The 57671-nt window shown below is 71.1% G+C and carries 45 protein-coding genes and 1 other RNA gene (2 of these 46 only partly in view); 35 read left to right on the top strand and 11 right to left on the bottom strand.

The annotated features are described in order from the left end of the window. From QFZ82_RS24575 to QFZ82_RS24595, 5 genes are all read right to left on the bottom strand, one after another. Positions 1-50 carry the beginning of a bifunctional glycosyltransferase family 2 protein/CDP-glycerol:glycerophosphate glycerophosphotransferase gene (locus QFZ82_RS24575; RefSeq protein ID WP_307715218.1) on the bottom strand. The gene continues 2209 nt to the left of window position 1, outside the view, so the window shows 50 of its 2259 coding nt (coding positions 1-50); the start codon lies at positions 48-50; the stop codon falls past the left edge of the window. A 142-nt stretch (positions 51-192) separates the two neighbouring features. Further along, a complete protein-coding gene (locus tag QFZ82_RS24580; protein WP_373429315.1) occupies positions 193-1101 on the bottom strand; it encodes a carbohydrate ABC transporter permease in 909 nt (302 codons plus the stop codon). A 198-nt stretch (positions 1102-1299) separates the two neighbouring features. Beyond that, on the bottom strand, positions 1300-2646 hold the full coding sequence (locus tag QFZ82_RS24585; RefSeq protein ID WP_307715219.1) for a carbohydrate ABC transporter permease: 1347 nt from the start codon (positions 2644-2646) through the stop codon (positions 1300-1302). A gap of 4 nt (positions 2647-2650) precedes the next feature. Beyond that, the gene (locus QFZ82_RS24590) at positions 2651-4006 is read right to left on the bottom strand and encodes an ABC transporter substrate-binding protein (protein ID WP_307715220.1); all 1356 of its coding nucleotides are present in this window, start codon (positions 4004-4006) and stop codon (positions 2651-2653) included. A gap of 162 nt (positions 4007-4168) precedes the next feature. Then, positions 4169-7852 (bottom strand): FHA domain-containing protein, encoded by a 3684-nt coding sequence (locus tag QFZ82_RS24595; RefSeq protein WP_307715221.1) that lies wholly within the window; start codon positions 7850-7852, stop codon positions 4169-4171. Positions 7853-8284: 432 nt separating this feature from the next. On the opposite strand from QFZ82_RS24595, the gene QFZ82_RS24600 reads away from it, so the two are divergent. From QFZ82_RS24600 to QFZ82_RS24615, 4 genes are all read left to right on the top strand, one after another. After that, positions 8285-9898 carry a serine/threonine-protein kinase gene (locus QFZ82_RS24600; RefSeq protein ID WP_307715222.1) on the top strand — a complete coding sequence of 538 codons (1614 nt, stop codon included), beginning with the start codon at positions 8285-8287 and terminating at the stop codon, positions 9896-9898. Positions 9899-10035: 137 nt separating this feature from the next. Further along, a complete protein-coding gene (locus tag QFZ82_RS24605; RefSeq protein ID WP_307715223.1) occupies positions 10036-11307 on the top strand; it encodes a serine/threonine-protein kinase in 1272 nt (423 codons plus the stop codon). A gap of 307 nt (positions 11308-11614) precedes the next feature. After that, positions 11615-12721 carry a peptide chain release factor 2 gene (gene prfB, locus QFZ82_RS24610; RefSeq protein ID WP_307715224.1) on the top strand — a complete coding sequence of 369 codons (1107 nt, stop codon included), beginning with the start codon at positions 11615-11617 and terminating at the stop codon, positions 12719-12721. 269 nt (positions 12722-12990) lie between these two features. Beyond that, on the top strand, positions 12991-13884 hold the full coding sequence (locus tag QFZ82_RS24615) for a hypothetical protein (protein ID WP_307715225.1): 894 nt from the start codon (positions 12991-12993) through the stop codon (positions 13882-13884). An 80-nt stretch (positions 13885-13964) separates the two neighbouring features. Here QFZ82_RS24615 and QFZ82_RS24620 read toward each other — a convergent pair whose 3' ends face one another. After that, on the bottom strand, positions 13965-14159 hold the full coding sequence (locus QFZ82_RS24620) for a hypothetical protein (RefSeq protein WP_307715226.1): 195 nt from the start codon (positions 14157-14159) through the stop codon (positions 13965-13967). 249 nt (positions 14160-14408) lie between these two features. On the opposite strand from QFZ82_RS24620, the gene ftsE reads away from it, so the two are divergent. The 5 genes from ftsE to ssrA all read left to right on the top strand — a co-directional run bounded on the left by ftsE (position 14409) and on the right by ssrA (position 18227). After that, a complete protein-coding gene (gene ftsE / locus QFZ82_RS24625; protein WP_177152610.1) occupies positions 14409-15098 on the top strand; it encodes a cell division ATP-binding protein FtsE in 690 nt (229 codons plus the stop codon). Positions 15099-15130: 32 nt separating this feature from the next. Continuing rightward, entirely contained in the window at positions 15131-16048 is a 918-nt protein-coding gene (gene ftsX, locus QFZ82_RS24630; RefSeq protein ID WP_307715227.1) for a permease-like cell division protein FtsX, read from the top strand. 67 nt (positions 16049-16115) lie between these two features. Beyond that, positions 16116-17270 carry a S41 family peptidase gene (locus QFZ82_RS24635; RefSeq protein WP_307715228.1) on the top strand — a complete coding sequence of 385 codons (1155 nt, stop codon included), beginning with the start codon at positions 16116-16118 and terminating at the stop codon, positions 17268-17270. An 18-nt stretch (positions 17271-17288) separates the two neighbouring features. Further along, positions 17289-17768 carry an SsrA-binding protein SmpB gene (smpB, locus tag QFZ82_RS24640; RefSeq protein ID WP_307715229.1) on the top strand — a complete coding sequence of 160 codons (480 nt, stop codon included), beginning with the start codon at positions 17289-17291 and terminating at the stop codon, positions 17766-17768. An 89-nt stretch (positions 17769-17857) separates the two neighbouring features. After that, positions 17858-18227, top strand: a transfer-messenger RNA (tmRNA) gene (ssrA, locus tag QFZ82_RS24645). A 63-nt stretch (positions 18228-18290) separates the two neighbouring features. Here the strand turns inward: ssrA and QFZ82_RS24650 are convergent. Further along, the gene (locus tag QFZ82_RS24650) at positions 18291-19604 is read right to left on the bottom strand and encodes an MFS transporter (protein ID WP_307715230.1); all 1314 of its coding nucleotides are present in this window, start codon (positions 19602-19604) and stop codon (positions 18291-18293) included. A gap of 82 nt (positions 19605-19686) precedes the next feature. Between QFZ82_RS24650 and QFZ82_RS24655 the strand changes: the two genes are divergently transcribed. From QFZ82_RS24655 to QFZ82_RS24695, 9 genes are all read left to right on the top strand, one after another. Continuing rightward, positions 19687-20658 carry a LysR family transcriptional regulator gene (locus QFZ82_RS24655; protein ID WP_307715231.1) on the top strand — a complete coding sequence of 324 codons (972 nt, stop codon included), beginning with the start codon at positions 19687-19689 and terminating at the stop codon, positions 20656-20658. Between the two features lie 177 nt (positions 20659-20835). Continuing rightward, on the top strand, positions 20836-22188 hold the full coding sequence (locus QFZ82_RS24660) for a NarK/NasA family nitrate transporter (protein ID WP_307715232.1): 1353 nt from the start codon (positions 20836-20838) through the stop codon (positions 22186-22188). Positions 22189-22328: 140 nt separating this feature from the next. Next, entirely contained in the window at positions 22329-23474 is a 1146-nt protein-coding gene (locus QFZ82_RS24665; RefSeq protein WP_307715233.1) for a uroporphyrinogen-III synthase, read from the top strand. 178 nt (positions 23475-23652) lie between these two features. Continuing rightward, positions 23653-24249 carry an ABATE domain-containing protein gene (locus QFZ82_RS24670; RefSeq protein ID WP_307715234.1) on the top strand — a complete coding sequence of 199 codons (597 nt, stop codon included), beginning with the start codon at positions 23653-23655 and terminating at the stop codon, positions 24247-24249. Positions 24250-24348: 99 nt separating this feature from the next. Further along, complete coding sequence (locus tag QFZ82_RS24675; protein WP_177152602.1) at positions 24349-24969, top strand: sigma-70 family RNA polymerase sigma factor; 621 nt, start codon at positions 24349-24351, stop codon at positions 24967-24969. Next, entirely contained in the window at positions 24966-25787 is an 822-nt protein-coding gene (locus QFZ82_RS24680; RefSeq protein WP_307715235.1) for an anti-sigma factor, read from the top strand. The genes QFZ82_RS24675 and QFZ82_RS24680 overlap by 4 nt, the downstream gene beginning before the upstream one ends. 117 nt (positions 25788-25904) lie before the next feature. Continuing rightward, positions 25905-28229, top strand: a complete 2325-nt coding sequence (locus QFZ82_RS24685; RefSeq protein ID WP_373429316.1) for a UvrD-helicase domain-containing protein — start codon at positions 25905-25907, stop codon at positions 28227-28229. A gap of 389 nt (positions 28230-28618) precedes the next feature. Then, positions 28619-30049 (top strand): NAD-dependent malic enzyme, encoded by a 1431-nt coding sequence (locus QFZ82_RS24690; RefSeq protein ID WP_307715236.1) that lies wholly within the window; start codon positions 28619-28621, stop codon positions 30047-30049. A 353-nt stretch (positions 30050-30402) separates the two neighbouring features. Next, positions 30403-30684 carry an HU family DNA-binding protein gene (locus QFZ82_RS24695; RefSeq protein WP_004571953.1) on the top strand — a complete coding sequence of 94 codons (282 nt, stop codon included), beginning with the start codon at positions 30403-30405 and terminating at the stop codon, positions 30682-30684. A 248-nt stretch (positions 30685-30932) separates the two neighbouring features. On the opposite strand, the gene murA is transcribed toward QFZ82_RS24695, so the two are convergent. Beyond that, entirely contained in the window at positions 30933-32273 is a 1341-nt protein-coding gene (gene murA, locus QFZ82_RS24700; protein WP_307715237.1) for a UDP-N-acetylglucosamine 1-carboxyvinyltransferase, read from the bottom strand. Between the two features lie 301 nt (positions 32274-32574). On the opposite strand from murA, the gene QFZ82_RS24705 reads away from it, so the two are divergent. The 15 genes from QFZ82_RS24705 to QFZ82_RS24775 all read left to right on the top strand — a co-directional run bounded on the left by QFZ82_RS24705 (position 32575) and on the right by QFZ82_RS24775 (position 48840). Next, positions 32575-33135: a YqgE/AlgH family protein gene (locus tag QFZ82_RS24705; RefSeq protein ID WP_307715238.1), complete on the top strand. Its 561-nt coding sequence runs from the start codon at positions 32575-32577 to the stop codon at positions 33133-33135. 63 nt (positions 33136-33198) lie between these two features. Continuing rightward, a complete protein-coding gene (locus QFZ82_RS24710) occupies positions 33199-33486 on the top strand; it encodes a DUF3039 domain-containing protein (RefSeq protein WP_307715239.1) in 288 nt (95 codons plus the stop codon). A 237-nt stretch (positions 33487-33723) separates the two neighbouring features. Next, positions 33724-35022: an extracellular solute-binding protein gene (locus QFZ82_RS24715; RefSeq protein ID WP_307715240.1), complete on the top strand. Its 1299-nt coding sequence runs from the start codon at positions 33724-33726 to the stop codon at positions 35020-35022. Between the two features lie 5 nt (positions 35023-35027). Then, positions 35028-36224: a carbohydrate ABC transporter permease gene (locus QFZ82_RS24720; RefSeq protein ID WP_307715241.1), complete on the top strand. Its 1197-nt coding sequence runs from the start codon at positions 35028-35030 to the stop codon at positions 36222-36224. Next, positions 36221-37072, top strand: a complete 852-nt coding sequence (locus tag QFZ82_RS24725; protein ID WP_307715242.1) for a carbohydrate ABC transporter permease — start codon at positions 36221-36223, stop codon at positions 37070-37072. The genes QFZ82_RS24720 and QFZ82_RS24725 overlap by 4 nt, the downstream gene beginning before the upstream one ends. 4 nt (positions 37073-37076) lie before the next feature. Further along, entirely contained in the window at positions 37077-38744 is a 1668-nt protein-coding gene (locus tag QFZ82_RS24730) for a beta-N-acetylhexosaminidase (RefSeq protein WP_307715243.1), read from the top strand. Positions 38745-38968: 224 nt separating this feature from the next. Then, the gene (locus QFZ82_RS24735) at positions 38969-39865 is read left to right on the top strand and encodes a xanthine dehydrogenase family protein subunit M (protein WP_307715244.1); all 897 of its coding nucleotides are present in this window, start codon (positions 38969-38971) and stop codon (positions 39863-39865) included. Then, positions 39862-41634: a (2Fe-2S)-binding protein gene (locus QFZ82_RS24740; RefSeq protein ID WP_307715245.1), complete on the top strand. Its 1773-nt coding sequence runs from the start codon at positions 39862-39864 to the stop codon at positions 41632-41634. Before QFZ82_RS24735 ends, QFZ82_RS24740 begins: the two co-directional genes overlap by 4 nt. Then, on the top strand, positions 41631-43946 hold the full coding sequence (locus tag QFZ82_RS24745) for a xanthine dehydrogenase family protein molybdopterin-binding subunit (RefSeq protein WP_307715246.1): 2316 nt from the start codon (positions 41631-41633) through the stop codon (positions 43944-43946). The genes QFZ82_RS24740 and QFZ82_RS24745 overlap by 4 nt, the downstream gene beginning before the upstream one ends. 142 nt (positions 43947-44088) lie before the next feature. After that, positions 44089-44613 carry a hypothetical protein gene (locus QFZ82_RS24750; RefSeq protein WP_307715247.1) on the top strand — a complete coding sequence of 175 codons (525 nt, stop codon included), beginning with the start codon at positions 44089-44091 and terminating at the stop codon, positions 44611-44613. 42 nt (positions 44614-44655) lie between these two features. After that, positions 44656-46062 (top strand): hypothetical protein, encoded by a 1407-nt coding sequence (locus QFZ82_RS24755; RefSeq protein ID WP_307715248.1) that lies wholly within the window; start codon positions 44656-44658, stop codon positions 46060-46062. A 26-nt stretch (positions 46063-46088) separates the two neighbouring features. Continuing rightward, positions 46089-47318 carry a type VII secretion-associated serine protease mycosin gene (gene mycP, locus QFZ82_RS24760; RefSeq protein ID WP_307715249.1) on the top strand — a complete coding sequence of 410 codons (1230 nt, stop codon included), beginning with the start codon at positions 46089-46091 and terminating at the stop codon, positions 47316-47318. Positions 47319-47462: 144 nt separating this feature from the next. Then, positions 47463-47639: a hypothetical protein gene (locus QFZ82_RS24765; RefSeq protein WP_307715250.1), complete on the top strand. Its 177-nt coding sequence runs from the start codon at positions 47463-47465 to the stop codon at positions 47637-47639. Between the two features lie 10 nt (positions 47640-47649). After that, positions 47650-48081, top strand: coding sequence for a hypothetical protein (locus QFZ82_RS24770; protein WP_307715251.1), 432 nt, complete (start codon positions 47650-47652; stop codon positions 48079-48081). 39 nt (positions 48082-48120) lie between these two features. Next, positions 48121-48840, top strand: a complete 720-nt coding sequence (locus QFZ82_RS24775; protein WP_307715252.1) for a hypothetical protein — start codon at positions 48121-48123, stop codon at positions 48838-48840. A gap of 239 nt (positions 48841-49079) precedes the next feature. Here QFZ82_RS24775 and QFZ82_RS24780 read toward each other — a convergent pair whose 3' ends face one another. The 3 genes from QFZ82_RS24780 to QFZ82_RS24790 all read right to left on the bottom strand — a co-directional run bounded on the left by QFZ82_RS24780 (position 49080) and on the right by QFZ82_RS24790 (position 54415). Beyond that, entirely contained in the window at positions 49080-51179 is a 2100-nt protein-coding gene (locus QFZ82_RS24780; protein WP_307715253.1) for a serine/threonine-protein kinase, read from the bottom strand. 93 nt (positions 51180-51272) lie between these two features. After that, positions 51273-53489 carry a protein kinase gene (locus QFZ82_RS24785; RefSeq protein WP_307715254.1) on the bottom strand — a complete coding sequence of 739 codons (2217 nt, stop codon included), beginning with the start codon at positions 53487-53489 and terminating at the stop codon, positions 51273-51275. 2 nt (positions 53490-53491) lie between these two features. Further along, complete coding sequence (locus QFZ82_RS24790; RefSeq protein WP_307715255.1) at positions 53492-54415, bottom strand: serine/threonine protein kinase; 924 nt, start codon at positions 54413-54415, stop codon at positions 53492-53494. A 640-nt stretch (positions 54416-55055) separates the two neighbouring features. Here QFZ82_RS24790 and QFZ82_RS24795 point away from each other — a divergent pair. Together QFZ82_RS24795 and QFZ82_RS24800 are read left to right on the top strand one after the other, a co-directional pair. Further along, positions 55056-55433 (top strand): hypothetical protein, encoded by a 378-nt coding sequence (locus tag QFZ82_RS24795; protein ID WP_373429440.1) that lies wholly within the window; start codon positions 55056-55058, stop codon positions 55431-55433. Positions 55434-55448: 15 nt separating this feature from the next. Then, a protein-coding gene (locus QFZ82_RS24800; RefSeq protein ID WP_307715257.1) for a DUF6571 family protein crosses the window boundary here: on the top strand, positions 55449-57671 show its 5' portion. 102 nt of this gene lie beyond the right edge of the window; the window shows 2223 of its 2325 coding nt (coding positions 1-2223); the start codon lies at positions 55449-55451; its stop codon lies beyond the right edge, outside the window.

Consider the following 57671-nt stretch of genomic DNA (forward strand, 5'->3'; position numbering starts at 1 on the left):
AGGTAGGCCTGGACCTTGAACGCGGGCACGATGACGCTGAACCGGGGCACGGCACATCCAAGGGTCGGCGCGGGCAGATGGCCCGAAAACGGCCAATGGGGTGACTTGGTTACGCCGCACGTGGCATCCGGGGGACGAACGCGTGAAGGCGGCCCGGTTACGGGGAACCGGGCCGCCTCCTGTGCACGAGGGTCACTTGACGGCGCCCGCCATGACGCCCGAGACGAACTGCCGCTGGAAGGCGAAGAACACGACCAACGGGATGATCATCGACACGAACGCGCCGGGCGCGAGCACGTCGATGTTGTTGCCGAACTGCCGTACCTGGCGCTGGAGCGCGACCGTGATCGGCGCGGACTCGGAGTCCGCGAAGATCAGCGCGACCAGCATGTCGTTCCACACCCACAGGAACTGGAAGATGCCGAGCGAGGCGATCGCCGGTCCGCCCAGCGGCATCACGACCCGGGTGAACAGGCGGATCTCGCCCGCTCCGTCGAGCCGGGCCGCCTCCAGCAGCTCCCGGGGGATCTCCGCGAAGAAGTTGCGCAGCAGGAAGATCGCGAAGGGCAGGCCGAAGGCGACGTGGAAGAGGATCACGCCGATCGTCGTCTCGAAGATGCCGATGAGACCGAAGAGTTCGGACACCGGAACGAGCGCGACCTGTACGGGGACGACGAGGAGCCCCACGACGACCATGAACCACCAGTCGCGGCCCGGGAACTCCATCCACGCGAAGGCGTATCCGGCGAGCGCTCCGATCGCCACGACGAGCACGGTGGCCGGGACGGTGATCAGGACGGTGGAGACGAGGGAGCCGGTGATGGCCTCGTTCTCCAGGAGGCGGGAGTAGTTCTCGGTGGTGAGCTGGGCGGGTGCGGTCAGCACCTCCCACCAGCCGCTCGCGGCGATGTCACCGGGGCTGCGGAGGGAGGAGAGCAGCAGACCGACGGTCGGCATCAGCCAGAACAGGGCGGCGAGGACGAGGAAGACACGCATCACGCCGCCACCGGTGCGGGCGGCGATGCGGGTGGCGAGGGACTGCTTCGCCTTGACGGGCGCAGCGCTCGTGCCGGCCGTGCCGGTGCTGCTCATGGTGCTCATCGCCCGGCCTCCTTCCGCATCCGCCGGATGTTGCTGTGCTTGCCCGGGGGGCGACCCCCGGTCCCCCGGCAGGGGCCGGGTGCGGTGTGGCGCGTGTTCATCGCCCGGCCTCCTTCCGCATCCGCCGGATGTTGCTGTGCTTGCCCGGGGGGCGACCCCCGGACCCCCGGCAGGGGCCGGGTGCGGTGTGGCGCGTGCTCATCGCCCGGCCTCCTTCCGCATCCGCCGGATGTTGAAGAACATCACCGGCAGCACCAGCAGGAGCAGCAGGACCGCGATCGCGCTGCCGAGCCCGAGGTTCGCGTCCGTGCCGAACGACGAGCGGTACAGCTGGAGCGCGAGCACGTTCGCGTCGTCCTGCGAGGAGCCCGGCGCGATGATGAACACCAGGTCGAAGATCTTCAGCACGTTGATCATCAGCGTCACCAGCACCACCGCGAGCACGGGCGCCAGCAGCGGCACCGTCACCCTGCGGAAGACCTGCCACTCGTTCGCGCCGTCCACGCGGGCCGCCTCCAGCAGTTCGCGCGGCACGCTCGCCAGCCCCGCCGCGATCAGGACCATCGCGAAGCCGGCCCACATCCACACATAGCTGCCGATGATCGCCGGGGTGACGAGGCCCGGGCCGAGCCAGTTCACGCCGTTGTACGGCTCGCGGAAGTTCTCCGCGGGCAGCCGCAGCAGCGCGCCCTCCGCCGAGGAGGGCAGGGTGAACCGCCCGTCCGCACCGGCCCGCGCCTCCGCGACGACCTTGCCGTCCTTGACCGCCTCCACCTTGATGCCTTTGAGCCCGAGTTCCCTGGCGTCGACGACGTTCGGCTTTCCGCCGCCGCCCCGGGTGAAGTCCAGCCACGCCGTGCCGTTGATCCCGTCACCGCCGGCCTCCGGCGCCTTCGCGGGCTCCGCGTCCGACGGCATCTTCGCGGGCGCCACCCCGACCAGCGGCAACTGGACGGGCGTCCCGGCCGAGACCGGCTCCTTGGTGACGAACGAACCGCCGCCGCCCGCCTTCAGCGGATGCGCGGGCAGCGGATGCGCCTTGGGGAAGCCCGCGGACTCGTTGAACGTGTCGTGCACGCCCACCCAGACCGCGTTGGCGACCCCGCGCTCGGGGTCCTGCTCGTACACCAGCCGGAAGATGATGCCCGCGGCGAGCATCGAGATCGCCATCGGCATGAAGACGATCAGCTTGAACGCCGTGCCCCAGCGGATCCGCTCCGTGAGCACGGCGAAGATCAGGCCGAGCGCGGTGGACACGGTCGGAGCCACGACCACCCAGATCGCGTTGTTCTTGACGGCGGTCAGGATGGTGTCGTCGGTGAAGATCTCCCGGTAGTTCCCCAACCCGGCGAAACCGCTGCCGGACTGGTCGAAGAACGACCGGTAGATCGAGTACCCGATCGGGTAGACCACGAGCGCGCCCAGCAGCACGAGCGCGGGCAGCAGGAAGCCCGCCGCCACGACTTTACGTGTGCCTGTCACGCTCTTGCGAGTACCGGCGGGGGGCGCCGGACGGGCCGGCCCCCCCGCTGTCGCGGCCGTCACGGCTTCAGTCCTGGTACGCCTTGGCCGCGTCGGACTCCAGCCGCTGCTGGGTGCCCGCGATGTCCTTCGGGTTCTTCAGGAAGTCCTGGAGCGCCTTCCACTCGCCCTTGCCGGGCGTGCCGCCGAACGACTGCGGCATCTGGTCCGACATGTCGAAGCGGAAGTCGTCGCCCGCGGCGATCAGCGCCTTGGCGATGTCGCGCTGCACGTCGTTCGGGTACGCGGCCACGTCGAGGGACTTGTTCGGCGAGATGAAGCCGCCCGCCGCCGCCGAGATCGCCGCCGCGTCGGGCGAGGCGAGGAACGTCAGCAGCGCCTGTGCTCCCTTGCTGTCCTTGAGCGCCACCGCCGCGTCGCCGCCGGTCACCACGGGCGCCTCCGCGCCGACCGCGGGGAACGGGAACACCTTCGCGTCGCCGCCGATCTCCGCGTCCGTCTGCGCGATGTTGACGGTGACGAAGTCGCCCTCGAAGACCATCGCGGCCTTGGGCTGGTCACCGCCGCTGAACGTCTGCGTGACGGAGGCGGGGAACTCGGTCTGGAGCGCGCCGTCCGCGCCGCCCGCGATCAGGGACGGCTTGCCCCACAGCTGCGCGAGCGTGGTGAGCGCGTCCTTCACGGACGGGTCGGTCCACTTGATCTCGTGCTTGGCGAGCTGGTCGTACTTCTCCGGTCCGGCCTGGGAGAGGTAGACGTTCTCGAACCAGTCGGTGAGGGTCCAGCCGTCCGCGCCCGCGATCGAGACCGGCGTGACGCCGGACGCGGAGATCGTCTCCGCCGTCGAGAGGAAGTCCTTCCACGTCTTCGGCTCGCCGGCGCCCGCGTTCTCGAAGACCGCGTTGTTGTACCAGATCAGGGACTTGTTGGCGGCCTTGTAGTAGACGCCGTACTGGGTGCCGTCCACGGCTCCGAGGTCCTGCCAGCCCTTCGAGTAGTTCTTCGCGAGCTGGGCCTTCGCCTCGGGCCCGACGGGCTTGGCCCACTTGCGCTGGACGGCCTGCTGGATCGCGCCGACCTGCGGCAGCATCGCCACGTCCGGCGGACTGCCGCCCGCGATCTTCGTACCGAGGAAGTTGACGATCGGGTCCTGGGCGGGAACGAAGGTGACCTTCGCGCCCGTGCGCTTCTCGAACTCGTCCAGGACCTTGGTGAAGTTCTCCTGCTCCGGTCCGCTCCAGACGGCCGCGACCTGGATGTTCTCGCCGTCCAGCTTGGGCAGTTGGACGGTCGTCGCCGGCTTCGTGGTCTCGTCGCCCTTGGGCCGGCCGGCGTCGCTGTCGCCGCCGCATCCGGTGAGGGCGAGCGCGCCGATGGCGGCGAACGCCACCGCGGCCCTGCTCGTACGAAGAGTTGTGCGCATTGCTGCCCCGTCTCTCCTGTGCGCTGCTGTCCCGTGACAGCAGGTCTACGCCCGAGCTGCGGGTGTCGCAATACCGCCTCCGGCGACAAGCGGCCTTTCGTGATGGCCTTGTGACGCGATGTCAGGCGGATGGCCCCACGGCCCGCCGAGCCCACGAGCGGATCAGGGATGCGCCGGGATGAGGGGCGGGACCGGACCGGCGTTGACCGACTGCGCGGCCCGTTGCAGAGCGCTGGCGAGCAGCGCCAGATCCGTCGGACCATTGCCCAGCTCGCGGACGGGACGGCGGGTCGGCGGGTCGCCCATCCGCTCCCACTCCAGCGGGACGACCGTGGGACGCAGGGTCGCCGTCCTCGGTATGCGGCCCGTGACGCGGCCGCTCTGGAACGGGGTCACCCGGCCGTCCGGATGCCCCAGCCTGCCCCGGCCGGGCGCCGGGTCGTCCGGACCCGGCGAGGCGGGCGGCGCCTGCAGCACCACGCGCAGCCGGGCCCCCTCCGCCAGGTGCGTGTCGGCAGTCCGGTCCGGACGCGAGGACGTCGCCACGAGATGCACTCCGAGCCGCCCGCCGTCCCGGGCGACCGCATCCAGGGCCCGGACGACCGAACCGGCCGCCGGCCGGCCCGGGCTGCCGAGCGCCGGGGCCACCAGCGCGTCGAAGTCGTCGACCAGCACCACGAGGCGCGGCAGGGGGTCCGGCTCCTGGCTCTGCGTACGCCCGCCGGGGCGCAGCCGCAGGGTCCCGGACGCGGGCGAGTCCAGATCGCCGCGCTGCTCGGCGGGGCTGGGGCCGCGCCGGCCGACCATGCGGCCGGCGACCTCGCGCCGCGCCTGCCACTCGGCGAAGCCGACACCGTCCAGGAGCTCCGCGCGGCGCTTGAGCTCGGCGCCCAGCGCCTGCGCGAACACCCGCATCCGCACCGGGTCGCTCGCCACCAGGTGCTCGGTGACGTGCGGCAGCTCCGTGCACGCTGCCAGGCCCTCACCGCGCTCGCCGCCCGCGCCGTCGACCAGGAGCAGACCGAGCCGGTCGGGGCGGCCGGCGGCGGCCAGGGAAGCGGCGGCCGCGCGCAGCAACTCGGTGCGGCCGCTGCCCGCGGGGCCCTCGATCAGCAGGTGCGGGCCCTCTTCGGTGAGGTCCACGGCGAGCGGGCCGCGCGGCCCCGAGCCGAGGACCACCGTGCCGTCGCCCGCCGATGCCCAGCGCGCCATCAGCGAGGCGGGCGTGGCCCGGGCGAGCCCCAGCTCGTCCAGGAGCCGGGCCGACTGCGGCAGCGCCGCGACCCGGCCCGGGTGCATCGGAGCACCCTCGGCGCGCAGGGGCGCGAGCGCGCGCCCGAAACGCTCCGCCCACGCCGGTGACACCGCGTCCACCGCGCCGACCGTGCCGTGGCCCGCGGGCCGCCCACCGGCCACCCGCATCAGCCGCAGCGCGGTCGCCACGTCACCGCTGAGCATCGCGACGGCGCCGCACTCCCGGAAGGCGAGCAACGCCGCGCACGCGGACTCGTACGTCGCCGCCACGGGAGAGAGAGGGGAGGCGGCCGGGGTCTCGGCCAGACAGATCAGGTGGATCCCGGCGGCCGGGCCCGCGCCCGCGAGCCGCGCGGTGGTCTCGCGCAGCGCTGCGGAACCGGGGTCGCCGTCGACGATCACGACCGTACGCGGGCCGGTGTGCCGGTCGGCCGCGTCCGCCACGGCCCGGCGGTCGGCGCTCGGCCAGCCCTGGCCGAGCGGCCCCTCGTCCAGCCTGCGCGTCAGCTCGGCGGTGCGGGCGGTGGCCTGATCGCGGTCGTAGGCGAGCAGGAGACGGCAGTCCTGGCCGTGCGCGGGACGCAGATGCGGCAGCCAGCCCAGCCATGCCCATTCGCTGCGCCGCTCCTCCAGGGTCCGGGAGCGGTCCGTGCTGATCAGCACGAACTCCAGATCGGAGGGGGAGTGCAGCGCGGCGAGCTGCGCCACGGCGGAGCGGGCGAGTCCGGCCAGGCGCGCCCGCGGACCGGCCAGCCCGAGGGAGCCCGCCTCGCGCAGCGCGACGGTCACCGGTACGGAGGGCAGCTCGGCGCGGTCGGTCGTGCCGAGCCGGATGACGAGGGATTCGGGGTGCTCGGGACCGCGCTCCCACAGCCGGGGGCCGGGACCGAGCGCGGTCAGCAGCACGGCGGCGGGGTCGGGCCACGCCTCGACGGCGGGCGGGCCCGTGGTGACGTCCGGGCCGGCCGCCTCGTGCGGCTCCGGCACGCGCGCGTCGCGGCCGCCGGCGAGCCGCCGCGCCCAGGCGCCTATGCCGCGGCGCCGGGCGGTCGGCCCCTCGGGGGCCCGACTGCGGACGGGCTCCCCGCCGGACACGTCGAGCGCCCGCCCGTGGGTGTCGCCGCCGACGGGGGCGTACTGAGCGGGCACGCGGAGGCTCGCGGCGTCGGCCCGATATGTCTGCGACGACCCCGACCGGTCGGCCCGGTGGAGCTGCCCCCCGCGGGCCACAGCGTCCGTCCCGTCGCCGCCATCGCGGTACTGCCCGGCACCGTCACGGCCGCGCCCGTACGCGTCGGCCGGCTCGGGCCGGCTGCTCGGGTGACCGCCCTGGCCGTGGGCGACGCCCGCGCCTCCGGTGCTCGCCGGCTCGCGCCACGCGTTGCCGTGCCCGTGCGTGTCGGTCGAATCGGCCGGAGGCGGGTCGGTGCGCTCCACGCCCTCGACGCCGCCGTGCCCGTACGCCTCGGCGGGCCGCGCCCACCCGGGCCGGCGCGCGCCGCTGTCCTGTGCCCCTGCGCTCTCCGGGCCGGGCCCGCCCGGCCCCGCCGGTCGGGGCCACCCGTCCCGCCCGCCGCCGGTGGCGGGCGCACCCGCGCGGCCCGTACCCCGGTGGCCGGTGCCGGCCTGACCGTACGTGCCCGCCGGCCGCCGGGCCTCCGTGCTCTGCGCGTCTGCGCGTCCTGCCCCCTCGGAACCCGCCGGTCCCGGCCAACCCTCCCGGCCGCCGCCGGTGCCGTGGGCGTCCGGCGGTTCGCGCCGGGCGTCGCCGCGTCCGGCGGGCCTTTGGTCCGCGGGCCCGCTCCCGCCCGCTCCTCCGGGCCCCGCGCCGCCCGCGCGCCCGGCGGCGGCCTGCTCGGACGAGCTCGTCGGCCGGCGCGGTGCCTGACCCGTGGCCGCCGGGCCCGCGCCGGCCGGGGCGTCCGGTCCTTCCGGCGCGCCGGAAGGGCGCGAGACCCGCAGGTGGCCCTCGCCGTCCGGGGTCGTCCGCAGTGGCTCCGGCGGCGGCGCGGTCGCCAGGCGCAGCGTCGACTCGCCCAGGCGCAGCAGCGCGCCCGCCGGGAGGCGGACCGGGCGGGTGTCGACGGACGCGCCGTCGACCGTCGTGCCGTTCGTCGAGCCCAGGTCCGCGACCGTCACCCGGCCGTCGTCCGCGACCGTCACCGCGCAGTGCAGCCGGGAGACGTCCGGATCGTCCAGCGGCACATCGGCGTCGGCCGAGCGGCCGACGTTTATCCGTCCGCCGTGCAGCAGATGGACCCCGCCCGCGTCCGGCCCGGCCACGACATGGAGCTGCGCCGCCGCGTCCACCGCGTCGTGCGCGTCCTCGTCGACGGGGGACTGGAGGGCGAGGACGGCTCCGTCCACCAGCGGCGGCTCGCCGAGCGTGCGCCGCTGGAGGTCGAGACGCTCCTGTCCCGCGTAGAGCACGACCGTGCCCGAGGTGTCCGGGCCGGAGACGGCGGCGGCGAGGCCGGAGGCCACCGCGGCCAGCGCGGTGCCCGCGGGCGCGGTGACCAGCACGTCGCAAGGGCGCCCCGCGGTCGCGGACGACCCCCCGCGCGGCGCGAGCACAGTCAGCCGGATCTGCATCGCCGTCAGCAATCCCTTCTGCGCGGGGTACCCGGCAGGGGAGCCGCCCTGATCGCCCCCCGCCCGGCAGGTCGGCACGAGCCATGAGCTCCCTCCCACGGCCATGTGCTGAGAGGCATCCTCGCACCTGCTGCCGACAACACGCCCGGGGCCCATCCGTAAGTGATCTTGATTGGTCGGCTCTGGGCGCAAAAGTGCCTGGTTGGCACAGGAACCGGAAAGCCCCGCCCCCGGATCGTGACGTTCGCTGCACTCCCGTAGGGCAACCATCCGTACGATGCCCGCGTCTGTTCTTCGAACAGGCACCGGGGCGCGCACCGCCGTTGATCCGTTCGGCACCATTACAGTGGGTCGGACACCCGGCGGCCCGCAGGATCACAGCATCATCGGCAGCCCGGGTTCCAGAGGACCGACCAGCAGGGAGCGCATGACGTGCGGCCGGTAGGCAGCAAGTACCTGCTCGAGGAGCCGCTCGGGCGCGGCGCCACGGGCACCGTCTGGCGAGCCCGTCAGAGGGAGACCGCGGGCGCCGAGGCCGCCGTCGCGGGACAGCCCGGTGAGACCGTCGCGATCAAGGTCCTCAAGGAGGAGCTCGCGAACGACGCGGACGTGGTGATGCGCTTCCTTCGGGAGCGCTCCGTCCTCCTGCGGCTCACCCACCCGAACATCGTGCGCACCCGCGACCTGGTCGTCGAGGGCGATCTCCTCGCCCTCGTCATGGACCTCGTCGACGGCCCGGACCTCCACCACTACCTGCGCGACAACGGCCCGCTGTCGCCGGTCGCCGCCTCCCTGCTGACGGCGCAGATCGCCGACGCGCTCGCCGCCAGCCACGCCGACGGCATCGTCCACCGCGACCTCAAGCCGGCGAACGTCCTGCTGAAGACGGACGCCGACGGCCAGATGCACCCGATGCTGACGGACTTCGGCATCGCGCGCCTCGCCGACTCCCCGGGCCTGACCCGCACGCACGAGTTCGTCGGCACCCCCGCGTACGTCGCGCCCGAGTCCGCCGAGGGCCGCCCGCAGACCTCCGCCGTCGACATCTACGGCGCGGGCATCCTGCTGTACGAGCTGGTCACCGGCCGGCCCCCGTTCGCGGGCGGGACGGCGCTCGAAGTGCTGCACCGGCACCTCAGCGAGGAGCCCCGCCGCCCCACCACCGTCCCCGAGCCGCTGTGGACGGTCATAGAGCGCTGCCTGCGCAAGGAGCCCGGCGAGCGGCCCAGCGCCGAGAACCTCGCCCGCGGCCTGCGCACGGTCGCGGCCGGCATCGGTGTGCACTCCAACGCGGCCCAGGTCGACGCCGCACTCGGCGTCGCCGCGCTGCTCGCGCCCGACCCCGCCCCGGCGCCCGTCCCCGAGACGCCCGGTGCCGCGGACCCGACGCAGGTCCTGCCGAACACGGGCGGCGGTCCGGCGTACGACCCGTCGGCCGCGACGAGCGTCATGCCGCAGACCGGACGGCCGGGCGGCGGCGCCGACCCGACCTCCGTGATGCCCCCCGTCCCGCCGGGCGACGCGCAGCGACCCGAGGACCCGCACCCCTGGCAGTCGCAGCTGCGCGCAGCCCGCGACCGCAACGAACAGACGCAGGTGCAGTACCTGGACCCGAGCCAGGACCCGCTGCGCCGCCGCCCTCAGCGCCAGGCGCCGCCGGCCCAGCCGCCGCAGTATCAGCAGCGGCCCCCGCAGCGCCCCCAGCCGCAGCCGTACCCGCCGCAGCCCCAGCGCCACCAGCCCCAGCCGTACGCGCCCCCGCAGGCGCCGCCCCAGCAGCCGCGACCGCCGCGCGAGCCGCGCCGGCGCAGCGCCAACCCGGTCCGCATCCCCGGCCTCGGCTGCCTCAAGGGCTGCCTGGTGATGATCGTGCTGTTCTTCATCGGCGGCTGGCTGATCTGGGAGCTCACACCGCTCCAGGGCTGGATCGCCGAGGGCAAGAGCTACTGGGACGCGATCGGCGACGGCATCACCAACGTCACCGACTGGATCTCGCAGCTCGGTGAGGCGAAGGACACCGCCGATCAGATCCAGAACCAGCAGTAACAGCGGTAACCCTGTCGTTTTGTCGACTTCTGCGGGCTGATTTGTTCCGCAGAAGTGGAGGTTGGCGTCATCCGGGGCACACAGGTCCCCGCGCCCGCGTACGTTATGGGGCAACGCCAGCCGCTGAGGGAGCAGTCTTGGCACGGAATATCGGCAGCCGGTACACGGCCCATCAGATCCTGGGGCGGGGAAGCGCGGGCACGGTGTGGCTCGGCGAGGGCCCCGAAGGGCCCGTGGCCATCAAGCTTCTTCGCGAGGACCTGGCCTGCGACCAGGAACTGGTCGGCCGCTTCGTCCAGGAGCGCACGGCCCTCCTCGGGCTCGACCACCCCCGGGTGGTCGGCGTCCGAGACCTCGTCGTCGACGGCAACGACCTCGCGCTGGTCATGGACCTCGTACGCGGCACCGATCTGCGCACCCGGCTCGACCGCGAGCGCCGGCTCGCGCCCGAGGCTGCGGTCGCGATCATCGCGGACGTCGCCGACGGCCTCGCCGCCGCCCACGCGGCCGGGGTCGTGCACCGGGACGTCAAGCCGGAGAACATCCTGCTCGACATGGAGGGCCCGCTCGGTCCGGCCGGGTCTCACCCGGCGCTGCTGACCGACTTCGGCGTCGCCAAGCTGATCGACACCCCGCGCCGCACCAAGGCCCTGCGGGCCACGGGCGGCGGCGCCCCGAACCCGTCGGGGATCATCGGCACGCCGGACTACATCGCGCCCGAGATCGTCGAGGGCCTGCCGCCCCGCGCGGCGGTCGACATCTACGCGCTGGCCACCGTCCTGTACGAGCTTCTGGCGGGGTTCACTCCCTTTGGCGGCGGCCATCCCGGGGCCGTCCTGCGGCGCCATGTCACCGAGACCGTCGTCCCGCTGCCGGGCATCCCCGACGAGCTGTGGCAGCTGATCGTCCAGTGCCTGGCGAAGGCGCCCGCCTCCCGGCTGCGCGCCTCCGAGCTGGCGCACCGGCTGCACGACCTGCTGCCGACGCTCGCCGGTATGCCCCCACTGGATGTCGACGAGCCCGACGCTGAGCCCGCGCCCGAGCCGTACGAGGACGTGGCCCCGGCCGTCCGCGGCGAGGTGCGCCGCCGGGGCGCGGTCCCGCTCGTCCCCGGATCGGCCCCGGCCGACTCCAACCGCGACACCCACACCTCGATGCGGGTGCCCGCCCCGGACGAGCTCGCCGGCGGGGCGCACGGCACCGCCCGCGCGCCCCGCGCCCCGGGCCAGCGTCGCCCCGGCTCGGCCCGCAACAGGGCGGCTTCGGTGCGCAAGCGCCGCATAACCGTGGGTGTCGCCGCGGTGGTGGTGGCCGCGGCCGTGGGGGTCGGCGGCTGGCTGGCCGCCGGCGGCGACGACACCGAGCCCGCGCCGGAGGAGACGCGGCAGTCGGCCCCCTCGGAGCCCTAGGCCCTCTCTTTCGGATCTTGCCGGGCTCGCGTGCCCTGGCACCGCACCTCTCCCCCGTAGCCCTGCGGGCACGGGAGGCGCCCCCAGCGTTGCCGTCAGTCGCCGACGCTCCGCGTGGACTCTCCCCCAGCCTCCGGCCGGGAGGTGCCCCCATCCTCCGCCTTGCGATGCACGGCACCAGACCCCGCTCACTGATCCGGCCTGATCCGAAAGAGAGGCCCTAGGCACCGTCCGGCCCCGGCCCCGTCCGCAGGGGCCGGAAGCAGGGGCAGCACGGGTTCCGCCGCTCAGCCGTTACGCTGGACCCGTGGCAGTCGTCGATGTTTCCGAAGAGCTGAAGTCCCTTTCCTCGACCATGGGGTCGATCGAGGCCGTTCTGGACCTCGACAGGATGAGGGCAGACATCGCCGTGCTCGAGGAGCAGGCGGCGGCACCGTCCCTGTGGGACGACCCCGAGGCGGCGCAGAAGATCACGAGCAAGCTTTCGCACCTCCAGGCCGAGGTGCGCAAGGCCGAGGCGCTCCGCGGCCGTATCGACGACCTCGAGGTGCTCTTCGAGCTCGCGGAGGCCGAGGACGACCCGGACACCCGTGCCGAGGCCGAGATCGAGCTGCAGGCCGTGCGCAAGGCGCTGGACGAGATGGAGGTCCGCACCCTCCTGTCCGGCGAGTACGACGAGCGCGAGGCGCTGGTCAACATCCGCGCCGAGGCCGGCGGCGTCGACGCCGCCGACTTCGCCGAGCAGCTGCAGCGCATGTACCTGCGCTGGGCCGAGCGGCACGGCTACGGCACCGAGGTCTACGAGACGTCCTACGCGGAAGAGGCCGGCATCAAGTCGACCACCTTCGTCGTCAAGGCGCCGTACGCGTACGGCACGCTCTCCGTCGAGCAGGGCACGCACCGTCTGGTGCGCATCTCGCCCTTCGACAACCAGGGCCGCCGCCAGACGTCCTTCGCGGGCGTCGAGGTGCTGCCGGTCGTCGAGCAGTCCGACCACGTCGAGATCGACGAGTCGGAGCTGCGCATCGACGTGTACCGGGCGTCCGGCCCCGGCGGCCAGGGCGTCAACACCACCGACTCGGCGGTGCGCATCACGCACATCCCGACCGGCATCGTGGTCTCCTGCCAGAACGAGCGCTCCCAGATCCAGAACAAGGCGAGCGCGATGAACGTCCTCCAGGCGAAGCTGCTGGAGCGCCGCCGCCAGGAGGAGCAGGCCAAGATGGACGCCCTCAAGGGCGACGGCGGCAACTCCTGGGGAAACCAGATGCGTTCGTACGTCCTGCACCCGTACCAGATGGTCAAGGACCTGCGTACGGAGTTCGAGGTGGGCAACCCGCAGTCGGTGCTCGACGGCGAGATCGACGGCTTCCTGGAAGCCGGAATTCGCTGGCGCAAGCAGCAGGAGAAGTAAATCCTCGCTTTGTCGACAAGAGAACTGCCGCCCACCGGGCGGCAGTTCCCGTTTGTGTCACAGTTGCATCCCCGCACGTCAGTCAACTGACAGCATTTCGGACATCGCGCCCGCAACGACCTTGACGGTGTTGCGAAATCTGGGAAAGCTGGCGCGCGGCATGCGTATCTCCGGGGCGTGTGTGAACGGGGGCACAGAGCAAAGACCCCCGAACCGGCTGCCCCGGGCGCTGCTCCAATGACGAGATAGCTACTGGGGGTAGCAGCCAGATGACCAAGAAGACGCGGATCCGTGTCGCGCGTATAGCCGCCGGCGCGGTGATCGCCGCGGGTGCGTCGCTGACCGCCGCCGGCGCCGCACAGGCCCTCGACATCAACGTGGGCCCCCTTGAGGTCTCCGCCAACGCGGACGAGAACGGCATCGACGCCGGTATCGGCATCGACGGCGACCCGGGTGGTGTCGACGGTGGTTCGACCGACGGCGGCACCACGGACGGCGGCACCACGGACGGTGGGACCACGGACGGTGGCACCACTGATGGAGGGACCACGGACGGTGGCACCACCGATGGTGGGACCACGGACGGTGGGACCACGGACGGTGGTACGACCGATGGCGGGACGACCGACGGTGGTACGACGGACGGCGGGGCCACGGACGGTGGCACCACGGACGGCGGGACGACCGACGGCGGCACCACGGACGGTGGCGTGATCGGTGGCCTCATCGGCGGTGGCACGACCGACGGTGGTACGACGGACGGTGGCGGCGACAACGGCGGCAACGGAAACGGTGGCGGCGACAACGGCGGCAACGGAAACGGTGGCGGCGACAACGGCGGCAACGGAAACGGTGGCGGCGGCAACGGCGGCGGTGACAACGGTGGCAACGGCACCGGTGGCAACGACACCGACCCCAACGGCGGCGTGATCGACGGTGACGGCACCGACACCGACAACGCCGGCTCGCAGCCCGTCGAGCAGGGCCAGGGCAAGGAAGAGCTGTCCGGTACCGGCAACGGCAACGGCAACGGCGGCGAACTCGCCGAGACCGGCGCTGCCGAGACCACGTTCCTGCTGATCGGCGCCGCGACGATGATCGCCGGTGGCATCGGCTTCCGTATGCTGCCGCGTCTCGTCGGTGGCGGACGCGCTGCTGTCTGAGCGATACGTACCGTAACCAGCGCATAGCGCAACACAAGGGCCCGGGTGCCGAGCACCCGGGCCCTTCGGTGTGTCCTGCGCTATGCGGTCCTGTACGCCGCGAACATCGTCAGTGTCGCTATCAGGGCCGCCAGCAGCGCCAGCAGCGTCACGGGGCTCATGCCACCGAGGGGGCCCTGCTGCTGGAGGCGCTCACGATTGGCCCGGCAGACCGGGCAGCGGCCCTCGGCAACGGGTGCCGCGCAGTTGGCGCACACCAATCGGTCGTAGGTCATGCGCTTTCCTCCTCCCGCGCGCCGGAGCCGCAGGCGCGGACCGTCAGCACATTTCTCTCCCGACAACGCACTGGGAATGGCCACTGTTCCCCTACCACTGTGCCAGCTCGCGCGCTTTTCGGCGCGCCCCGCCGGATTACACCCGTTCCGCGACCGGACAAAAAGGGCAAGTCGGGGCGGTGCCTGCACGGCCCGTCCCGGTTCGCGTAAGGTCACGCACACCTACTCCCGGCCGACCGTGGTGCACCCGTGATCCGATTCGACAACGTCTCCAAGAGCTACCCCAAGCAGAACCGACCTGCCCTGCGCGACGTCTCCCTCGAAATCGAGAAGGGCGAGTTCGTCTTCCTCGTGGGGTCGTCCGGTTCCGGCAAGTCCACGTTCCTGCGGCTCCTCCTCCGCGAGGAGCGCGCCAGCCAGGGCATGGTCCATGTCCTCGGCAAGGACCTGGCCCGCCTGTCCAACTGGAAGGTGCCGCACATGCGGCGCCAGCTGGGCACCGTCTTCCAGGACTTCCGCCTCCTGCCCAACAAGACCGTCGCCGAGAACGTGGCGTTCGCCCAGGAGGTCATCGGAAAGCCGCGCGGCGAGATCCGCAAGGCCGTGCCGCAGGTCCTCGACCTCGTCGGACTCGGCGGGAAGGAGGACCGGATGCCCGGTGAGCTCTCCGGCGGTGAGCAGCAGCGCGTGGCGATCGCCCGCGCCTTCGTCAACCGCCCGATGCTGCTGATCGCGGACGAGCCGACCGGAAACCTCGACCCGCAGACGTCGGTCGGCATCATGAAGCTGCTGGACCGCATCAACCGCACCGGTACGACCGTGGTGATGGCGACGCACGACCAGAACATCGTCGACCAGATGCGCAAGCGCGTCATCGAGCTCGAGCAGGGCCGTCTCGTACGCGACCAGGCACGCGGCGTCTACGGCTACCAGCACTGAGCCCGGACAGACTGAAAGGCTGAAAGCACGCCATGCGCGCCCAGTTCGTCATGTCGGAGATCGGTGTCGGTCTCCGTCGCAATCTCACGATGACGTTCGCCGTCATCGTCTCCGTCGCCCTGTCGCTCGCTCTCTTCGGTGGCGCGCTGCTCATGCGTGAGCAGGTCAACACGATGAAGGACTTCTGGTACGACAAGGTCAACGTCTCCATCTTCCTGTGCAACAAGAACGACGCAGCCACGTCGGCCCAGTGCGCCAAGGGCGCCGTCACCAGTGCGCAGAAGGAACAGATCGAGTCCGATCTGAAGAAGATGGACGTCGTCGACACCGTCGACCACGAGACGGCCGAGCAGGCGTACAAGCATTACAAGGAGCAGTACGGCGACACCCCCATCGCGTCCACCATCACGCCGGACCAGATGCAGGAGTCGTTCCGGGTCAAGCTCCACGACCCCGAGAAGTACCAGGTGGTCGCGACCGCGTTCGCCGGCCGGGACGGTGTGCAGTCCGTCCAGGACCAGCGCAACATCCTGCAGAACCTCTTCGACTTGATGAACGGCATGCGCATCGCCGCCCTGTGCGTCATGGGACTGATGCTCGTCATCGCGATGATGCTGATCGTCAACACCGTGCGCGTTTCGGCGTTCAGCCGACGGCGTGAAACCGGCATCATGCGCCTGGTGGGTGCTTCCAGCTTCTACATCCAGACGCCGTTCATCATGGAGGCCGCCGTCGCCGGCGCGCTCGGCGGAGCCGTCGCCTGCGTGATGCTGCTCGTCGGACGGTACTTCCTCATCGACAACGGCCTTGCGCTGGCGGACAAGATGCAGTTGGTGAACTTCATCGGCTGGGACTCGGTTCTGGCCGTGCTGCCCCTGATCCTTGTGATCGGTCTGCTGATGCCCGCTGTTGCGGCTTTCATCGCATTGCGCAAGTACCTCAAGGTGTGACAAGCGCCCCGGGCGCCGTACGGTCAACCGCCGTACGGCGCCCTTCGCTTGTCCTAGACTCGACGCCATGTCGGGACCGGAGTTCAGTCCTCGGCCCCACGGCATCCGCCGTGGGGCAGCCCTGACCTTGGTCTTCGCGACCGTTCTCGCCACCGCCGCCGCCACCGGCGGTCTGCCGGGCGAGGGGCAGGAGACGTCGCGCAGGCTCTCCGTCCGCGCGGCGGCCGCGACCGTGGACCGCGACGCGGTCGCACGGGCCGCCGCCGAGGCGATGGCGGACGGCAAGTCGGGCACCGAGGCGGCGGAGGAGTTCGTCAGCCGCAGCGGCGACCGCTGGAGCGCGGTGTACGACAGCGAGGAGTTCGAGGAGTTCGAGAACGCCCTCGACGGCGAGTACACCGGAGTGGGCCTGCGGACCCGGCGCACCGGCGGCCGCACGGAGGTCGCGGAGGTCCAGAAGGGCGGCCCCGCGGACCGGGCCGGGATCCGGCCCGGCGACCGGTTGCGGTTCGTGGACGGGCAGGAGGTCGCCCGGCGTCCGGTCACCGACGTCGTGGCGCTGCTGCGCGGGGCGGACGGCACGGACGTCGTCCTCGGACTGGAGCGGGACGGCCGCCGCTGGACCGAGACCCTGACCCGCGCCCGGCTGACCACCGAGAGCGTCACCGTCCGTCACCTCGGCGAGGACACCGTGATGATCAAGGTCTCCTCGTTCACCAAGGGTTCGGGCGCGCGGGTGCGGGAGGCGGTGCGCCGGGCCCCCGAGGGCGCGGGCGTCCTCCTGGACCTGCGGGGCAATGCGGGCGGCCTGGTCTCCGAGGCCGTGACGGCCGCGTCCGCCTTCCTCGACGGCGGCCTGGTCGCCACGTACGACGTGCGCGGCGAGCAGCAGGCGCTCTACGCGGACGGCGGCGGAGACACCCGCCGGCCCCTCGTCGCGCTGGTCGACGCGGGCACGATGAGCGCGGCCGAGCTGGTCACCGGCGCGCTGAAGGACCGCGGCCGGGCGATCACCGTCGGCTCGCGCACCTTCGGCAAGGGCTCGGTGCAGATGCCGAGCCGGCTGCCCGACGGCTCGGTGGCCGAACTCACGGTGGGCCACTACCGCACTCCGTCGGGTGACAGCGTGGACGGCGAGGGCATCACCCCGGACCTGCCGGCGGGCGAGGGCGCCGAACAACGTGCGCAGTCGGTATTGAGTGGCCTCAGGGGGGCCTCGTAGTGCGAAAATGAGCGCACTATGGCAAAGGAAAAAGGGCGCAAGCTGATCGCGCAGAACAAGAAGGCGCGGCACGACTACCACATCATCGACACCTACGAGTGCGGTCTCGTGCTGATGGGGACCGAGGTGAAGTCGCTGCGTCAGGGACGGGCCTCGCTGGTGGACGGCTTCGTCCAGATCGACGGCCACGAGGCGTGGCTGCACAACGTGCACGTCCCCGAGTACAGCCAGGGCACGTGGACGAACCACAGCGCGCGACGCAAGCGGAAGCTGCTGATGCACCGGGCGGAGATCGACAAGCTCGAGGCGAAGTCCCAGGAGACGGGTCACACGATCGTGCCCCTCGTCCTGTACTTCAAGGACGGCCGGGCCAAGGTCGAGATCGCGCTGGCGAAGGGCAAGAAGGAGTACGACAAGCGCCAGACGCTGCGGGAGAAGCAGGACCGCCGCGAGGCGGACCGCGCGATGTCGGCGGTGCGGCGGCGGCAGCGGGCGTAGCCGCGGGAATACGCTGGCACCGTCGTGCGTTGGTCACGTACGATGGCACCTGCCCCGCACGGCAGGGGCAGCGATTGATAAATCAACATGGGGATGATCGGTTTCGACAGCGGATGTCGAAGCAGGGGAAGCGTGTCGAGGAAGCGGCAATGATCTCGTTAACCATATGTCGCAACCAATAATCGCCAACACCAAGCGCGATTCCTTCGCCCTCGCTGCCTAAGTAGCGACTCGCGAAGTGTCAGCCCGGGGCTGTTCCCGACCCGGATCCTGGCATCAGCTAGGGAACTAAACCTCTAGGCCCGGTCACGGGGTCGAGAGGGAAACCAAACAGTGACTGAGCCCGTCGGAGACTTGTCCGCGTGATCTCCGGGGCCGAGAAAAGCGCAGCGGACTGCACACGGAGAAGCCCTGGTTCTGCACCGTTGGACGCGGGTTCGATTCCCGCCATCTCCACCGATGGAGGTCCCGGAGGCGTACGCCCCCGGGGTCCCCGCATCCCATGTGGACAAGGCCCGGCAGCTACGGCAGCCGGGCCTTCGTCATGCCCGCCACCGCCAGGGCGACCGCCGCGGCGCACACCGGCACGGCGTATCCGGTCGCGGGGCTCAGGTGCTCCACCACCCAGCCGCCGCTCGCCGATCCCGCCGCGATGCCCCCGAGCAGCGCGGTGACGGCCAGGGTCATGCCCTCGTTGACCTGGCCCGGCGGGGTCAGACGCTGGACCACGGTCATCCCGGTCACCATCGTCGGCGCCGTCGCCATGCCCGCCAGCAGCAGGGCGCCCGCGACGGCGAGCACCGAGCCGGTGCCCGCGGCGGCCAGCAGCGGCAGCGACATCAGGACCGTCATCGCGGTGAGCGTGGTCACGAGACGGGCCGCCCGCCCGACCTGCCCGTAGACCAGGCCGGCGGCGCACGAACCCGCGGCCTGGAGCGCGAGCACCGCACCGGCTGCCGGACCGTCGACGAAGGCGAGCGTGACGACCTCCATCGCGCCGAAGACCGCTCCCGTGGCGAGGAACACGAGGAGGAGGGCGGGCATGCCGGCGGCGCGCAGCGGCGAGCCCGCGGCGGTACGCGGTGCCGGGGGCGGCTCGGTGGAACGCTGCGCGGCGAAGACGAGGACGCCCACGAGGAGCAGGATCGCGGCGGTCAGCGTGCCCGCTTCCGGGAACAGCGCCGCGCACAGGAACGCCGCGAGGACGGGTCCGAGCATGAAGCAGAGCTCGTCGGCCGCCTGCTCGAAGGAGTTCGCCGTGTGCAGCGCGGCCGGATCGCCCCGGTGCAGGTGGGCCCAGCGGGCCCGGGACATGCCCCCGGTGTTGGGGATGGTGGCGGTCGCCGCGTAGGCGGCGAACAGTGTCCAGTCGGGCGCGCCGTAGCGGACGCACAGCAGCAGGGCCAGCTCGCCGAGCACCGCGAGGACCGTGGCGGGCACGGCGATCCGGGCCTGGCCGTACCGGTCGACGAGGCGTGCCGTCCACGGCGCGACCAGCGCGGTGGCGGCGAGCCCGGTCGCGGTGACGGCGCCGGCCAGCGCGTAGGAACCGCGGGATCCGGCGATCATGATGACGGCGCTGACGCTGAACATCCCCATCGGAAGGCGGGCGATCAGATTTCCCGCGGTGAACGCGCGGGCACCGGGCGTGGCGAACAGCCGCCCGTAGGGGCCGGGCGGCCTGCGCCGCCGCACGCGCCGCGCAGGAGCCTCGAGGCCGGCGGTCCGTGTCGCGTCGTCACCGGCGTCGGAGCGGGGCACGAAAGCCGGGGACCCGGGCGTGATCGCGGGCAGGGGAGGGCGAGCGGCCTCGTGCGGCCGGGGGGTCTGCGGCATGGCTTCACCCTCACGGCAGCCTGCGTGGTGCGTCCAACACCTGATCGATGGCCATTCACGCGCCTGTGTTGTTGAATGCGGCGTGCCCCGAGATCTGGATCCGCGCCTGCTGCGCGCCTTCGCCGCCGTCGCCGACGAGCTCCACTTCACCCGCGCCGCTGCCCGGCTCTACGTCGCCCAGCAGGCGCTCAGCCGTGACGTCCGGCGGCTCGAACGGGAGCTGGGCGTCGAGCTGTTCGTGCGGACCACCCGGCATGTGACGCTCACCGCGGACGGCGAGCGGCTGCTGCCGTACGCCCGGCGGGTGCTCGCCGCCCAGGACGAACTGCGCGCCGCCGCCGACGGGGCCGCGCGCCCGCTGCTGGTCGACCTCAACAGCCCGGGCCCGACCATGACGTCCGCGCGCGTCCTGGCACACGCCCGTGAACTCGCCCCGGAATGCGAGCTGATGGCCCGCTACGAGAGCGGACTGAGCCATGCCGCGGCCGAGATCCTGGCCGGCCGGCTCGATGTGTCCTTCGGGCGCTTCGCCGGACTGGCGCCCTCCGTGCGGGCGCAGCTCGCCCAGCAGCCCGTACGGCTGGAGCCCATGGCGGTCCTGCTGCCCGAGACCCATCCGCTCACGGCACTGGAGCGCGTCCCGCTGGGCGCGCTGGCCGGCGAGACCGTGTACGCCGGAGACGGGAACCCGAGGACACCGGAGTGGACCGATCTGGCGCGGAAGCTCTTCGCCGGGCGGGGCATCACCGTCGCGCCGCCCGCGCCGCTGGCGGTGGGCGAGGAGGAGTTCCGGCGGGTGATGGAGAAGTTCGGCAATCCGGTGCTCGTGGTCGTGGACTTCCCGGCACTCCCCGGTACCGCACGGCGGCCGCTCGTCGACCCCGTGCCGCTGTCGCCGGTCTCGCTGGTGTGGCGCAAGGGACTGCGCCACCCCGGTCTGGACGCGCTGCGCCGCGCGGCGGCCGAGCTCGCCGAGCGGGAGGGCTGGCTGGAAAGAGATCCCTCTCAATGGCTGCCCGAGGGCGATACGTCCCTGATGTACGGACGGGCCTGACGCCTCCCGACGGGGCGGCCGCCCGCCGGGGCCTGCCGCCCGCCGGGGCGCCGGCCTCACGGGGCCGCTGCGGCGGACGTGAGAGCAAGGTTTCGCACCGGTCACCTCACGGCACCGGCCTGAAACGCGCCGTCCATAGCGTCGTATCCCACGACGAGACCCAGGTGGAGGCGCGTGATGGCAGGCCGATGGATCGAACAGTGGGACCCCGAGGACGAGACCTTCTGGCAGACGAAGGGGGAGCGGATCGCCCGGCGCAATCTCCTGTTCTCCGTACTCAGTGAGCACATCGGGTTCTCGATCTGGAGCCTGTGGTCCGTGATGGTCCTCTTCATGGGGCCCGAGTACGGCGTGGACCCGGCCGGGAAGTTCTTCCTGATCGCCACCGCGACCGTGGTGGGGGCCGTGATCCGGGTGCCGTACACCTTCGCCGTCGCCCGGTTCGGCGGCCGCAACTGGACCGTCTTCAGCGCGCTGCTGCTGCTCCTGCCGACCGGCGCCGCCTACGCGGTGATGGAGCCCGGCACCTCGTACGGCACGTTCATCGCGGTCGCCGCCCTCACCGGCGTCGGCGGCGGCAACTTCGCCTCGTCGATGACGAACATCAACGCCTTCTTCCCGCTGCGGAAGAAGGGCTGGGCGCTCGGCCTCAACGCGGGCGGCGGCAACATCGGCGTCCCCGTCATCCAGCTCGTCGCCCTGCTGATCATCGGCACCGCGGGCGCGGCCCACCCGCGGCTCGTGCTCGGCATCTACATGCCGCTCATCGTGGTCGCCGCCGTCTGCGCGGCCCTGTGGATGGACAACCTGGCACCGGTCAAGAACGACACCGGGGCCGCGAAGGACGCCGCCAAGGAGGGCCACACCTGGATCATGGCCTTCCTGTACATCGGCACCTTCGGCTCGTTCATCGGCTACAGCTTCGCCTTCGGTCTCGTGCTGCAGACGCAGTTCGGGCGCACCCCGCTGCAGGCCGCGTCGCTCACCTTCATCGGCCCGCTCCTCGGCTCGCTGATCCGGCCCCTCGGTGGAGCGCTCGCCGACCGCTTCGGCGGCGCCCGCATCACCCTGTGGAACTTCGCCGGCATGGCCGCCGCCACCGGAGTCGTCGTCGCCGCGTCCGTCCAGGAGTCCCTCGGCGTCTTCCTCGTCGGGTTCATCGCCCTGTTCGTCCTCAGCGGGCTCGGCAACGGCTCGACGTACAAGATGATCCCCGGCATCTTCCAGAACAAGGCGCTGGCCATGGGCATGACCGGCGAGACCGCGGCCGCCTACGGGCGCCGGCTCTCCGGCGCCTCCATGGGGCTCATCGGAGCGGTCGGCGCGGTCGGCGGGCTCGCGATCAACCTCGCCTTCCGCCAGTCCTTCCAGACCGCGGGCACCGGCACCGCCGCCTTCGTCGCCTTCCTCGCCTTCTACGCGGTGTGCTCCGCGCTGACGTGGGCGGTATACCTTCGCCGGCGTGCCGTCGTCCCGGCCCGCACCGCGGACACCGCGACGGAGCCCGAGCCGGAGTACGCCCGGGTCTGAACCGGCAGGAAGCATCAGTGGGTGTGTAACAAGGGCGAAATCTGAGCGATCCGGGCCTGTCACGCGCCTTTGACAGGCTCGGCCGCCAGTTCAGCAGTCCAATGGGGTACATCCAGGCACATTCAGTAGGGACGACCGAGATGCACGACCACGGCCAACCACACGGCCCGCTCGCGGGCTTCACCGTCGGCGTCACCGCCGCCCGCCGCGCCGACGAGCTCGGCGCACTGCTGCGGCGGCGGGGCGCGGCCGTGCTGCACGCCCCGGCGCTGCGTATCGTTCCGCTCGCCGACGACGCGGAGCTGCTCGCCGCCACCAAGGAACTCATCGACCACGCGCCCGACGTGGTCGTCGCCACCACCGCCATCGGCTTCCGCGGCTGGGTCGAGGCCGCCGACGGGTGGGGCTTCGGCGAGGACCTGCTCGCCCGGCTGCGCGGCGTCGAACTCCTCGCGCGCGGTCCCAAGGTGAAAGGCGCGATCAGGGCCGCCGGGCTCACCGAGGAGTGGTCCCCGGCCTCCGAGTCCATGGCGGAGGTACTGGACCGGCTGCTGGACGAGGGCGTCTCCGGCCGCCGCATCGCGCTCCAGCTGCACGGCGAGCCGCTGCCCGGGTTCGTCGAATCGCTGCGGGCCGCGGGCGCCGACGTCGTCCTCGTCCCGGTGTACCGGTGGATGGAGCCCGAGGACATCGCCCCGCTCGACCGGCTCCTCGACGCGACGATCTCGCGCGGCCTGGACGCCGTGACCTTCACGAGCGCGCCCGCCGCGGCCTCCCTGCTCTCCCGCGCCGACAGCCGCGGGCTGCTGGGCCGGCTGCTGGAGTCCTTCGACCACGACGTCCTCGCGGCGTGCGTGGGGCCCGTCACCGCGGTGCCGCTCCAGGCGGCGGGGGTGACCACGGTGCAGCCGGAACGGTTCCGGCTCGGCCCGCTCGTGCAGCTGCTCGGCGCCGAACTGCCCGCTCGCGCACGTACGCTGCCGATCGCGGGCCACCGTGTCGAGATCCGGGGCCACGCGGTCCTGGTCGACGACGACCTGCGCCCCGTGCCGCCCGCGGGTATGGCGCTGCTGCGGGCCCTGTCGCTGCGCCCCGGCTGGGTCGTCTCCCGGGCCGACCTGCTGCGGGTGCTGCCGGGCACGGGCAAGGACGAGCACGCCGTCGAAACGGCGATGGCGCGCCTGCGGACGGCGCTGGGCGCGCCGAAGCTGATCCAGACGGTGGTCAAACGCGGGTACCGGCTGTCGCTGGACCCGTCGGCAGACACGAAGTACGCGGGGGCCTGAGCCGGGGCCGCGCGGCGGGTTTGCCGGGGCTCCGCCCCGGACCCGCGCCTCATGCGCCGGCGGGGCCGGATTCGGCCCGGTTGACGGGTGCGGGGCCGACGCGGGCTTTCGGGGGGAGCGGCGGGCGGGCACTCTGGTGGGGACAGCCGGTCGTGAAACCCTAGGCGGTGACAGGCACATGGCGGCGGGCACGGGCTCGTACGAGTGGCGGTTCGACTCCGGGCGGGTCTGCCTGGATCTCGTGGCCACGGCACCACAGGCCGACCGGGATGGCGCCGGGTGCGAACCGCTCGCCGGGCCGGGGCGGCTCTCCTGCTGGCTGACGGGCGCCGGGCTCGTGCCCGCCGGGACCCTGATCGGCGCGGTCGACGACTCCTGGGTCACCGGCTTCGTCGAACTGCGCGAGTGCATCGCCCAATTGGTGGGCGCCGCACTCGAAGGACGCCCCGCGGGCCCGGCGTTGGAGACCCTCAACGCCCTCGCCGAGGGGCCGCCGCCCGGCATCAGGGCCGTACGGGACGGGGACGGCACGCTCGTACGGGCGCTGAGCGCCGTGCCCGGGCGCGGCGCGCTGCTCGCCGCCGTCGCCCGCGACGCCGTCGACCTGCTCACCGACCCCGTCGCCCGCTCCCGGCTCCGCCGGTGCGAGGGAGACAGCTGCGCCCGCGTCTACCTGGACACCTCCCGCGGCCGGCGGCGGCGCTGGTGCTCCAGCGAGGTGTGCGGCAATCGCGAGCGCGTGGCCCGGCACCGGCGCAAAGCGGCGGCCCACTGAAAAGATCTTGAAATTTCTTCTCCGCGGGTTGAGTGATCCCCTTCCGGACCCCGTAGTGAAGGGGGACCAGGAAACAAGGTCTCGACCGGGGAGGTTCAGGTGCGCAAGGATGCCGCCGTGGCCGATGACCGTCCGCAACGGGCCCGCCATCGCAGGGGGCACCTCCCGGGCCCGGAGGGCTCCGGGGGACAGAAGCCGCGCATCGATTCCTCCGTGCCCGACGAGGAGTTGATGCGCGCGCTCTATCGCGAACACGCGGGACCGTTGCTCGCCTATGTACTGCGTCTCGTCGCAGGCGACCGCCAGCGCGCCGAGGACGTCGTGCAGGAGACGCTCATCCGTGCCTGGAAGAACGCCGGTCAGCTCAACCGGGCGACCGGCTCTGTCCGACCCTGGCTGGTGACGGTCGCCCGGCGCATCGTCATCGACGGTCACCGCAGCCGGCAGGCCCGGCCGCAGGAGGTCGACCCGTCGCCGCTGGAGGTCATGCCCGCGGAGGACGAGATCGACAAGGCGTTGTGGCTGATGACGCTCTCGGATGCGCTCGATGATTTGACGCCCGCCCACAGGGAAGTCCTTGTCGAGACGTATTTCAAGGGGCGTACGGTCAATGAGGCGGCCGAAACGCTCGGCATACCCAGTGGGACCGTGCGGTCCCGAGTGTTCTACGCGCTCCGGTCCATGAAGCTCGCTCTGGAGGAGAGGGGGGTCTCGGCATGACCAGGTACGAGCAGGAGTCCGTACACGACGCCGTCGGCGCGTACGTGCTCGGCGTGCTCGACGAGGCGGACGCCTCCGCCTTCGAGGCGCACCTCGCCGGGTGCGACATCTGCGCCGCCCGCCTCGAGGAGTTCTCGGGGATGGAGCCGATGCTGGCCATGCTGGCCGAGGCACCGGCCCCGCCGCCGCAGAACGTCCACAGCCTGCCCGGCATGCCGGGCCGCATGGACTTCCCGCCGCCGCGCCCCGCACCCGTCGTGCCCACGTCCCCGAGCCCCCGAGTCCTCGACGGCCTGCTGAACGAGGTGGCCGCGGGTCGCGCCGCCAAGCGCCGGCGCGGCATGTACCTCCTCGCGGCCGCGGCGGCGCTGATCATCGGCGGCCCGGCCGTCGCGGTCGTGGTCACGGCCGACGACACCACCGGCAATCAGGCCGTCGAACCGCACCCGACCAGCCCCGCCGAGGACGCCTTCTTCAACCACATGGAGGAGAAGGTGCAGGCCACCGACGCGACGACGAAGGTCAGCGCGGTCGTCGGCATGGAGAAGAAGGGCTGGGGCACCCACACCGTCCTGGAGCTGAAGAACGTCAAGGGCCCCCTGAAGTGCAACCTCATCGCCGTGTCCAAGACCGGCGAGGAGGAGGTCGTGACGTCCTGGGCCGTGCCGAAGTGGGGCTACGGCATCCCCGACAGCCCCGAGAAGGCCGCGAAGAACCCGCTGTACGTGCACGGCGGCGCGTCGATGGACCGCAACGACATCGACCACTTCGAGGTGCGCACCTTCGACGGGCAGCGCCTGGTGGAGGTCGACGCGTAGCCCGCCCGGCCGCGCACGGGCAGAGCGCTGACCCGGGCGCGGCCGGTACAGGTGCAATGTCCGCCCCCCTTGGCGTACGGTTGACGGCTGCCCAGTGCACGTCAGAAGGGGGCCTCGGTGGCCGCGCCGCATGCCGCTGAATCCGTTGATTCCGTTGTCGACACCGTGATCGGCTCCGCAGCCGACTCGGTGCGGGACCGGGAGATCGCCGTCGAGCAGATCCACCTGGACCGGGTGTACCGCCGTCTCGAGGAGAAGATCCACGAGGCGGAGTTCCTGATGAACGACGCCGCCAAGCGGGGGCAGGTCGGCACGCCCGGCGCGCTCGCCGAGCGGGACGCCCAGGTCTTCCGCGCCGGCGTGCACCTGAACCGGCTCAACAACGAGTTCGAGGACTTCCTCTTCGGCCGTATCGACCTGCTGTACGGCAAGGACGGCAAGAAGGGCCCCGACGGCGCGTACACCTCCGTCGAGCCCGCCGACGAGGCCGTACGGCCGGACAACACGGCCGACATCGGCGAGACCCTGCACATCGGCCGCATCGGGGTCCTCGACTCCGACTACGCCCCGCTGGTCATCGACTGGCGTGCCCCGGCCGCCGCGCCCTTCTACCGCTCCACGCCCGTCGACCCCGGCCGCGTGGTGCGCCGGCGCGTCATCCGCTCCAAGGGGCGCAAGGTCCTCGGCGTCGAGGACGACCTGATGCGTCCCGAGCTGACCGCGTTCCTCGGCGGGGAGGAGCTGCCCGTCGTCGGCGACGGCGCGCTGATGGCGGCCCTGGGGCAGGCCCGCAGCCACACCATGCGCGACATCGTGGCCTCCATCCAGGCAGAGCAGGATCTCGTCATCCGCGCACCCGCCGCCTCCGTGACCTACGTCGAGGGCGGTCCGGGCACGGGTAAGACCGCGGTGGCCCTGCACCGGGCCGCGTACCTGCTCTACCAGGACCGCCGGCGGTACGCGGGCGGCATCCTGATCGTCTCGCCGACTCCGCTCCTGGTGGCCTACACCGAGGGCGTGCTGCCTTCGCTCGGGGAGGAGGGGCAGGTCGCCATCCGCGCGATCGGCTCCCTCGTGGACGGCGCCGAGGCGACGGCGTACGACGAACCGGCCGTGGCCCGCGTCAAGGGCTCCTCTCGGATGCTCAAGGTGCTGCGCAAGGCCGCCAGGGGCGCCCTCGAACTGGGGGAGGGCCCCACGCGACTGCGCGTCGTCGCCTTCGGGCGGCGTCTGGAGCTGGAGGCCGACGAACTCCAGCGCATCCGCAACAACGTGCTGGGCGGCACCACCCCCGTCAATCTGCTGCGCCCCCGCGCCCGCCGCCTGCTCCTGGACGCCCTGTACGCCAAGTCCGGAGCCGCCGGACGGCACGAGGACCCCGAGCTGGCGGCCGAGCTGCGCTCCTCCTTCGACGAGGACGTCACCGGCGAGGACGGCTTCGTCGCGTTCCTGGACGCATGGTGGCCGGAGCTGACCCCGCGCGGCGTGCTGACGGCGATGGCGGACGAGAAGCGGCTCGGCCGCTGGGCCCGCCGGGTGCTGAACCCGGGGGAGGTGCGCAGGCTCGCCCGTTCCCTGCGCCGGGACGCCCTGTCCGTGCACGACGTGGCGCTCCTGGACGAGCTGGGCACCCTGCTCGGCACGCCCGCCAGGCCGCGCAGGAGGCGCGAGCTCGACCCGCTGGACCAGCTCACCGGTCTGGAGGAGCTGATGCCGCAGCGCGAGGAGTCGCAGCGCGAACGCGCGGAGCGGCTCGCGGCCGAGCGGACCGAGTACGCACACGTGATCGTCGACGAGGCGCAGGACCTCACCCCCATGCAGTGGCGCATGGTCGGCCGCCGCGGCAGGCACGCCACCTGGACCGTCGTCGGCGACCCGGCCCAGTCGTCCTGGTCGTCCCCGGACGAGGCTGCCGAGGCGCGCGACGAGGCGCTGGGCACCCGTCCGCGGCGTCGTTTCGAGCTGACCGTTAACTACCGCAACCCCGCCGAGATCGCCGAGCTGGCCGCCAGGGTGCTCGCCCTGGCGATGCCGGGCATGCAGGCGCCCTCGGCGGTCCGCTCGACGGGCGTCGAGCCGCGGTTCGCCGTCGTCCCGGACGACGGCGACCTGGCGGGGGCGGTGCGGGCCGAGGCCGAGCGGCTGCTGGCCCGGGTGGAGGGCACCGTGGGCGTCGTCGTCGCCATGAACCGCCGCGAGGAGGCGGCCCGCTGGCTCGCGGGTCTCGGGGAGCGTGTGGTGGCCCTCGGTTCGCTGGAGGCCAAGGGACTGGAGTACGACGCGACGGTGGTCGTCTCGCCCGCGGAGATCGCGGACGAGTCGCCGGCCGGCCTGCGGGTGCTGTACGTGGCGCTGACCCGCGCGACGCAGCAGCTCACGGTCGTCTCGGACCGCCGTGACCAGCCGGACGCGGAGGGCGTGCCCGACCTGTTGCGCGACTGACGAGTACGGCCCGCGGGCGACTGACGGCGAGTCAACACGCGGGAGGGGAATCACTTGCCCGGGTGGTGCGTTAGCCTGGGTGTGGCACCGGCTCGATCCAAGCCCCCGGGCCCAACCTTCGTCGCTACGAGCGACCACTTGCCGCGAGGCGAGCATGGCGGGTCGGTGCCACTTGAACCACCTGGAAGAGGCCCGGAGTCACCGTATCGGTGACTCCGGGCCTCTTCTGTTTCCCGGCCACTTCTCGTATGGTGGAAAAGAGTTTCCGAAAACAAAATGACCGCATTACCTGCTACCGGCAGGTAGGTGTCACCATCGTTAGGCGCTGCCGGGCCTCGGCCCCTGGCGTCGCGCAGCAACGAAGCTAGGGAAAGCAGAGGAACCCGGTCATGGCAACGGCGCCCAGCGTCTCGTACTCGATGACGGTCCGGCTGGAGGTGCCCGCGAGCGGAACCGCGGTCTCCCAGCTGACCACGGCTGTGGAGTCCAACGGTGGCTCCGTGACCGGCCTGGATGTGACCGCTTCGGGTCACGAGAAGCTGCGTATCGACGTCACGATCGCCGCGAGCTCCACCGCGCATGCCGACGAGATCGTCGAGGAGCTGCGCAAGATCGAGGGTGTCGTCCTCGGCAAGGTGTCCGACCGTACGTTCCTGATGCACCTCGGTGGCAAGATCGAGATGGCGTCGAAGCATCCCATCCGCAACCGTGACGACCTCTCGATGATCTACACGCCGGGTGTGGCGCGTGTGTGCATGGCGATCGCGGAGAACCCCGAGGACGCCCGCCGTCTGACGATCAAGCGCAACTCCGTTGCAGTGGTGACGGACGGCTCCGCCGTGCTGGGTCTGGGCAACATCGGTCCCAAGGCCGCGCTGCCGGTCATGGAGGGCAAGGCGGCCCTGTTCAAGCGGTTCGCGGGCATCGACGCCTGGCCCATCTGCCTGGACACCCAGGACACGGACGCGATCGTGGAGATCGTCAAGGCGATCGCCCCCGGCTTCGCCGGCATCAACCTGGAGGACATCTCCGCGCCCCGCTGCTTCGAGATCGAGGCCCGGCTGCGCGAGGCGCTGGACATCCCCGTCTTCCACGACGACCAGCACGGCACCGCCATCGTCGTCCTCGCCGCGCTGACCAACGCGCTGCGTGTGGTGGGCAAGTCGGTCGGCGATGTGCGGGTGGTCATGTCGGGTGCGGGAGCGGCCGGCACGGCCATTCTGAAACTGCTGATCGCGGCGGGTGTCAAGCACGCGGTGGTGGCCGACATCCACGGTGTCGTGCACGCGGGCCGTGAGGACCTGGTGGGGGCGGCGGCCGATTCCCCGCTGCGGTGGATCGCGGACAACACCAACCCGGAGGGTGTCACCGGCACGCTCAGGGAGGCAGTGGTGGGGGCTGATGTGTTCATCGGTGTCTCGGCTCCGAATCTGCTGGGTGCGCAGGACGTCGCGGCGATGGCGGACGGGGCGATCGTCTTCGCGCTCGCGAACCCGGATCCGGAGGTCGACCCGGCAATCGCCCGTCAGACGGCGGCAGTTGTGGCCACGGGCCGTTCCGACTTCCCCAACCAGATCAACAACGTGCTGGTGTTCCCGGGTGTGTTCCGCGGTCTGCTGGACGCCCAGTCCCGGACCGTCAACACGGAGATGATGCTGGCGGCGGCGGCCGCGCTCGCGGACGTCGTGACCGAGGACGAGCTCAATCCGAACTACATCGTTCCGTCGGTCTTCAACGACAAGGTCGCGGGCGCCGTCGCGGGCGCCGTCCGCGAGGCGGCCAAGGCGGCAGCGGCTGTGACGGGCCCCACGTCCGCCTGACATACGGCGCGTCGCGGGTCGCGGCATCCCAAACCCCCCTTTAGGGTGGCGGACCATGAGCCCGCGGCCGCAGTACGGCCGCGGCCGGGCCGCTCCAATGGGTCTCAAGAGAGTCGACGGAACGTCACCACGACGGGGCGCTGGCGCTTTTCGTGTGACTCCGGAGGGTGCCGGATTGGCTTTCCCGCCGCTGGTGGGGGCAGGATGCTTCCTTGAGGACCTGCGCCTTGGGGGGACCCCCGCGGGCGCGGAGGGGTCTGACAGCAGACCCGGGTCCGGGGACTGTCCGAGGGCCCTGGCAGCATCGGCTTCGATCCACGCCTCACAGGCAAGAAGAACACGGGAGTAACGAAATGAACCGCAGTGAGCTGGTGGCCGCGCTGGCCGACCGCGCCGAGGTGACCCGCAAGGACGCCGACGCCGTTCTGGCCGCTCTCGCCGAGACCGTCGGCGAGGTCGTCGCCAAGGGCGACGAGAAGGTCACCATCCCCGGCTTCCTGACCTTCGAGCGCACCCACCGTGCCGCTCGCACCGCTCGTAACCCGCAGACCGGCGACCCGATCCAGATCCCGGCCGGCTACAGCGTGAAGGTCTCCGCGGGCTCGAAGCTCAAGGAAGCCGCCAAGGGCAAGTAAGGCCTGAAGCGCCGGAAGGGCGGGCACCGCTACGGGTGCCCGCCCTTCCGTATGCCCGGCGCCGGGTGCTCCCGTACCACCCGCACCCGCCGCGGGACGGCTCCGTGGTTCTCCAGGGGCCCTGGGGCGGCCACCGGCTGCCGCCGCCCCGCGGAGTGCGTGCGCGAGGCGCTGCGGCGGATGTCGTACCGCGCGACAACGCCGACGGCCCCCGCGGGAAGCCCGCGAGGGCCGTCGGTGAAGGTGCGTCAGACGAGCGGGCCGCCCGGCAGCTCGACCTTCGCGCCGAGCTTCTCCAGCTTCTCCATGAAGTTCTCGTAGCCGCGGTTGATCAGGTCGATGCCGTGCACCCGGCTCGTCCCCTGCGCCGCGAGCGCCGCGATCAGGTACGAGAAGCCGCCGCGCAGGTCGGGGATGACCAGATCCGCGCCCTGGAGCTTCGTCGGACCCGACACGACCGCCGAGTGGAGGAAGTTGCGCTGGCCGAAGCGGCAGTCGGAGCCGCCCAGGCACTCACGGTAGAGCTGGATGTGCGCGCCCATCTGGTTCAGCGCGGACGTGAAGCCGAGCCGGGACTCGTACACCGTCTCGTGCACGATCGACAGCCCCGTCGCCTGCGTCAGGGCCACGACCAGCGGCTGCTGCCAGTCGGTCTGGAAGCCGGGGTGGACGTCCGTCTCCAGCGCGATGGACTTCAGCTGACCGCCCGGGTGCCAGAAGCGGATGCCCTCGTCGTCGATCTCGAAGGCGCCGCCGACCTTCCGGTACGTGTTCAGGAACGTCATCATCGAGCGCTGCTGAGCGCCGCGCACGTAGATGTTGCCCTCGGTGGCCAGGGCCGCCGACGCCCAGGACGCCGCCTCCAGGCGGTCCGGGATCGCGCGGTGGGTGTAGCCGCCGAGCTTGTCGACACCGGTGATCCGGATCGTCCGGTCCGTGTCCATGGAGATGATCGCGCCCATTTTCTGCAGGACGCAGATCAGGTCCTCGATCTCGGGCTCGACCGCCGCGTTGGTCAGCTCGGTGACGCCCTCGGCGAGCACCGCCGTCAGCAGCACCTGCTCGGTCGAGCCGACCGACGGGTACGGAAGACGGATCTTGGTGCCGCGCAGCCGCTGCGGGGCCTCGAGGTACTGGCCGTCCGCACGCTTCTCGATCGTGGCGCCGAACTGGCGCAGGACGTCGAAGTGGAAGTCGATCGGCCGGCCGCCGATGTCGCAGCCGCCCAGACCCGGGATGAACGCGTGCCCGAGCCGGTGCAGCAGCGGGCCGCAGAACAGGATCGGGATGCGCGAGGAACCCGCGTGGGCATCGATGTCGGCGACGTTCGCGCTCTCGACGTGCGTGGGGTCGAGGACCAGCTCGCCGGGCTCGTCGCCGGGGCGGACCGTCACGCCGTGCAGCTGGAGGAGTCCGCGGACGACTCTCACATCGCGGATGTCGGGCACATTGCGCAGCCTGCTCGGCTCGCTGCCGAGCAGGGCGGCGACCATCGCCTTGGGCACGAGGTTCTTCGCGCCGCGGACGCGGATCTCGCCCTCCAGCGGGGTTCCGCCGTGGACAAGCAGTACATCGTCTGTGCCGGTCATGAATCTCGCGTTCCGGAGGGGTCCCCCCAGCGCATCGAGGGGGCCGTCGGGCAGGGCCAGAGAAAAGGGTAAGGGGCCCTGGGCCCTTCGATGTATGGGTGAGGCGCCCCCTGGTACGTAATGAATCGGGTACAACACGCTCCGTCCGCCGCCTCTCGCACACTGTCACCGGACCCGGGGCGCCGACGGCAGCCGGACGCCCGCGGGCGGTGCACGCTCCGACCTGCGTCCCCTCCCACCGCGGCGGCGCACTGTGCCGCTCCGCCCCCGCGGACGGCCGAGATGCGGGATCATGTGTCGCATGACCGAGGTGTCCTCGCTCACAGGGCGGCTGCTCGTCGCCACACCTGCCCTCGCGGACCCGAACTTCGACCGCGCGGTGGTCCTGCTGCTCGACCACGACGACGAGGGCTCCCTCGGCGTCGTCCTCAACAGGCCCACACCCGTCGACGTGGGCGACATCCTCGAGTCCTGGGCCGCGCTGGCCGGGGAGCCCGGTGTCGTCTTCCAGGGCGGTCCCGTCTCCCTGGACTCGGCGCTCGGCGTCGCGGTGATCCCCGGCGACGAGGGGCCGCTCGGCTGGCGGCGGGTGTACGGGGCGATCGGCCTCGTCGACCTGGAGGCGCCGCCCGAGCTGCTCGGCTCGGCGCTCGGTTCCCTGCGGATCTTCGCCGGATACGCGGGCTGGGGCCCGGGCCAGCTGGAGGCCGAGCTGCAGGACGGCGCGTGGTACGTCGTCGAGTCGGAGCCCGGCGACGTCTCCTCGCCGCGGCCGGAGACGCTGTGGCGTGCGGTGCTGCGCCGCCAGCGCAACGAACTGGCCATGTTCGCGACGTATCCGGACGACCCGTCCCTCAACTGACCGGATCGCCGCGCCGGGGTCCTCGCTCCCGTACCGGCGTCGGCGTGGGTACCCTTGGAGCTCATGAGCACTCTTGAGCCCGAGCGCGGGACAGGCACCGGGACCCTGGTAGAGCCGACGCCGCAGGTGTCGCACGGCGACGGCGACCACGAGCGCTTCGCCCATTACGTCCAGAAGGACAAGATCATGGCGAGTGCCCTCGACGGCACTCCCGTGGTCGCCCTGTGCGGAAAGGTCTGGGTGCCGGGGCGTGACCCCAAGAAGTACCCGGTCTGCCCGCTGTGCAAGGAGATCTACGAGTCCATGGGCTCGGGTGGCGACAAGGGCAAGGACGGCGACAAGAAGAAGTAGTCCGCCGCCGCTCGACGGCTTCCTCCGACGGCCCCCGGGGCGCGCGTTTCGCGTGCCCCGGGGGCCGTTTCGCGTCTTCGGTCCTCGCCGCGGCGTTGCACGCCGTGCGGCTGCCGGTCACAGAGTGGTTGAGACCTCTTGTGGCGCTGTGCGGGCCACCTCTAGCCTCCTGCGTGTTGTGCAGTACGAAACGGTCGTTGCGCAGACTGCAACGCAACAACGCGTGGGGGTTCCCGCATGAAGCTCATCACCACACTCGCCGTCCCCGTGGCGGCACTCGCCCTGGCGGGCCTCACCGCCTGCGCGCCCCAGACCTCCGACACCGGCGCCAAGGAGGACGCCAAGAGCGGCACCCTGCGGGTCTGGCTCTTCCAGGAGGTCAACAACAAGCCCAAGGAGCAGGTCGTCGACGCAGCGGTCGCCGCCTTCGAGAAGGCGCACGAGGGCGCGGAGGTCGAGGTCGAGTACATCCCCGTCGAGACCCGCGCCCAGCGCATCAAGGCCGCCTTCAACGACCCGGCGAGCGCCCCCGACGTCATCGAGTACGGCAACACCGACACCGCCGGATACGTGAAGGACGGCGGACTCGCCGACGTCACGGCCGAGTTCGGCGCCTGGGACGAGGCGAAGGACACCGACCCCACCGCCCGGGAGTCCGTCACGGTCGGCGGAAAGGTCTACGGCGCGCCCCTCTTCGTGGGCGCCCGCGCGCTCTACTACCGCACCGACGTCTTCGAGGAGCTGGGCATCGAACCGCCCAGGACCCAGGGCGAACTGATCGCCACCGCCAAGAAGATCCGCAAGCAGAGGCCGGAGTTGTACGGGCTCGCGGTCGGCGGCGCGTACACCTACGGCGCGATGCCCTTCATCTGGGCCAACGGCGGCGAGCTCGCCTCCCGGAGCGGCCGCTCGTACACGTCCGCCATCGACAGCGCCGCCGCGCGGAAGGGAATCACGGCCTACACGTCCCTGTTCGGCGACGACAACTGTCCCGCCGCCAAGTGCGCCTCCATGGGCGGCAACGCGACGGTCACCGCGTTCGCCTCCGGCAAGGCGGCCATGGCCATCGGCGGCGACTTCAGCCACCAGGCGGTCGAGGCCGGCTCGGTCAAGGGCAAGTACGCCGTCGTGCCGCTGCCCGGGCTGAGGGCGGGCGAGATCGCTCCCGCCTTCGCGGGCGGCAACAACATCGGCGTTCTCAGGAGCAGTTCGCACCGCACCCTGGCGGTGGACCTGATGAAGCGGTTCGCGGGCAAGGAGACGCAGGCGAAGCTGTTCGACGCGATGGGATTCCTGCCGACGTACACCGACGTGCGGGCCGAGGCCGCGAAGAAGGAGCCGTTCGTCGAACCGTTCATCAAGACGCTCGACGCGGGAGCCAAGTTCGTGCCGGCGTCCCCGGCCTGGGGCCGGATCGACGCCTCGCTCGTCCTGCCCTCGATGTTCCAGGAGATCGTCAGCGGCAAGAAGGACGTGGCGGCCGCGTCGAAGGACGCGGCGGAGAAGATGGACGCGGCGTTCGCGTCGGCGGGCTGACGCCGATGACGCACCGTACGAACGGCACGACCGGGCGGACGGAGTCCGCCACCGCGCCGCCGTCCCCGTCCGGCCCGTCCGCGTCCCCCGGGGCCCCGGCTTCCGAGGCGGCCGCGCCTCCGCCGTCCCCGGCCGCAGTGGTCGACAAGGCCCCCGTGGGGCCCGCCCGGTCGGCTGCTCCGGTGACGTCGGCGGGTGCCGACCCGCGTGCCGCGGCCGGCACGGCCGACCCCGCAGCCGTCGTCGGGACGGCGGCGCGGGCCGGGCGGCCCGGCAAGGAGCCGCCGGCCGGGGGCCGGGGCACCCGGGCCCCGAGGGCGCCCGGGCGGCGCGGGGGCTGGACTCCGTGGATCTACCTCGCGCCCGCCCTGGCCGTCCTCGCCGCCCTGCTCGTCTACCCGGTCTACCAGCTCGGCCTCATCTCCTTCCTCGAGTACACCCAGGCCCAGGTCAGCGGCGGCGAGCCGACCAGCTTCCAGGGCCTCGGCAACTACCGCACCCTCCTCGCCGACAGCCAGTTCTGGCAGGTGCTCCTCGCGACAGTGCTCTTCGCCGCCGCCTGTGTCCTCGCCACCCTCGCCGTCGGCTGCGCGCTCGCGGTCCTGCTCACCCGCGTACGGGCGCTCCCGCGCCTCGCCCTGATGCTGGCCGCGCTCGGCGCGTGGGCCACCCCGGCGATCACGGGCTCCACCGTCTGGGTCTTCCTCTTCGACCCCGACCACGGCCCGGTCAACCGGGTGCTCGGGCTGGGCGACTTCTCCTGGACCTACGGCCGCTGGAGCGCCTTCTCGCTCGTCCTCTTCGAGGTCGTGTGGTGTTCGTTCCCGTTCGTGATGGTGACGGTCTACGCGGGCATCAGGGCGATTCCCGGCGAGGTGCTGGAGGCGGCCTCGCTGGACGGGGCCTCGCAGTGGCGCGTCTGGCGTTCCGTCACGGCCCCGATGCTGCGGCCCGTCCTCGTCGTCGTCACCATTCAGTCGATCATCTGGGACTTCAAGGTCTTCACGCAGATCTACGTGATGACGAACGGCGGAGGCATCGCCGGACAGAATCTCGTGCTCAATGTGTACGCCTATCAGAAGGCGTTCGCGTCCTCCCAGTACAGCCTGGGATCGGCGATCGGCGTGGTCATGCTGCTGATTCTGCTCGCGGTCACGCTCGTGTACCTGCGACTGCTGCGACGCCAGGGAGAAGAGATATGAGCCTCGGTACGAGCGCGTGGCGGATCCGGCGTCCCGGACGGCTCGCCGCCGAGGCGACGGCGCTCGCCGTCGCGCTGGTGGTCGCCTTCCCGCTGTACTGGATGGTTCTCTCCGCCTTCAAACCGGCCGGTGAGATCCAGTCCGCCCAGCCGCGTCCCTGGACGCTCGCCCCCTCGCTGGACTCCTTCCGCCGGGTCTTCGAACAGCAGGAATTCGGCCGTTATTTCCTCAACAGCCTGATCGTGGCGGGAACGGTCGTCGTCGCCTCGGCACTGATCGCTTTCCTGGCCGCCACGGCGGTCACCCGGTTCCGGTTCCGGTTCCGTACGACCCTGCTCGTCATGTTCCTCGTCGCGCAGATGGTGCCGATCGAGGCCCTGACGATTCCGCTCTTCTTCCTGATGCGCGACGCCGGACAGCTGAACACCCTCGGCTCGCTGATCCTGCCGCACATCGCCTTCTCGCTGCCGTTCGCGATCTGGATGCTGCGCGGCTTCGTCAAGGCGGTCCCCGAGGCCCTGGAGGAGGCCGCGTCCATCGACGGCGCGAGCCGTGCGCGGTTCCTGTGGCAGATCCTCTTCCCGCTGGTCTTTCCCGGGCTGGTGGCGACGAGCGTGTTCTCGTTCATCTCGACGTGGAACGATTTCCTCTTCGCCAAGTCGTTCATCATCAGCGACACCTCGCAGTCGACGCTGCCGATGGCGCTGCTCGTCTTCTTCAAGCCGGACGAGAACGACTGGGGCGGGATCATGGCGGCCTCTACCGTGATGACCGTGCCGGTGCTCGTCTTCTTCCTACTCGTTCAGCGACGCCTGGTCTCCGGCCTGGGCGGCGCGGTGAAGGACTGACGCGATGACTTCCACGAACCTGGTCCCCGCTCCGCTCGTCGCCGAGTGCCGGGCCGACAGCCCCGGTTGTTTCTCGCTGGACGAGCGGACCACCGTCGACGCCCGGCCGGGCGCCGAGGGCGTCGCCCGCCGGCTGCGCGCGATGCTCGGGCCGGCCACCGGCCTCCCGCTGGCCGACGGCTTTGGCCCGCACAGCATCCTGCTGCGCGTCAGCGCCGATGTGGAGCGGGAGTACGGCCCGGAGGGCTACCGGCTCTCCACCGACCGCTCCGCCGAGGACGTCGCGGTCCTCGTCGAAGGCGGAAGCGCGGCCGGGGTGTTCTGGGGTGTGCAGACGCTCCGGCAACTGCTCGGGCCGGACGCGTTCCGCAGGGCCCCCGTCGCGCGCGGCCGGGACTGGACCCTTCCCCTGGTCACGGTCGAGGACCGCCCCCGCTTCTCCTGGCGCGGCATGATGCTCGACGTCTCACGGCACTTCCTGCCCAAGGACGACGTCCTGCGCCAACTCGACCTGCTCGCCGCCCACAAGCTCAACGTCTTCCACTTCCACCTCACCGACGACCAGGGCTGGCGCATCGAGATCGAGCGGTACCCGAAGCTCACCGAGGTCGGCGCCTGGCGGGCCCGCACCAAGCACGGGCACCGCGCCTCGCCGCTGTGGGACGACCGTCCGCACGGCGGCTACTACACGCACGACGACATCCGCGAGATCGTCGCCTACGCCGCCGAACGGCACATCACCGTCGTCCCCGAGATCGACATTCCCGGGCACTCGCAGGCGGCCATCGCCGCGTACCCCGAACTCGGCAACACCGACGTCGTCGACACCGCCTCCCTGACGGTCTGGGACAACTGGGGCGTCAGCCCGAACGTCCTCGCCCCCGGCGACACCACCCTGCGCTTCTACGAGGGCGTCCTGGAGGAGGTCCTCGACCTCTTCCCCTCCGTCTTCGTCCACATCGGCGGCGACGAGTGCCCCAAGGACCAGTGGAAGGAGTCACCGGCCGCCCAGGCACGCATCAAGGAGCTCGGGCTCGCCGACGAGGACGAGCTCCAGTCCTGGTTCATCCGGCACTTCGACCGCTGGCTCGCCGACCGCGGCCGCCGCCTCATCGGCTGGGACGAGATCCTCGAAGGCGGACTCGCGCCGGGCGCCGCCGTCTCCTCCTGGCGCGGCTACCAGGGCGGCATCGCCGCCGCCGAGGCCGGTCACGACGTCGTCATGTGCCCCGAACAGCAGGTGTATCTGGACCACCGGCAGGCCGCCGGCGACGACGAGCCGATGCCCATCGGCTACGTGCGGACCCTGGAGGACGTCTACCGGTTCGAGCCCCTGCCGCCCTCGCTCGGCCCCGAGGCCGCCGCCCACGTGCTCGGCACCCAGGCCAACGTCTGGACGGAGGTCATGCAGGACCGCTCCCGCGTCGACTACCAGGTCTTCCCGCGTCTCGCCGCCTTCGCGGAGGTCGCCTGGTCCGCCCTGCCCGCCCCCGCGGAGCGGGACTTCGCCGGATTCGAACGGCGCATGGAGACCCACTACGCGCGCCTCGACGCGCTCGGCGTCGACTACCGCCCGCCCGGCGGCCCACGGCCCTGGCAGCGCCGTCCCGCCCCTGAAGGAATGACAGGGAGCCTCGGACGCCCGATCGAAGGAGCACCCCCGAACGTGTGAGCCGCGCCCCGGCCACCCGCCCGGCCCGTGTCCGTCGTCGCAGGACGACGGGAGTGAATCCGGACCATCGCGTACGGAACCGGACTTACGGGTTGGACGGGCCCTTCGCGGACCCTCCCGCCGGACGGCTCGGAAGATGTGCCAGAGTTGCCACGTCCGGCCTGTGAGCACGTACGGTACGGCACACAGGCGGGACAGCCGGGACACCGGGAAGGGGCAGCTGGGTGACCACGCACGCACCGCAGACGGCGCAGTCGGTGACGCTGCCGGGCTCGCTCGACGAGGCCGTGGCAGCGCTCACCGCCATGCCTGCCGCCGTGCCCGTCGCCGGGGGCACGGACCTCATGACCGCCGTCAACAGGGGACAGCTCCGCCCCGCGGGGCTCGTCGGCCTCGGCCGCATCAGCGAGATCCGCGGCTGGCGCTACCAGGACGGGCACGCGCTGCTCGGCGCCGGACTCACCCACGCCCGGATGGGACGGCCCGACTTCGCGGCCCTCATCCCCGCCCTCGCGGCCTCCGCGCGTGCGGCCGGGCCGCCCCAGATCCGCAACGCGGGCACGCTCGGCGGCAACATCGTCACCGCCGCGCCCACCGGGGACACGCTGCCCGTGCTGGCCGCCCTGGAGGCGGACCTGGTCGTGGCGGGCCCCGAGGGCGCGCGCCGCGAGATCCCGGTCTCCCACCTGCTCGCCGGCCGGGAGATGCTCGGCCCCGCCGAACTCATCGGCTTCGTACGGGTGCCGCTCCTGCACGCCCCGCAGGTGTTCCTCAAGGCCACCGGCCGCACCGGCCCCGGCCGCGCCACCGCATCCGTCGCCGTCGTGCTCGACCCGGCGCGGCGCGGGGTGCGCTGTGCGGTGGGCGCGATCGCGCCGATGCCGCTGCGCCCGCTGGAGGCCGAGCGCTGGATCGCGTCGCTGATCGACTGGGACGGGGAGCGGGGGCTCGCGGGCGAGGCGCTCGCGGCCTTCGGCGAGTACGTGGCGGCCGCGTGCATCCCGGACCCGCCCCCGGCGGCACCGGGCGAGGAGCAGCAGGTGCTGCCGCCCGCCGTACTGCATCTGCGGCGCACCGTCGCCGCGCTGGCCCGACGGGCACTGGGGAGGGCGCTGTCGTGAGCAACGAGGACCACCAGCAGGGGCGCTTCCCCGAGCCGCCGGACCACCAGGACCACCAGGACCGCCACGGCGGTCCGGACGGCGGCCAGGGGCGCCTGGACCTTCCGGACGCCTTCCTCCAGGACGGCCCGCTCGAGTACCCGCAGAGCGGGGACCAGGGGTACGCCGCGGGTGCGCAGGACTACCAGGGCTACCAGGACCACGGGCAGAGCCAGGCCCACGACCACGGCCAGGGCTTCCCGTACGAGTACGGCGGCTGGCAGCCGACGGCCCCCGACTACGACGGCGAGGCGACGGGCTTCTTCCAGCTGCCCACCGAGGATTCGCCGGCAGCCGCCCCTCTGGAGGCGCCGGGCCACGGCTACGTACCGCCGATGATCATGCCGTTGACGCCGCTCGCGCCGGAGGCGGGCACCGACCCGGCGACGAACGGCGGTTGGGCGCCGGAGCAGCCGCAGGCCGCCGGCGAGCCGGCGGAGCCGTCCGCTGCCGCGCCCGAGCCCGTGCAGTGGCCGGAGGCGGGCGCCCAGCGGCACGGCGATCCGCACGCGACCGGTCAGTGGACGTTCCCCGAGGAACCCGCCCCGGCGGCCCCGCAGGGCGCCGCCGGCCACGAGATGACCGGGCAGTGGTCGATCCCGATCGCAGAAGGTGATCTTCCGGACGAGTCGGGCGAATTCCTGCGTTCCGCACCGCCGGTGGCCGAGACGCCCTGGGCCGCCGCAGAGCCCCCGGCCACGCTTCCGGGCGGCGCGCCCGCGCCGTGGACGACGCTGCCCGGCGGCGCGCCCGCGCCGTGGGCGGAGCAGGCGCCTCAGGAGCAGGTGCCTCAGGAGTCGGCGCCTCAGGAGCCGCCTCAGGAGCCGGCGGTGCAGGAGCCGGAGCCCGGCGAGGCCGCGCCCGAGGGCCCGCTCCCCGCGGAGTCCCGGCATGCCGCCCCCGAGCCCCAGGAGCCGCAGGACGCCCCCGAGCCCGCGAGTCCCGAGACCGCTCGGGTGCCGGAGCCGCGCGAGGACGGGCCGGTCCCGCAGGAGCACGCGGCAGCGCAGCCGTCCGGGGACGCGTCCTCAGAAGAACCTCCCACCGGGGACCCGTCCTCCGAGGACGCCCCCTCCGGTGAACCGGACTCCGGGGCAGCGGCGGCCACCGGCGCCGACGAGCACCCGCCCACCTCGTACGTCCTGCGGGTCAACGGCACGGAGCGTCCGGTCACCGACGCCTGGATCGGCGAGTCGCTCCTCTACGTCCTGCGGGAGCGCCTCGGCCTCGCCGGAGCCAAGGACGGCTGCTCGCAGGGCGAGTGCGGCGCCTGCAACGTCCAGGTGGACGGCAGGCTCGTCGCCTCCTGCCTCGTACCCGCGGCGACGACCGCCGGCTCGGAGGTCCGCACGGTCGAGGGTCTCGCCGGTGACGGCGAGCCCTCCGACGTGCAGCGGGCGCTCGCCAACTGCGGCGCCGTCCAGTGCGGCTTCTGCATTCCCGGCATGGCCATGACCGTGCACGACCTGCTGGAGGGCAACCACGCCCCCACCGAGCTGGAGACCCGCCAGGCCCTGTGCGGCAACCTGTGCCGCTGCTCGGGCTACCGGGGCGTGCTCGATGCCGTACGCGAGGTCGTCGCCGAACGCGCCGCGAGCGCGGCCGCGGCCGCCGAGGAGGCGCCCCCCGAGTCGTACGGGGAAGCGCACGAGGAAGCCCGTATCCCGCACCAGGCACCCCCCGGCGCCGGTAGGGTGCAGGCCCACCCGCACGACGGAGGCATGGCGTGAGCAACGACGCGGCCGTCACGGCGAATCCGCAGGCCGTCGACGGCCCCCCGCCGGAAGCGCCGGCCCACGGCCTCGGCGCCTCCCTCCCCGCGGCCGACTCCCGCGCCAAGACGGAGGGCACGTTCCCGTACGCCTCCGACCTGTGGGCCGAGGGCCTGCTGTGGGGAGCGCTGCTGCGCTCGCCGCACCCGCATGCCCGCATCGTCTCCATCGACACGTCGGCCGCCCGTGACATGCCCGGCGTACACGCGGTGATCACCCACGAGGACATCCCGGGCGACGCGTCGTACGGCAGGCGGATCGCCGACCGGCCGGTGTTCGCGTCCGAGATCGTCCGCCACCACGGCGAGGCGATCGCCGCGGTGGCCGCCGACCACCCGGACACCGCGCGGCTCGCCGCGGCCGCGATCGCCGTCGAGTACGAGCTCCTCGACCCGGTGACCGACCCGGAGAAGGCGTTCGCCGCCGAACCCCTGCACCCCGACGGCAATCTGATCCGGCACATCCCGCTGCGCTACGGCGATCCGGACGTGACCGGCGAGGTCGTCGTCGAGGGCCTGTACCGCATCGGCCGCCAGGACCCGGCGCCGATCGGCGCGGAGGCGGGCCTGGCCGTACCGCGGCCCGACGGCGGCATCGAGCTGTACACGGCCTCGACCGACCCGCACGCCGACCGCGCCCTCGCCGCCGCATGCTTCGGCCTGGAGCAGGAACGGGTCAAGATCGTCGTCACCGGCGTACCCGGTGCGACGGGCGACCGTGAGGACCCCGGCTTCCAGCTCCCGCTCGGCCTGCTGGCCCTGCGGACCGGCTGCCCGGTCAAGCTCACCGCCACCCGCGAGGAGTCCTTCCTCGGCCACGTCCACCGCCACCCGACGCTGCTGCGCTACCGTCACCACGCGGACGCCGCAGGCCACTTGGTGAAGGTCGAGGCGCAACTGCTGCTCGACGCCGGCGCCTACGCCGACGCGTCCTCCGAATCACTGGCCGCCGCCGTCGCGTTCGCCTGCGGCCCCTATGTCGTCCCGCACGCCTTCATCGAGGGCTGGGCGGTGCGCACCAACAACCCGCCGTCGGGCCACGTGCGCGGCGAGGGGGCCATGCAGGTCTGCGCGGCGTACGAGGCGCAGATGGACAAACTCGCGGCCAGACTCGGCCTGGACCAGACCGAGATCCGCCTGCGCAACGTGCTGGCCACCGGCGACATCCTCCCCACCGGCCAGACGGTCACCTGCCCGGCGCCGGTCGCCGAACTGCTCCAGGCCGTACGGGACCACCCGCTGCCCTCCCTCCCCAAGGACACCCCCGAGAACGACTGGCTCCTCCCGGGCGGCCCCGAGGGCGCCGGCGAACCGGGCGCGGTGCGCCGCGGCGTCGGCTACGCGCTCGGCATGGTGCACATGCTCGGCGCGGAGGGCACGGACGAGGTCTCCACGGCGACGGTCAAGGTCCACGACGGCGTCGCGACGGTCATCTGCGCTGCGGTGGAGACCGGTTCGGGGTTCTCGACGCTGGCGCGCCAGATCGTTCAGGAGACGCTGGGCATCGAAGAGGTCCACGTGGCGGCGGTCGACACCGACCAGCCTCCGGCGGGCCCGGCGGCGCACGGCCGCCACACCTGGGTCTCCGGCGGCGCGGTCGAACGCGCGGCCAAGATGGTCCGCACTCAGCTCTTGCAACCGCTGGCGCACAAGTTCGGCATGTCCACGGAGCTGCTCCAGATCACCGACGGCAAGATCACGTCGTACGACGGCGTGCTCTCGACGACGGTCACGGAGGCGATGGAGGGCAAGGAACTGTGGGCGACGGCCCAGTGCCGCCCTCACCCGACGGAGCCGCTGGACGAGTCGGGTCAGGGCGATGCGTTCGTGGGCCTGGCGTTCTGCGCGATCCGCGCGGTGGTCGACGTCGACATCGAACTCGGCTCGATCCGTGTGGTCGAGATGGCCGTGGCCCAGGACGTGGGCCGCGTCCTGAACCCGGCCCAGCTGGCGACCCGCATCGAGGCGGGCGTCACCCAGGGCATCGGCGCGGCCCTCACGGAGAACCTCCGCACGGCCCGCGGCCTGATCCGCCACCCGGACCTGACGGGCTACGCACTCCCGACATCACTGGACGCGCCGGACATTCGCATCGTGAAACTGGTCGAGGAACGGGATGTCGTGGCCCCCTTCGGCGCGAAGGCGGCGAGCGCGGTCCCGGTGGTCACGTCCCCGGCGGCAGTGGCCTCAGCGGTCCGCGCGGCGACGGGCCGCCCGGTCAACAGGCTCCCGATCCGGCCACAGGCGGCGGTGGCGGCGCCCAACTCGTAACGGTGTGACACACATTGCATGTGCAACCCGAGGGTGCGCGGTGTCATGGCCACTCGGTACGGTGTCCCTGTAGAGCTGTGTAAACGGGGAGGCTTGTGTGGCGCAGGACGACGGGACGGGGCGGCCGGTGTACGGTCCGCCGGTGCCCACCGACGGGATGTCGAGCGACGAGCGGCAGCTGCGCATGGTCAATCCGGCGCTGGCATCCCTGCTCTACGACCCGGAATCAATGACTTCGTTCAAGAAGCGGGTCGACGATCTTCTGATCAAGCTGAACGGCTCACCGGCGGGACCTGACAAGGTCGCGGCGGATCCGCTCAGCGCGACGCAGTTCGGGGGCGGCGGCGGGAGCTGGGCCGAGGCGGCCGGGATCTTCGACGCGTACAAGACCGTCATCCACCAGCTCAAGCAGCTGTCCCAGCTTCTGGCGGACTGCATGGAGGGCATGGGCATCGTCGTGGTCTCGTCCAAAGACGGGTACCAGGGCATGGACGACGACATCCGTCAGCGCATGCTGGCCATCAGCCAGAACACGCAGGAGCACTACGACCCGAAGCGCGATCCGGTGGCTCAGGAGCAGGCAGCGCAGGAGAAGGCCCAGAACAAGGGCGAGCCGAACGGTACGGGCAAGCCCGGGGACACTGCCGGGGCCGGTGGGCTCAAGTAGTGATGGGCAGCTCGGAACGACGGGGAAACCAGAGGCGGGGATATGGCGAACAAGGCTGAAGGCGGCGGTGGCGGCGGGGGCAGGACCAACTTCGAGGACCTGACCCACGAGCAGATGCTCGCGTGGCTGGACGCGGCGGACAAGGGCGTGGTGAAGGCGGCCGCCGACCGGCTGTCGGAGGCCGCGCATGACATCAGGGACATTGCGCAGCAGCTCAAGTTCCGCCCGGAGCGCGTGGAGTGGGAGGGCGAGGGATTCCAGGCCTTCGTCGACTGGGCCGCGAGTCTGTCGAGCGCGACGTTCAGGCTCGCCGACTACAGCGACGAGGCGGCGAAGTGGATGACGCAGGCGTCGACGACGATCGGCGAGGTCCAGAGCGCGATCCCCCGGGACATCGCGGGCCCCAAGGCCAACCTGGAAGCGGCGCTGAAGTACCACAACGACCCGGACTCGGCGAAGGTCGCGAGCGAGGCGAAGTCGACGCTGGAGAAGAAGCGCCAGGAGGCCATCGCGCAGATGGTCAAGCTGGGCGACTCGTACGACCAGTCGAGCCGGGAGATGGCCAAGCTGGAGACCCCGACGTTCCAGCCGCCGCCGGAGCGGTTTGTGCCGGAAGGCCCCTCGGTCGCCGACTCGGGCGACGTCTATCGTGCTGAGGGCGGACACAGCGGCTCCAGTGGCGGCGGTGGCCTGGCGTATGCGTCGTCGTCCAGCGACCAGGGAGGAACAAGGGATACGGTCCAGCACGCCGAGATCCTGAGGCCTGCCAGGACGATAGGCCCTGACACGCCTGCCGCCGCAATGGAGATCGACAGCGTCAGCATGCTGCCTCCGCCGGCGACAACACCGCCCGCGACCCCCGGTCTGCCACCGACGGCGAGGCCGGACACGGGCGGTCTGCCTCCGGTCACCCCCGTCGCACCGGTCTTCGGCGGAGGACCATCCCTGCCGCCTCAGGCCCAGGGCGGGCCCAAGTCCCAAGCTGTGTCCCGCTCACCGCTCATGCCGGGGCCGGCCAGTCCGCCGGCCCAGGCTGCCCGGTTGCCACGGGACGGGATCACGGGTGGAAAGCCCGTGCAGCCGAGCACCGGTCGACCCGCGGTAGGTATTCCGCGGGGCACCGTGATCGGCAACGAGGGCGTGCACGGCCGCCCGCCCATGGCCCATGGCCCGGCGGGAATGGGTGGTGCAACGGGCGTTGGCCAGGGCGCGTTCGGCGGTGGCCGACGGCTCGCGGGCGAGACCGGCGGCATTGTCGGAGGCCGGCCCCAGCAGGCAGGCGCAGCCGGTTCACGTCCCTTCACCCCAGGAGGCTCCGGCCTTGTTCGGGGCACGAATGCTTCGGGCCAGGGGCCCGGGCAGCCGAACGGTGAGCGCCCCGACTACCTCGTCGAGGACGAGGAGACGTGGCAGCAGGGCCGGCGAGTAGCACCCCCCGTCATCGACTGACCGAACGAACAAGTCCGAGGAAGCAGATGCCCACCAGCAGTACCCGAAAAGCACGCGCCCAGGCTGCAGCGGCGGCCATGACGGGACTGCTGTTGGTGGGCATCGCCACCACACCAGCGCATGCCGATAGCGTCCGGTCCCAGCAGTGGTACCTGGATGCGATGGGCGCCGAGGACATCTGGAAGATCAGCACCGGCAAAGGTGTCGACGTCGCCGTGATCGATACCGGTGTCGATGACACCAACGGTGACCTCAGAGGGCAGGTGCTCGACGGGTTGGATCTCGCAACCGGCGAGAACGGCGACGAACACACGGATTATGAGGGCCACGGCACAGGCATGGCCGGGATCATCGCTGGCACGGGAGACAGCGGCGGGGGAGACGGCGCTTTCGGCCTCGCCCCGGGGACCAGGGTTGTACCGATCAGAATCCCCAACATCGGCTGGAATGCAAACCGCGATGCGGAGATCAACGTATTCAATGACGCCGTGTCGAGGGCCATCAGGTATGCCGCCGACCAGGACATCAAGGTCATCAATATTTCCCAGAAGGTCATCAAGGGATCGCAACAGCTGACGGACGCTGTCCGATATGCCACCAACAAGGGTTCCTTGATCTTCGCTGGCACTGGAAACGGTGGGGGCAGCGGACTCGGGTATCCGGCCAGCACGCCCGGAGTCGTCGGGGTCGGCGCACTCGGGAAGGACCTCAAGAAGACGGACGAGTCACAATTCGGTCCGCAAGTCGATCTCTCCGCCCCTGGTAAGGACATTGTCCACGCTTGCGGTGGCAAGACCGGGCTGTGCAACTCCCACGGAACCAGCACCGCCACCGCCATCGCCTCCGCCACCGCCGCCCTCATCTGGTCCAAGCACCCCGAATGGACCAACAACCAGGTCCTGCGCGTGATGCTCAACACCGCCAGTGCTCCGACGAGCGGCAACAAGCGCAACGACTACATCGGGTACGGCGCGCTGCGCCCGCTTCGCGCGCTGACCAGTCCCGGCGACCCGGGCCCTGCTGACGAGTACCCGCTCCCGGACCTCGCTTCGTCTGCGTCCCCGTCTCCATCCGCGGAACCGTCCGAGCCCACTGGGGGGCAGGAGATCGGCGCAGACGAACAGCCCGCCCCCGCGGCGTCCGCGTCCCAGGAGAGCAGCAACACGGGCCTGTGGATCGCGCTCGGGGCCGGTGCGGCCGTTCTCGTCGGCGCAGCCGTCGCGGCCGTGGTCCTCCGGGCACGCCGGAACAGCTAGTCGTCTTCTCCGGGCAGCAGCTCGGCACATACCAGAAACGGGGGAGCAATGTTGTTCGAGGAAGAGTGGGCCCAGCAGAAGAGCACCGTGGTGGAGCGCCAGGCGACTCAGATGTAGCTCAACCAACTTCCCGCCGACGGAGGAGTGAGTGCGCCTCCGCCGTTGATGCTGGGAAACAACTCTCCGGATCTGGCCGCGACCCCCGCCAAGAAGAAGGCGGCAGCGAACACGATCGAGAACCAGCTCGAACCGGGCACCAAGAAGGCCGCGCGCCGATCGTGCGTCCGTCCGTCGATGGCTCTCAAGCGGCACGCGCCGTGAATGGGTAGGTGTGCTGGTCACAAGTGGCGACACCTTGTTCGGTCAAGAGGGAGCCGGGGAGGATAGGGACGGCGTGCCGTTGTGTCGATTGAGTTCGGTCGACGACGGTCGGTGGGCTTTCTCGATCTATGTACGCAAGGCGTTGGCCATCCCGAGCGACCGGGACGATCTCGGTGGTGGTGTGACGTACTACTCGACGGGAGCGCTTGCCTCATCCACGGATGCTCGTGCAGCGCTGTACTTCAAATGTCACGGACCTTCGCAGGCCGAGGCGGCCGTCATCGCCGCTGAGCTGGAACTCCCCGACGACGCTCCGGCCGAGAAGTCAGGCATTCGTGAGAATCAGATCACGGTGCTCAACGCGGCCGCCCGTGCTGTCGCAAAGAAGCTGAAGTGCGGGACCACAGGCCTTGTCGAGGACAAGCCGCGGCCTCTTCAGTGAGGGCCGGTGGATGCGTGGAGCGGACCGAACAGGCGACGGATGCAGCTCCGGTCGGAGGTGCTGCTCGTGCCCACCTTCACCATTAGGCGCTCGTCCTGGCGCACGGCGGCCGCCGCCCTTGTGGTGGTGCTGGCCGTCGGCGCCTGTTCGGGCGGGGCAAACGAAGCCGAGGACCGGCTGTGCCAGTTCCCCGCCGACACGGCGGCGGGCAACACGCTGCGCCAGGTGCTCGGTACCGACGACGTGGAAACCGCGATCAATGCCACCGACGAACAACTGAGGGAGCACGTGTCCCGTCTGCTCGACGAGTTCGACGGCCGGCGCCCCACGTCCAACACGTCGGCTTGCTCGTTCCAGCCGAAGGCCCACATCGGAGCGGAGAGGCTTCGCGTCGAGTTCTCCTGGGTCCCCCCGACCGGCGACCCCAAGGCTTCAGCCAAGTACCTCTCCGGGGCGAGCCACTACAACCTGGGCGGTGTGCTGGGGGAGTCCAACGACATCGGAACGGGGCTGCGCGTCGCGTGCAGGCTGCGCGGGAAGCCCGAGTCCGACAAGGCCCTGCTCTATGCCCAAGCCGCGAACGGCATGTACCGCGGGCGGACCGTGGACCAGGAGATGAAGAATCGGCAGATCGAGTTCCTCTATTTCCAGACCCGTAACGCCGTGCAGATCCTGGGATGCGAGAACGGCCCCCTGACGAAGGACCCTGACGCCCGCCCGTACTCCTCTGCCGAAGAGGCCGCCGAAGGAGGGCAGTAGAGCGTGACAGCTCGTCCCGTCCCGGCGGCGGTGGCTCTGGCACTGGCTGCCTCCCCCCTGCTCACCGGCTGCCAGGCCGACAGCGAAGCCGTCACCGTGGCAGGCCTGCGAGAGACGGCCGACGACGTGGGCCCCGAGGGGACCGACAGGTGTCCCCTCCCGTACGAGGACGTCACTGAGCCGGGAGCAGGTGACCAGGCTCTCCGAGGCACTGGCCGCTCAGATCGGCTGAGCGGTGCTCAGCCGAACACCGGCAGTGCCACCAACTCCTCACCCGCCACAGCGAAGATCCGGTTCCCGCTTCCCACCAGCCCGTAGCTGCCTGCATCCTTCGGCAGCAGATGCCGCCAGGCACCCTTGCGGTCGTCGCGGGACATGGCCCACACCTCCACGTCGTCCCCTTCCGCCCTCGAGTTGATGGCGCAGACGGTGTTGGCCTGCACCACCACCGGGCTGTACATGAAGTACGCCTCGGGGGACCGCCACGCCTCGTTTCCATCGGCCGCGTCGAAGCCGAGGATGTATGGGCCCTGCGTCGTGTAGACCGTCTTGCCGTGTACCAGCGGGGGGCCCGAAGGCTGCAGCTTGCCCTCGACCAGCTCGCTCTTCGCCCACAGTTCCGCGCCATCGCCGAGGTTGCGTGCGGTCAGCGAGCCGCCGTTGATGAAGACCGTGTCGCCGAGGATCACCGGCTCGATCAGTGCGAAGTCGACGGATGCCTGGTCGTCGATGCCCCAGACCTGGCGACCGTTCGCCACGTCGATGCCGAGGACCCGGCCGGACGCTGTCGCGACAACGAGCCGGCCGCGCGCTGCTGCACCGGTCGGGGGGCGGCTGGTGGCGCCGAACGGTGGCTTCTTCGTGAGGAGATCCGCCTGAGGCTGCACCGTCCAGAGGATCTTGCCGTTCGAGCGGCTGATGCAGCGCAGCCGGCCATCCGCCATGACGGCGTACACGGCGGAGTCGTCGGCGGCGATCAGACACTTCGCGGCTGCTTTCACCGTCCACCGTTTCTCGCCCGTGGCGGCGACGAAGGTCACCACGTTGCCCCCCTCGTCCACCGCCGCGACGAGGGAATCGGACAGGGAGAGGAAACCCGCTTCCGGGCTCACGGCCGGAGCCTTCCAGCGCTGCTCTCCGTCCACGACGCTGTGTGCCGCAATCCCCCCGCCCGCGGCGCTGAGCACCAGCACGTCCCGCACCGGCAGGACATCGGGGGACTTCCCGGCCAGCAGCCTGTCCGGACCCCACAGCGGTGCGGGCTTTCCCGTGGTGGCGGTTCCGGCCTCGGCAAGGGGGGTGTCCGCGGGCGGCGGCACCGTGAACGGATCCCGGTCACGGCCCAGCCACCAGGCGGCCGCCGTTCCACCACCGGCCGCGACGACCGCTCCGCCCACCGCGAGACCGGTGACCAGTCGGCGGCGGGTGGTTCCCTTGGAACCGGACGGTGAGATCGCCGTGGTCAGCTGATGAACGCTGCGCTCGCGCTGCTTGATGTCGGCCGCCAACGGGCCGTGGCGCCAGACGCGTTCCGCTCCCCGGGGAGGCGCGAACGCCCCTGCCATCTGTGCCGGAGTGGGGCGATGCGCGGGATCCTTGGCCAGGCACGGCCCGATCAGCGGCGCGAGCTGCGGCGGTACTCGCTCCAGGCGGGCCATGCCATGCACCACCTCGTACTGCACCGCCGCGATGTGCGTGCCCGTGAATGCCTGCTCCCCGGTGATCGCGTACACCAGCACGGCACCGAGGGAGAACACGTCGGCGGGTGGTCCGACGCGTTGTCCCAGCACCTGCTCGGGGGCGCCGTAGCCGGGGGTGGCCGGTACCTGGCCCGTGGTCGTCAGGGTCAGGCCGTGTTCGGGGCGTGCGATGCCGAAGTCGATGATGCGCGGTCCCGACGACGCCAAGATGATGTTGGAGGGTTTGAGATCACGGTGGATCATTCCCGCGGCGTGGATGTCGGCCAGCGTGCGGGCCAGAGCAAAGGCGAGGACACGCGCGGACGGCTCGTCCAGAGGGCCGTGCGCTCCAATGGCCTGGTCGAGCGTCGGACCTGCGAGGAACTCGGTGGCGATCCAGGGTCGTCCCCCCTCGGTCTGTGCGCCGAGCACCCGGGCCACACCCCTGCTCGTGACGGCACGCGCCATCTGCGCCTCGCGCACGAAGCGCTGGGCGAGGCTCTGGTCGTAGGCCAGCTCGGGGCGCAGGACCTTCACGGCCGCGGTGGTACCGGAGGAGTCCTGCCCGATGTACACCTTGCCCATGCCGCCCTCGCCGAGGACGCCGTGGAGCCTGTACGGGCCGAGGCGCAGCGGGTCGCCTGTGCCGAGGGTTCTCATGGGTGGCTGCTCTCTCTCAATTCCTTGAGCCGTACACCCGGTCCGGGCCGGGCGGCTTGGGGTGTCGACTGCGGATCACGTGAACATCCCGCGTCAGCCGATGTCGTAGCCCGCGACGAAGTCCCTGCCCACGGCGATGAGCCTCTCGGGGATGCCAAGATAGGGGAAGAATCGTTCGCCCTCGGCCTCGTACGTCTTGGCCACCTGCCCCGTGCTGACGTCGACCGCCCTCATCCGGCCGGCCTTGCTGTCGTAGCTGTAGACGTACTTGTAGCCGGCCACCGGCGGGACGGTGAGGTCGGACTGCCTGCCTTGGGCGCCCTTTTCCCGCCACACCAGGTCTCCGGTGACGAAGTCCAGGGCCACGAGACCGAGCCCTTCCTCCACGACGAACACGGAATCCCCGACGGCAGGGGGTCCGGTACGACGCCGGGACCGGCCGACGCCGAAATTCCACACCTCCTTGCCGTCCTGGAGGCTGAGTGCGCGCAGAGGGCCCGTCGGCGGGTAGACGTGGATGAGGTCGACTTCCAGCATGCCCCGCACGTCATCCGGCGTGGTGACGTCGAGGGCCTTCTCCCATCTGGTCTCGCCTGTCCGGGAGTTTCGTACAACGAGAGTCACCGTGCCGTCCGTTTTCTCCTGGAGGAGGACGAGGTGGCCCTTCTCCGTCACCCGTGCGGCGAGGAAATGGAGCCTCTGTGAGGTGTGTGGGCGGGCAGGCAGTGGCTGACGCCAGACGACCTTGAGGGTGTGGCTGTCGACGGCCATCAGGAACCACGTCTGGCCGTCCCCATAGCCCATCGCTTCGCCTGAATGCTTTCCCTGTCCCGCGGCGAGGTAGACGACACCCTCCTCGGCGCACAGCAGCTGAGTCCCGGCCAGTCCCCCGTTGTAGTCCTTGAACTCGACGAGGTCGGGATTCAGATCCTCCGACGTGAAGTCGGTGACCTTGACGGTGAGGGGGCCGTCGCCCGAGGACACGGGTTCGCAGATGTACAGCCTGCTGCTGTTGCTGTCGGCGATGCACCGATGCGCCGGCGCCGTGCCCAGCGAGGGGATCTCGACCCCGCCTCGGTTCATGTCGATGACACGGACGCCGTTGTCATCGGCGAGCGCGATGGTGCCGACAAGGCCGAGGGGGACGGGTGCGGCTGGGGCGTTCTTCGGAGCGCTCAGGGGGAGCCGCCACAGCCAGTTCCCCTTCTTGGTCGCGGTACGGCCCGGCTTCGCCTCGGCATCCGGTTTCTTGCCCGAGCCGCTGCCGCCCTGGCCGAGCCATGTCCAGAGACCGGTAGCGGCCACTGCGGCGCCGACGACGCCGGAGCCGCCGATGGTGAGGAGTCTGCGGCGGGTGGGGCCGGTGGAGGCGGGCGAGGTGTCTGTTCCGCCGTATGCCTGTTCCGCGGGTGCCGGGAGGCGGTGCGGGTGCCACGCCCATACCTCGGTTGCCCTGCGGGCGATGTCCGCGAGCAGCGCGTCCGGCAGGTGGTCGGCGAAATGGCCGTGCCCGCTGTGGAGTTGGGTGGCGAGTTCGTGGGTGGTGGGGCGGTGGGCGGGGTCCTTGGCGAGACAGGCCGCAAGGATCGGGATCAGGGCGTGCGGGAGACCGGTGAGGTCCGCGTCGGCGTAGCGGACGCGGTAGAGGAGGTCGGCCGCTTGTCCGGTGCCGAAGGGGCCGTGACCGGTTGCGGCGTAGGTGAGGACGCCGGCGAGGGCGAAGACGTCTCCGGCGGGTGTGTGTTCCTGGCCGGTGGCCTGCTCCGGGGACATGAAGGCGGGCGTGCCCGCCGCCGTGCCGGTGCGGGTGAGGCGGTCGTCGCCGGCGGCGCGGGCGATTCCGAAGTCAATGATCTTGGGGCCGTAGGCGGTGATCATGACGTTGGACGGCTTCAGGTCGCGGTGGACCACGTCGGAGGCGTGGAGTTGGGCGAGGGCTCCGGCGAGGGCCGCGCCCAGGGCCCGGACAGACGCCTCGGGCAGGGGGCCGCTCAGAGCGACGGCGTCGTCGAGGGGCGGGCCGAGGACGTACTCGGTGGCGAGCCAGGGGGTTTCCGCGGCCGGGTCGGCGTCGACGACGGTGGCGCCGTGGTGGCCGCCGATGATGCGTGCGGCGTCGGCCTCCAGGTGGAAGCGGGTGCGTGCGGCCGTGTCGGAGGCGATGTGGGCGTGCATCGTCTTGAGCGCGACGGTACGGCCGCCGGCCGAGCGGGCGAGGTAGACGGTGCCCATTCCGCCGTGGCCGAGGCGGGCGAGCAGGCGGTAGGGGCCGATGCCGAGCGGGTCGTCGCGGGTCAGGGGCTGGAGCACGGTCAGGTCCTGGTAGTGGTCTGAGGGACGCGGAGTTCAGCTGCGAGCAGCTCCGCGGACTGACGGGCGAGGGCCGCGACGACACGGCCCGGCAGCCAGCCGGGGCCGAGCAGCGACGCCGACGAGTCCAGGACCGTCGCCGTCGGGGCGGACGAGGCCGGCGGCAGCGCGAGCACCAGCTCCGCAGCAGTCGGGCGGGCCGCGGCGTCGCGGCTCAGACAGCGGGAGATCAAGGGGCGCAGGGATTCGGGCAGTTCGGCGGAGTCGGGCACGGTGTGGCACGTGGCGGCGTACGCGAGGACGGCGCCGAGGCCGTGGATGTCGCCCGCGGGACGCGGGCGTCCGCCTGCCCCCGCCTCCGGGGCCAGGCTGCCGGAATCCAGGCCGGGCAGCCCGGCGCGCTGCTCGCCGTCGGGGGCCGCTGTGCGTGCCGCGCCGAAGCAGGTGAGCCGTGGGCCGTCCCAGGCGAGCAGTACGGCGGCGGGGGACAGGCCCGCGTGGGTGACGCCAGCCGCGTGCGCACTCGCGAGAGCCTCGGCGAGCGCGGTGCCGAGCGCCCGCACGGTCCGCTCCGGCAGCGGACCTCCGTGCACCGCAAGGGCGACAGGCAGCGGCAGCACCGGCAGATAGGGGGAGGCGTACCAGGCCGCGGATGGCGTGGGCGAGACCTCGGTGACGGGCAGCACCCAGGGGCCGGCGAGCCTGCGGGCCGCCTCGGCCTCGACGAGGAAACGCCCCGGGTCGGCGCCGTGGAGCGAGGTGCTGAGCAGGACCGTCCGGTCGCCGTCGGCGCTGCGGGCGACGAACCGGTGCTCGGGCAACGCCGGTTGACCGGCGCCGACCGCATCGAGGCGGGTGATCAGGTGGTACGGGCCGATCCGGCGCGGAGCATACCCGTGCGGCTGTTCCGAAGGCGCTCGTTCCATCTGCTAATCCCCCCAGCAATAATCATGACCACCGGAGCCTATCCAGCGACGGCTGAGTGGTCGGGCCACAGGTCCACCGCTCGGCACAGGCTCGCCGCGGGCCGACGGCACAGGGGAATCCCCAATGGTGCGTGGGGGTCGGCTTCGAGGCTGCCCATACCGCCGTGCCGAGGCGCACGAGCAGGCGGTAGGCAGTAGGGGCCGATGCCGAGCGGGCGTTGGTCAGAGGGCTGGAGCACGGTCAGATCCGGCGCACGGAAGGATGTCCGCCCGGGCATGAGTCACCCTGCTCGCTGTCGTTCCTTGTGCCCCCTGAGACATGGGTGCCATCAGGATGCCGTCAGCAGTGAGGCCTGCAGGTTCTACGGCATTGCCTGGTCGGCGATGCGGTGACCTGGCGAGATTCCGTAGAGGTTTCGTGCAGGGCCGGCGATGAATCCGTGGCCGGTGCCGTACTCCAGTTCATCTTCATTGCGAGGATGGCCGTGCCGTGTACCAGATCAAAGGCCACAAGTTACTGTATGCCCGTTGAGCGCAAGTCCATGACGGCCGATGGCGGGAAGAATTCAGATCGGGGGAATGCGTGACTTTCGATGCAGAATGGGCGGCACTCCGCGTGGAATCGACGCAACGGGTCGAAATGCGACTCAACGGCGTTGAAGGCGGCACTGGGACACAGAACGGACCGGCCAACGCGGACCTGGCGGTCAATCAGGACAATTTGGGCGCCATTGGTCATGAGGCCTACGGCTTGCGAACGCGACTGTCCAAGGATGGTGATCACGCCAGGCCGTCCACCTTCGATGCGGCCATCGCGCTCACCAATGGCAACTTCGTCAGCGGATCGGCGGTTCTGAAGGTGCACGACCGATGGAACACGCACCTTAAAACGCTGCTCGACGCTTGCGCGCAGATTTCCAACCATCTCAACTACACGAAGTCCGCTCACGCGAAGGACGATGTGCAGATCGCCGGTGACCTGCTCTCGGTTTCCAAGCTCAATGAGTACTTGAAGTAGTCCTGGGGGGCGGAAGTGCTGAAGTATGAAGACATCGTCGATGCGCCCGTGGGCAAATTGAAGGCCGCGGCGGACGACTGGTCGGAGATGGTCGCAAAGTTGGAGCGGCTTGCCGAGGATGCCAACGACGGGATGAAGGCGAAGGCTGACAAGGCGGACTGGCAGGGCGAGAACGCCGGGGTGACCAAGGGGTTCATCGGCAAGACGGCGAAGGAATTCAAAGATGCCGCAGCCGAGGCCAAGGGTGTCAAGCTGATCCTGGAAGAGGCGCACAAGGCCTTCAAGAAGGCCAAGGACGACCTGATCGTAATTCGGGACGAAGAGGGCCCCAAGGCCGGTATCCATGTCGACGCCAAGGGAAAGGTGACGGCGCGGTACCCCCTGGAGAAGGACCATACGGCGAGGCATGACCCCGACTACCCTGAGCTCCTCCGACAGCAGAAGGCATCGATCGAGGCGTGGCAGAAAAAGATCGATCTGATCGTCGACAACTGCAACGACACCGATGAGTCCCTGAAGCATGCCCTTGAGGCCAATGTCACCGACGACCCCAGCTTCAGTGCGCCCAAGTACCAGAACCTTGATCAAGAGGAAGCTGCCCGAGCAGCCGCCCTCGCAGCCAAGGGACGGGACATCACGCACACCGAACTGCAGGCGCTCAACGAACTGTTGCACGACAACAGCAAGTCGCCGGAGTTCTCGAAGAACTTCTACGAGAAACTCGGGCCGGAGAAGACTCTCGCATTCTTCGGTCAGCTCTCAACCGACACCTACGAGTACGGCAAGGTCGACAAGGAGCGCCTCAAGGATGTTCAGGCTCTCCAGAAGAACCTTGGCCTCAACCTCGCTACGGCGTCCCAGGACAAGAACTTCACCGCCGAGTGGGGGCCGGAACTCCGCAAGCTCGGCACCGAGCGCATTCCCCTGGCGAAGAACGACTACAACGGTCCTTTCGGTTACCAACTGCTCGGCGGCATCATGCGGTACGGGAACTATGACGCCAAGTTCCTCAACCCGATCGCCGAACACGTGGCGCAGTTGCACCAGAAGGACCCCTACATGTTCGCCGAGAACAAGCAGGTGAACAGCCCGTTCAAGAATCCGTTCAACCCGTCCGGGGTCAACGGATCGGGATATGACCCGACAGTCGCGATGCTGGAGGCACTTGGGCACAGTCCTGACGCGGCGAAGCATTTCTTCGCCGACGCGCCAACTGCCTACAACGAGGACGGGACTGTCAACAAGGGTGCCACTGCCGACTTGGGGAAGGACAAGGACGGCAACAGGATTGCGAATTACCTCGACTTCTTCGGTAACGAGAAGTGGCAGTCGTACGGGGACGTCGACTCGCTGGATCCGGATGAGCTCGAGAGGTCCGTCAACTACATGCCGGACGCGCTCGGGCACGCGCTCGAGGCTGCGACGCTCGGCTATCCGTGGGACGACCCGAATCCGAATCCGGTGCGCGATGCGTCCACGGCCGAGGTGATGACGGCCGTCGTCGAGAAGTATGGCTCCGACCCTGGTCTGCTCAAGCACCAGGAGGCGTTGGCCGACAGCATGGGCAACATAGGCGCCGGGTACATCGACGACATCAACTGGGCCCTGGAGGAGGGCAACCCCGACAGTGTCTTCGCCCCGACCAAGAATCCGGACGGTCACGCGAACCTGGAGCGGGACGCGGCGCGCGGCTTCCTCAGCGCGATCGGCCAGCATCCAGACGCGTACGCCACAGTCTCCAAGGCCAACGAGGTCTACACGACCAGCGTGCTCGAGGGTCAGGTCGGTGAGAACGGCAAGATCGACACCGGCAGAGCGCGCTCGGCCGTGGGCACTGGGGCAGAGGTGCAGGGAATGCTCGACCAGTCGCGTGCCGACCAGGTCGAGGCGACCAACCTGAAGACCCACGAGGAGTACGAGAAGGCGGTGCAGAAGCGTGCCGGCTGGGTCGAGTTCGGCGCGACGACCGCTCTGGCAGCTGGTGTGGCTTTCCTTCCGGCGACGGCCGCGGTCGGCGCCGCGGCCGTGCTGATCCCACTGGCCACCGATACTGCGAGTGGCGCGGTGGAGCAGGTCATCGGCCAGGTGATAGGCGATGTCTCGGACAAGTCGATCGACGAGCACAAGGAGAAGATCGAAGACCTCACCCGAGAGGAGAAGACCAGGGTCTTCTCCGGGGGCGAGGCCATGGCCGAGGCTCCGATGAAGAAGTTCCTGCAGTACCACGGCATCGAGTTC

The sequence above is a fragment of the Streptomyces sp. V4I23 genome (assembly GCF_030817975.1).
Taxonomy (GTDB): domain Bacteria; phylum Actinomycetota; class Actinomycetes; order Streptomycetales; family Streptomycetaceae; genus Streptomyces.

Bases quoted from the DNA above. Each gene is read 5' to 3' on its own strand.
- QFZ82_RS24595 (WP_307715221.1), bottom strand. From the start codon at position 7,852: ATGCAGATCCGGCTGACTGTGCTCGCGCCGCGCGGGGGGTCGTCCGCG.
- QFZ82_RS24730 (WP_307715243.1), top strand. From the start codon at position 37,077: ATGACTTCCACGAACCTGGTCCCCGCTCCGCTCGTCGCCGAGTGCCGG.
- QFZ82_RS24580 (WP_373429315.1), bottom strand. From the start codon at position 1,101: ATGAGCACCATGAGCAGCACCGGCACGGCCGGCACGAGCGCTGCGCCC.
- QFZ82_RS24795 (WP_373429440.1), top strand. From the start codon at position 55,056: ATGCGACTCAACGGCGTTGAAGGCGGCACTGGGACACAGAACGGACCG.
- QFZ82_RS24775 (WP_307715252.1), top strand. From the start codon at position 48,121: ATGCAGCTCCGGTCGGAGGTGCTGCTCGTGCCCACCTTCACCATTAGG.
- QFZ82_RS24755 (WP_307715248.1), top strand. From the start codon at position 44,656: ATGGCGAACAAGGCTGAAGGCGGCGGTGGCGGCGGGGGCAGGACCAAC.
- QFZ82_RS24790 (WP_307715255.1), bottom strand. From the start codon at position 54,415: ATGGAACGAGCGCCTTCGGAACAGCCGCACGGGTATGCTCCGCGCCGG.
- QFZ82_RS24690 (WP_307715236.1), top strand. From the start codon at position 28,619: ATGGCAACGGCGCCCAGCGTCTCGTACTCGATGACGGTCCGGCTGGAG.
- smpB (WP_307715229.1), top strand. From the start codon at position 17,289: ATGGCAAAGGAAAAAGGGCGCAAGCTGATCGCGCAGAACAAGAAGGCG.
- murA (WP_307715237.1), bottom strand. From the start codon at position 32,273: ATGACCGGCACAGACGATGTACTGCTTGTCCACGGCGGAACCCCGCTG.
- QFZ82_RS24650 (WP_307715230.1), bottom strand. From the start codon at position 19,604: ATGCCGCAGACCCCCCGGCCGCACGAGGCCGCTCGCCCTCCCCTGCCC.
- QFZ82_RS24660 (WP_307715232.1), top strand. From the start codon at position 20,836: ATGGCAGGCCGATGGATCGAACAGTGGGACCCCGAGGACGAGACCTTC.
- QFZ82_RS24615 (WP_307715225.1), top strand. From the start codon at position 12,991: ATGACCAAGAAGACGCGGATCCGTGTCGCGCGTATAGCCGCCGGCGCG.
- QFZ82_RS24695 (WP_004571953.1), top strand. From the start codon at position 30,403: ATGAACCGCAGTGAGCTGGTGGCCGCGCTGGCCGACCGCGCCGAGGTG.
- QFZ82_RS24720 (WP_307715241.1), top strand. From the start codon at position 35,028: ATGACGCACCGTACGAACGGCACGACCGGGCGGACGGAGTCCGCCACC.
- QFZ82_RS24590 (WP_307715220.1), bottom strand. From the start codon at position 4,006: ATGCGCACAACTCTTCGTACGAGCAGGGCCGCGGTGGCGTTCGCCGCC.
- QFZ82_RS24620 (WP_307715226.1), bottom strand. From the start codon at position 14,159: ATGACCTACGACCGATTGGTGTGCGCCAACTGCGCGGCACCCGTTGCC.
- QFZ82_RS24705 (WP_307715238.1), top strand. From the start codon at position 32,575: ATGACCGAGGTGTCCTCGCTCACAGGGCGGCTGCTCGTCGCCACACCT.
- QFZ82_RS24670 (WP_307715234.1), top strand. From the start codon at position 23,653: ATGGCGGCGGGCACGGGCTCGTACGAGTGGCGGTTCGACTCCGGGCGG.
- QFZ82_RS24680 (WP_307715235.1), top strand. From the start codon at position 24,966: ATGACCAGGTACGAGCAGGAGTCCGTACACGACGCCGTCGGCGCGTAC.
- QFZ82_RS24780 (WP_307715253.1), bottom strand. From the start codon at position 51,179: ATGAGAACCCTCGGCACAGGCGACCCGCTGCGCCTCGGCCCGTACAGG.
- QFZ82_RS24710 (WP_307715239.1), top strand. From the start codon at position 33,199: ATGAGCACTCTTGAGCCCGAGCGCGGGACAGGCACCGGGACCCTGGTA.
- QFZ82_RS24715 (WP_307715240.1), top strand. From the start codon at position 33,724: ATGAAGCTCATCACCACACTCGCCGTCCCCGTGGCGGCACTCGCCCTG.
- mycP (WP_307715249.1), top strand. From the start codon at position 46,089: ATGCCCACCAGCAGTACCCGAAAAGCACGCGCCCAGGCTGCAGCGGCG.
- QFZ82_RS24725 (WP_307715242.1), top strand. From the start codon at position 36,221: ATGAGCCTCGGTACGAGCGCGTGGCGGATCCGGCGTCCCGGACGGCTC.
- QFZ82_RS24635 (WP_307715228.1), top strand. From the start codon at position 16,116: ATGTCGGGACCGGAGTTCAGTCCTCGGCCCCACGGCATCCGCCGTGGG.
- QFZ82_RS24665 (WP_307715233.1), top strand. From the start codon at position 22,329: ATGCACGACCACGGCCAACCACACGGCCCGCTCGCGGGCTTCACCGTC.
- ftsX (WP_307715227.1), top strand. From the start codon at position 15,131: ATGCGCGCCCAGTTCGTCATGTCGGAGATCGGTGTCGGTCTCCGTCGC.